Source organism: Paenibacillus sp. BSR1-1 (assembly GCF_030403775.1).
Lineage (GTDB): Bacteria > Bacillota > Bacilli > Bacillales > Cytobacillaceae > Neobacillus.
Genome location: NZ_JAQMWQ010000001.1, coordinates 519045 through 576715 on the forward strand (window position 1 = coordinate 519045; position 57671 = coordinate 576715).

Consider the following 57671-nt stretch of genomic DNA (forward strand, 5'->3'; position numbering starts at 1 on the left):
CCAATAATTCTTCTTTCCACTTTCTAATAGAAAGCTTCCCTGCTCATTTATATCCATTATTTCAAAGATAGAATCGATTGCATCCTCCACAAAAATTGTATCAATTGTCCATTCCCTATTCGATAAATAAATTTCTATTTGTTGAAAGTCTGACATAATCACTTGTTGAAAGATAAAAGTTTCGGTCTGCCATGGGCCATAAATAGAAGGTAAATAAAAGAAATGAGTCTTTTTCACCAATCCTTTTACTTGATTCAAAAAACCCCGTTGAACTTTTTCAGCCTCAGCTCCCAACAATTGAATTGGGAGGATAAAGACAAATTCTGTATTGGAATTATTTCGCTCAATATAGTTCAAAATTGGCCCAGTAACCTTCTCCTCTAAATAAATTTCTTCCTTATTTTGCATATAGGAATCAAATAATGAAAAAATAACGACGGTATCCCTATTCCCTTCACCTTGGTTATTCTCCCAATCCACAAGACTATGTTCAATGAAATTTGAATTTCTGCCAACTTCAAATCTTTTTTCATCAAGATATTGAATATTGTCAATATCTTCAATATTGATCCCATAAACCTCTATTCCTTTATTTAGCAACGTTTTGCAAATATGAAAACTGACAAAATCATATACACCAAATATAATGGCCTTGTCCATAAAATCTTCCTCCCCATACTATCCTTAATGAATCCTATGCGTATGAATAAGGAATTATTTCATTATGGGGAAGGGGAGGCTTAGAGAACAGCTTCATGGCTTGTAAAAAACTTTATGCATATATTGCCAAGCTGCAGTTTCTTTTCTGGCAGCATATAAGTTGGAGTGATTTCAGGATATTTGATAATTTTCTGATAAAGCTTTGATTGATTATAAGATTTTCCTCCAGACAAAACATGAATGATCTTGACAGGAAATCCAAAATCAAGATTAACATGATCATCCATACTAAAGATGGTACTTTCAAGTACATTTTGTTCTAGTTGATGAGCTGTTACTAATTCTCTTATCAATTTTTTATAAAAGAATTTATGTTCCTTTTCCTGTTCTAAATGATGCTTTAATGAAATGATTGGGTTTAAAAGAATGACTGATCGAATACAGCCCTTTAATTTTTCCATTAACTTTACCGCAACCAGCGCGCCCATTCCTTCTGCTATAATATGAATTTTATTATTTAGGATTTCACTTCGGATAACATGTTGATAAAGCCGCTGAGCCAAATCAACCGATTTTTCGCTCCCCCAGTTTCGCCCATAAAGATTTGAGGAAAAAATCGTGTAACCTTTTTCTTTTAGTTGGTTGATAATAGCGGACTTCCCTTCATTTTGTGTCCAAAAGCTTTTACAATCGTCCACAAAATGCCGTTCATCTCCAATTATTAAGACCCCAAATCCAGTAGGCTTTTCTGGGTAATAAATGATATTCCATTGGGTATCCATCTGAAAATTACGACTGTCCATAGGTAAATCTCCTTTTACATATTTCCTCACGATATTGTATGATGGGTCACAAAAGATGAAAGGGAGTTTGCCCATTTTTATTAATTTACATTTATGTCAAGACAATTAATTAAATGAGTGAATTATCAAATAAACATTTATTAATTAGAAGTCATATGGTAATATTAAAAATGATGTAAATAAGGTTAGAGGTGAAAAATAGTGCGATTCTTTTGGACTTTTTTCTGGTTATTTTTACTAGTGCAAATGCTTACATATGTTGTAAGTTCAATGAATGGTGTTGCATTTGATGTTAAAGTAGGTTCCATTTTAGCTATTGCTGTAACCATCTTAGTTTTTGTGGTATCATCTTTGATACCAAATGAGCCTGTTGAAAAACATTAAGTGCCGATAAAAAAGTCTTCCACATCAATGGAAGACTTTTTTAATGGATTAATCACTTGTTATTTTATTAAAATTGTCACTTCTTCATTTTGTATCGTAATTTCAAGGCTTGATCCATCATGAACCCTTCCTCCAATAATTTCTCGAGCTAACTTTGTTTCTATATTTCTTTGGATATAACGTTTTAGCGGTCTGGCACCATAGGTTGGATCATATCCGTTAACAGCGATGAATTCTTTGGCATCCTCACTGATTGAGATATTTATATGCTGTTCTTTTAATCTGCTCTGAAGTTCTTTTAGCATTTTGACGACAATATTTTTTATTTCTCCTAATGATAACGGCTTAAATAGGATAATTTCATCAATACGGTTTAAAAATTCCGGACGGAAATGCACTCTTAATTGGCCTAACACCATTTCCCTTGCTGTTTCAGTAATTTCAATTTCATTTTCAGAACGTTCGAGTAAAAATTGTGATCCTATATTGGAGGTCATAATAATAACGGAATTTTTAAAATCTACTACCCTTCCTTGTGAATCTGTGATACGCCCATCATCTAAGGCCTGAAGAAGAATATTGAAGACTTCCGGATGGGCCTTTTCAATTTCGTCCATCAAAACAACAGAATAAGGTCTTCTTCTAACCGCTTCTGTCAGCTGCCCTCCTTCTTCATAGCCAACATACCCTGGTGGAGCCCCAATTAAGCGTGATACTGCATGCTTTTCCATGTATTCTGACATATCGATACGAATAATATGCTCTTCACTATCAAATAAAGACTCCGCCAAAGCTTTTGCTAACTCTGTTTTTCCTACACCAGTTGGCCCTAAAAATAGAAAGGATCCAATTGGGCGATTAGGATCTTTAATGCCGGCCCTAGCCCGTAGTACTGCGTCTGCTACTAAATTGACGGCTTCATTTTGTCCGATTACTCTCTCGTGAAGAATTGCTTCAAGTTTCAATAACTTTTCTCTCTCCCCCTCAACTAGTTTAGAGAGCGGAATTCCTGTCCACCTCGATACTATATGGGAAATTTCCTCACCTGTTACTTCTTCACGCAGTAACCGATTCTCCTTTTCCGTTTCCATTTCTAAACTTTTAAGTTCTTTTTCAACTAACGGAATTTGACCATGTCTTAATTCAGCAGCACGGTTTAAATCGTATTTGTCCTCGGCTTGCTGCAGCTCACGACGAAGTTTCTCCAGTTGTTCCCTTTTTTCTTGTAACGTCTGAATGCTTTTCTTTTCTTCAAGCCATTTTGCCTTCATTGTATTTGCCTGTTCCTTTAAATCTGCCAGTTCTTTTAGAAGGGATTGTAATCGCAGTTTGCTTGCTTCATCGTTTTCTTTACTTAAAGCAGCCTCCTCAATTTCTAACTGCATGACTCTGCGTGTTACTTCATCTAGTTCTGTTGGCATGGAATCAATTTCTGTGCGAATTAATGCACAAGCTTCGTCAACTAAATCTATAGCTTTGTCCGGCAGGAAACGATCAGTTATATATCGGTCAGATAAAGTAGCTGCAGCAACTAAAGCATGGTCATGAATTTTTACACCATGGTGAACCTCAAATCGTTCCTTTAATCCACGTAATATAGAAATGGAATCTTCTACATTTGGTTCTTGTACTAGCACCTGCTGGAACCTCCGTTCTAAAGCAGGATCCTTTTCTATATACTTCCGATGTTCATCAAGTGTGGTTGCGCCAATACAATGAAGTTCACCGCGGGCAAGCATCGGTTTTAACATATTGCCTGCATCCATAGCTCCTTCTGTTTTTCCGGCACCAACAATGGTATGAATTTCATCAATAAACAGTAAGATTTGTCCGTCACTTTTTTTGATTTCATTCAGAACCGCTTTTAATCGTTCTTCAAATTCACCTCTGAATTTTGCACCAGCAATTAACGAACTCATATCTAAGGAAAAGATGGTTTTGTCCTTAAGTCCTTCTGGAACGTCTTTTCTAACAATCCGCTGGGCCAGTCCCTCTACGATTGCAGTTTTTCCTACACCAGGTTCTCCGATTAAAACAGGATTATTCTTGGTTTTCCTTGATAAGATACGAATGACATTTCGAATCTCCGTATCCCGTCCAATAACAGGATCGACCTTTCCCGCTCTTACTTCAGCAACCAAGTCCCTGCCATATTTTTTCAAAGCATCATATCCTGCTTCTGGATTCTGTGATGTCACTCTTTGGTTCCCCCTTATTTCTTTTATTGCTTTTAAAATACCTTCAGGTGTATGGTCAAAAGATTGAATGATTTTTTTCAATTCGGATTGGTTTGAATAGACTGCTGCTAAGAGGATATGCTCTACCGAAATATATTCATCGGAAAACTTTTTTGCGAATTCTTCGGCAGCTGCTAAATGCCTTTGAAGCCGGTCTGTAACATATATTTTACCGTGTTCTGCCCCAGTTCCAGTGACCTGAGGTTTTTTTTCAAGGGATTCTTTCAACCTTTTCTTAATGGTTTCAGATGGCAATGTCAATCGCTTAAATATAGATTCAAAAAGACTGTCGGGTTGATTCATTAATGCCAAGAATAAATGAGATTCATCAATCTCTTGATGATTATTTTTTACCGCTAAAGATTGCGCATCCATTATTCCTTTTTGTAACCGTTCTGTCATTCGGTTTATATCCACCGTTAGCACTCCCTTATTGACCATTTTTGACCTATTACTTTTATTATAAAACAATCACAGATTTTAAGTAAAATTTGACCAAGAAAAAAGTCATCCTGTTTGGATGACTTTTACCTTTTATAACTGTTATGGTTTTTGTTGATAAGTCCAAACACGTTTATCATTGGATGTCTCTGGAAACGGGTCTCCAGCTTTTAGTTTAATTTTTTTAGGATTAATCACATTGTCTCCAGTTTCACCCACTTCAATATACACCCCATTATTTGGTGCCTTTTTACCCGATTTGAACTGATGATTTTGTCCCATTCTTTTCCCTCCTTATCGTCTACATAATTATTATTTCCTTTTCTAGAGTGTCCATTATAGGAAGTTCTTTCATTTTTTCACATTGTTCGACAGTATTTCCTAAGAAATAAACGAATCATGTTTGACTTTTTGACGATTGTATGAATTTATTCCACTTTTATTGCTAAATATTCTTTGTAAACAATATAATTATAGTAATATCTTGTAACCAACCTTGACTGTCAGTTATTAAAAGTTAAGTAAATGATTTATGTCGTACCATTGAAGGTGGTCTTTTATATGCAGGCAGTAAAAGTAATGCCGGTATCGTTGTTACATCTCCTTGAGACCGTACACCATACTAAAAAAATTGAAAAGGGAACATTTTTATTTCAAGAAGGCTCACCAGCGGATGAAATTTATATCGTACAAAGCGGTATTTTGCAAATCAGTAAAATTATTCCGGATGGGAGAGAACTTACCTTAAGAATGTGCTCAAATGGTGATTTTATCGGTGAATTAAATCTATTTTCCCCTTCTTCCAGATATTTTTTAAGTGCACGTGTCATTGAAAGTGGCGAGGTTGCAGTAATTATGAAGGATGTTCTTGAGGAAAAACTATCGCAAAATCTTTCCCTTTCCTTTGAATTCATTAAATGGATGAGTCAGCAATATCGCAAAACTCAAACAAAATTTCGCGACCTCGTTTTACACGGAAAAAAGGGAGCTTTATACTCAACATTGATTCGATTAAGCAATAGTTATGGAATTAATACCAATAATGGAATATTGCTTGAAATACCATTAACAAACCAAGAATTAGCTAATTTCTGCGGTACATCAAGGGAAGTGGTTAATCGTTTATTAAGTGAACTTAGAAAAGAAAAAATTATTTCAATTGATAAAGGAACGATCACCATACATTATTTAGAGTTTTTGAAGAATGAGATTGATTGTGAGGATTGTCCAACGGAAATTTGCAAGGTTGATTAGTTATTAAATGGTATTCTTATTAAAAAAATCGGTCTTATTTGACCGATTTTTTTAATAAGTTTACAGTCCAGGTGATTGATGCTTCATCATTAATAAAAAAACATGGTATGTTGATATGTCCTGCAATGCGCTCTCTAATACATTCCTTCCAATAAACAACAGCCATTATATTGGTCACACTTTTTAACAAAGAAAGGTCTTCTAAATCCCTCAATATTAAAAGCTTCGGGTATTTTTTTTGTTTATATCCTTCAATTAAAATCACATCCGGATCAAAAAAACTCATTAATTCTATCTGGTGTTTAAGGCTGTTCTCCCATTTTTCTACTTGGAGAAGGAGCCTGCCATCTCCTTCAATAATCGAGGCAGCAGCTCCTGCTGAGAGATATTTTGTAGAATCCTTATTATCCACTAATTCAGGCTTGCCGCCGTGTCCGTGGTGTTTAATTACTGCAGACCTTAAACCTTTACTTTTTAAGCCTTCGATTAACCCTTCAATAAATGTAGTTTTTCCACTATTTTGGTAACCTACAATTTGAAAAATAACCGGTTTTACCATGGCCACTCACAACCAGTCTGATCCTCAAGGAGAAGAACCTCTATCTCTGTTCCTGCTGTAAAACCTCGGGTACCACCAGGTAATATCATCAAGGAATTCGCCCCTGCAAGGCTCATAATAATATTCGACTTGTCTAATCCGCTTGGTGTCGCTTTAAGTTTGCCGTCTTGAATAAATGCAGAACTGCGGACAAATCGTGTAAATGGATTTGCTTTAGGGAAATCTGCATCTAGTATAGCTTTTTCTTTTCGTAAATGCGGTTTTTCCGAAAATAAACATCTTCGGAGGATTGGCCGTACAAATAATTCAAACCCCACATAGCAAGCGGAAGGATTACCAGAAAGACCGAATAGGAGTTTTCCATTAAGATGTGCGACAGTCGTAACACTGCCCGGACGCATAGCTACTTTATTAAAGAAAACCTCTGCCCCTAAGTTTTCATAAATTTCAGGCAGGTAATCAAAGTCACCAACTGAAACTCCTCCTGTAGTAACTAACAAATCAACTTCATTCAGACTATTTTTTACTGCGTCAAAGCATGTATCAAATTCATCTGGCAGCTTCCCAAAATAATGAACCGTTCCTCCTGCCCGTTCGATTTGGGCGGCAATCATATGTGAATTGCTGTTGCGAATCTTACCGGGAACCAATTCATCGTCAACTTCTAAAAGTTCTGTCCCTGTTGCAAAGAGGCCAACGAGGGGTTTTTTCGCAACTGGGACGTGTTTATACCCAAAAGTTGCAAGCATTGCCTGAATTCCTGGATTAATTAGCGTTCCCTTTTTAACTAAAATTTCGCCTTTCTTTGCATCTTCACCTCTGAAGGAAACATTTTCACCTTTTTTAAAGCTTCGTTTAACCAATATATGTGGAATTCCATTCTTTTCATATGACTTTGCAACCTCAAACATGACAACGCAATCGGTGCCTTCTGGCATCATAGCGCCGGTCATAATTCGTATAGCTTGGTTTTGTTTGACAACCTTAGTGGAGACCATTCCTGCTCCAATATGATCAATTACTTCCATTTCAATGGGACATGATTGAGAGGCATCAGCAGTGTCTATCGATCTAACAGCAAAGCCATCATAGGGTGCCCTGTCAAAATGAGGCACATCACTTGTTGCCACTAAATCCTCCGATAAAAAACGGCCAAAGCTTTCCTCAATCAAAACATGCTCTGTTATCCCCTGTAATTGAAAGTTCATAATTTTTTTGACTGCTTCCCCTATCGCAAGCGGTATTCTTCTTTCAAACAAATGAATCGGCTCCTATCTCTAAAAAACGGTATATATTTCGCTCATTCCTAATCATTATAAGCCTACAAAAAACTTACAGACATATCAAATGTCACAAAATTGATAGAAACTTAATGAATAAAAAAAATCATTTGCAAAGTGTGATGCATATCACCAAATTTTATTCTTAATTCCAGTATGCTTATGTCAGAAACCAATTACCTTTATTTTAAGGAGGAACTATAAATGACTTTTCCATTCACTTCTACTACATTAGTTAAAGATATTGTGAATGAATTACCTAAAACAAGTGATGTTTTCAAGAAGAACCGGATCGATTTTTGCTGCGGGGGAAACATTCCACTTTTAGAAGCTGTGGCACAAAACGGACTTAATATGGACAATTTGCTTGAAGAATTAAAAATTGTTTTTGAAAAATATGAGCATGAGGAAAAAGATGTAGAAGTTTGGACAGAATCTGACTCTAATACAATTATTGATCATATTATCTCTAATTACCATCGTACTTCAGAAGAAGAATTAACAATGCTCAGCCCATATGTGACAAAGGTTTCACGTGTACATGGAAATAACCATCCAGAGCTATTAAAAGTGTACGAATTATTTTATGAATTAAAAAAAGAATTGATTGAACACATGAAAAAAGAAGAAGCAATTGTATTCCCGTTAATTAGGAAAATAGCTGACGGAACCATTGAAAATAAAGAGGAAGCCATTAATTTAGTTAATGAGCTTGAAAAGGAACATGATCATGCAGGAGAGATTTTAAGACAAATCCGTGCGGTAACCTCTGATTTCACTTTACCTCTTGATGCTTGTGGAACATACCGCTTAGTATACGCACGTTTAGAAGCGCTGGAAAGTTTGACCTTCATGCATGTGCATCTTGAAAACAACATTTTATTTCCACGATATATCGCCTAGTAAAAAACAGCCCGCTTAACATAAGCGGGCTGTTTTTAACCACCGATATAGGACATTTCAATTTTTTTGCGGTTTTTGTTTGTTTCTGCTGTTCTTTCGTCAGAATATCGGTCGTCACGACCATTCCAAATCGCTGTAATTCGCTTTTCTATATCCTCATCACTAGCACCATTTCTCATGAAATTCCGGATATCATGGCCATTCCCATTAAACAAACAAGTAAAAATCTGCCCATTTGCAGATAAACGAGAACGTGTACAGCTGGAGCAGAATGACTCTGAAACAGAAGTAATAAATCCAACCTTCACATCAGTGTCTTTATAATGATAAAGCTTGGCCACTTCCCCAAAATAGGCCGGGTCTACTGGCTCTATCTCAAAGTGCTCTTTTAACAGAAGATAAATCTGTTTTTTAGTCACGACATCGTCCATCTTCCACCCGTTCGTGGAGCCAACATCCATAAACTCGATATAGCGAAGCTCCAATCCATGATTTTTACAGTATTGTGCCATTGGAATAATATCTGCATCATTAAGTCCTTTTTTTACAACCATGTTGATTTTAACGCCAAGACCGGCTTGTTTAGCTGCTTCTATCCCCTCTAAAACCGGCCCAGTGCCTACCCCGCGTCCATTGATTTGTCCGAACAATTCATCACTTAAAGTATCAAGGCTGACATTTACTCGTTTAAGACCAGCTGCTTTTAACTCTCCTGCCAATTTCGGCAGCAGGACTCCATTTGTAGTTAAGCCAATGTCACTTAAACCTTCAATAGAAGAAAGTTTTTTCACAAGTATCGGTAAATCCTTTCGCAGCAGCGGCTCTCCGCCAGTTAAGCGGATTTTTTCGACACCTAAATTAACAAATATTTTCCCAAGACGTTCAATTTCTTCATATGTCAATAATGCCGACTTAGGCAGAAATTCAAAATCAGGCCCGAATTGATCAGCTGGCATACAGTATTGGCAGCGAAAATTACAGCGGTCAATCACTGAGATACGCAAGTCACGTATCGGTCGATTCAATTTATCTTTAATAATGGTTTTTTCCATTTTCATCCACTCCATTATTTTAAAAAAGCAAGAATTATCATAAGTGTACCAGTGTTTTACTAAAAGGAATGTTACTTTTTTCACTATCAAAATACTTTTTAATATTATTTTAATCTTAACAGATGTTAAACAAGGAGGAAATAATTGTTTATGGAAAAAAATTCAGTGTAAGTTTTCACTATATTGTCATTGTTTACATCATTTTTTTGGCTAATCTTGAGATAAAATGTTACTAACGAATCCAAAATTGACATTTATATAAAAAATATGATAGAAGGTGAAATCCTATGTTAGCACAAATGAAACCAACCCATTCTATAGAAATAAAGGAATTACTTAAATTTGCAGACCGGAGATTCAAGAGTGAGAGGGATAGTTTTTTATTTCAAGAAGGGATGGTGGCGGAAGAACTTTACGTAATTATTTCTGGAAAGATTCAAATCAGTAAAATAACTTCCGACGGACGTGAGCTATCTTTAAGGATTTGCGGAGAGAATGATATTTGTGGTGAATTGACTCTTTTTACCGATAGTCCAAAGTATTTATTGAGTGCCAAGGTTCTTGAAGAAGGCGAAATTGCCGCTATTAAAAAGGATGTCATCGAAAGTGAAATTTTCCAAAACAGTAAACTCGCCTTCGAATTTATGAAATGGATGAGTGACCATTTTCGAAAAACACAGACAAAATTTCGCGACCTTGTCCTTAATGGTAAACGCGGAGCACTTTTTTCAACCTTAATTCGAATGACAAATAGCTATGGAGTTGAAAAAGGAAATGGAATTTTAATTGACTTGCCTTTAACCAATCAAGAACTTGCCAATTTCTGCGGCACTTCTCGTGAAAGCACAAACCGAATTCTTAGTGATTTAAAGAAAGAAAATATCATCTCTGTAAAAAAAGGAAAAATTACTATTTTAGATTTACAATATTTAAAGGATGAAATTGGCTGCGAAAATTGTTCAGCTGTTTATTGCAATATCGAGTAGGATGGGAGATTTCTCCCATCCGTTTTTATTGTTCCTGTTTTTCCCTTAATGCTTTTGGAATGTAAACACAGAATGGTTCACTTTCAAGGTAATCTCCTGTCATGGCATAAGCTCTGGATCTTGAGCCACCGCAAACATGCCGAAATTCGCAAACTCCACATTTCCCCTTATACTCATCGGGATTTCTTAAGGATTTGAAAATAGGTGATTCCCGGTAAATTTCCGCTAATGGCTGCTCGCGAACATTTCCTGCTTTTACCGGAAGAAGACCACTGGGATATACATCTCCAATATGAGAAATGAACACAAAACCGTTACCGTCATTTACTCCCTTGGGAGCTCGTCCGAGTCCATCAATCGAACCTGTTAATCCCTGTTCCGTTAAAGCACTTAAATAATTAATTTCAGCTGTCTTTTCCTTTGCTTCACGCATTTTTTGCTGAATAACAACGCGGCGGTAATGCTGTGCAGCAGTTGTTTTAATATCAAAGGAAACTCGTTTGCTTAGAACATATAGCCATCTAAATACTTTTTCATGTTCTACAGGTGAAATCATATCGGATTCCTGTCCTCTTCCCGTCGGAACTAGGAAAAAGACACTCCATAATACACAGCCTAAATCTTCGACCATTTTGGCCATTTCATCAAGGTAGTTAATATTGTACCTAGAAATTACCGTATTAATCTGAATCGGGATTTCAAGCTCGTGTAAGTATTTTATTCTTTCCATTGTTAAATCAAACGATCCTGCAGTTCCGCGGAAATGGTCATGGACGTCTGCAGTCGGTCCATCAATACTGAACGCCCAGCGTGAAAGACCAACCTCTTTTGCCTTTTCAATTGCTTCTTTGGTCACATTCGGTGTTGCACTTGGAGTCATGGAAACACGAACTCCTTTTTCTACAGCATATTTTGCAATATCAAAGACGTCTTCTCGCATCAAAGGGTCCCCGCCAGTAAATACAAGCATTGGATTATTCATTTCATATATTTGATCAATAAGGTTTTTGCCTTCTTCAAACGATAATTCACGCAGATCACGTCTGTACTGTGCTTCTGCGCGGCAATGCAGGCATTTTAATTGACAGGCACGTGTAAGCTCCCAAATAACAATAAAAGGATCTTTATTAAAATCTCGGCTAAAAGCCATATGAAACGCCTCCTAATATCAGCTATTTCAAATCAAATAGCCTTTATTACTTTGTATTATAAAGGTGTTTATAGGGTAAAAAAGTGAACTATCTCACAACCTGGCCATTTAATATGTCTGTTTTGTGAAAGTGCAAAAAAAAAAAAACAACAGATCTCTCTCTGCTGTTTTTTTAGTAATTTATCTAATTCCAAGAGCAATTTTTGCATAACGTGACATCATCTCTTTGTTCCATGGCGGATTCCAGACAATATTAACGTCAACATCTTTAATTTCAGGGATATCTGATAATGCTCGTTTCACTTGGTCCACGATGGTGCCTGCAAGCGGGCAGCCCATAGTAGTAAGAGTCATTGTAACGTTTAGTTTCCCTTCTTCATCCATTTCCAGATTATAAATTAATCCTAAATTAACAATATCCACACCTAACTCAGGGTCTATTACTAATTCCAAAGCGCCCATTATATTTTCTTTTAAATCTTCATTCATATTTTCTTCACTCCTATTTATTTTTGTATTTATTATAACAAAAGCTAATTTTAAACCACATTTCCTTTGCTTTTCATCTTTCTTACCAAGTATAAAGTTTTTTTAACCCTTTTAATGTGAATTTTTTTACACTTTAGATATAAAATTGTTAACATAGAAACTATAGAAATAAAAATTTCCATAGCCGTAGTGTATCATGGAAATAAAATATTTCCTAAATAAAAGGAGTCCATATGGCAGAAAAACATTTAATTGCATTAGATTTGGATGGGACATTATTAAAGGATGATAAAACAATATCTGAAAAAACAAAGAATACTCTAAGAAAAGCGAGAGATGAAGGTCATATCGTGATGATCGCTACAGGCAGACCGTATCGTTCCAGTGAAATGTATTATCGGGAGCTCGAACTAGACACACCCATTGTAAATTTTAATGGCGCATTTATGCATCATCCACGAAATCCCAAATGGGGCTTTTACCATGAACCGTTGGATGTCAAAGTAGCCAAGGAAATTGTGGAAGCTTGCAGAAGCTTTCATTTTCATAATATAATCGCTGAAGTGATAGATGATGTATACTTCCATTACCACGATGAAAAGCTAATCGATATATTTAACTTTGGAAATCCTAAAATCACAACAGGAGATTTAGCTAATTATTTACAGGATTCCCCTACTAGTTTGCTGATTCATACTGAAGAAGATCAATTAAAAACAATTCGTGACCATTTATCAGCAGTACATGCTGAAGTTGTCGATCATCGAAGCTGGGCAGCGCCATGGCACGTTATTGAAATTATTAAGGTAGGCTTAAGTAAAGCTGTTGGTTTGAAAAAGGCAGCCGATTACTTTGATATACCTTCAGAACGAATTATTGCATTTGGTGATGAAGATAATGACCTTGAAATGCTTGAATATGCTGGTCACGGGATTGCGATGGGTAATGCAATTGATAAAGTGAAGAATATTGCCAATGATGTTACACTTACAAATGAAGAAGATGGAGTTGCACAATATTTGGCAAATTTGTTAAATTTAAAAGTTTAATCGTAATCACCATTGTTTACCTAAATGAACGAATCTTGATTGGTGCATACTATTTTATGAAGCAGCAATGCTGTTTCAATTTGAGCTATGAGCATATTGGAGGGATTCGAATGGGTAAACGAAACAAATCAAAACGCTTTGTCCAGCAAGGAAAGGATACCGTCAGCAAGCATGCGGAGCGTATTCCTTATCACATGACCTACGCTGAAGCGGAAGCTCAGAAAATGGCCAATGTGCACGAATCCTCGCTTGGAGGAATATAAAATGGGAAACCAATTGTTCCAAGAGGCACGAAGATTTGTTGAAATGGCGAAGTCTGCCAGCCCTGCTGATGTTGACTCTGCTGTCGCCAAAGCAAAGAATGCCTTAAGTTCGGCATTTGCTAATTCGACTAGAGCAGAGCAAGCACAGCTCCAACAAATGCAACAAGAGCTTGAACAGATTACTTAATTTAAATAAGAAAGGCGGAAGCTTCCAGTTGGAACTTCCGCTTTTCTTATTGTATAAATTCTAAAACTATCGGGTAAATGTTAATAATAGTTCCATTTTTATCACGTTCATAAAGATTCAACATCAAAGAACCATTATCAGGAAGTTTATCTTTTGGAAGTTGAATCGGAAGCTTAAACTTCCCCCACTCTTCCTTCCCGTCTAAAACAACCTCTTTTTCCTTTATATACTCCTTATGGCCATCCTCCACCGAATAAAATAGCCTCCTGTTTGCTTGTCTAACTTCTCCTGTAACAACATAATCCCCTTTGGTGCCTGACACCCTTACAAACCTAAATGCAGGGTTTTCTTCAGGAACATTTAGCTTTTGACTATGGTATAGCTTTGCCCGATTTTTAATGGGTTCATCATTTAGACTTATTGGCTTAAGCCAGGCATTAACCGTATAAAGACCTGAAGGTACCCTTTTACCTTTAAATTGATAATTCCATTTCTCATACCTTTTTACCGATTGATGCGGTTCTACAACTATGGTTTGAAATGCCTGAAGGAAATACCTTCCTTTTGAATAAACATACACTTCTGCCCCGGCTTGGTCGGTAATTGTTATTTCAATCATTTGCGAGGTAGGAAATTCAAAATGGAGCGGCAGGTCTCCTTCGTTTTTGATTACTATTTCAAATATCACCTTTTCAGGATCTGCTACTGGTATAAGATAAAACGAATAATTGAAATCATTCACCCCGTTCGCATTGGTATTCGTTGCTATTGAAAAGAAAAGCAGGATTACACTTAAAAGAGTTCGCATGCTAGTCTCCTTTTTCCTTTATTCTCTTCTAAAAAATCCATAAACTCCAGTTGTCTGAATGATATTTGTGAAAGCATTGGGATCAACTTCTTTTATAATTCTCTCTAAATCAAACAGCTCATAGCGGGTAATAACAATCATCATGATTTCACGAGTTTCATTCGTAAAGGCTCCTTTACCTTGAATCATAGTAATACCCCTTACAAGTTTGGCATGAATCGCTTTTTTCATTTCGTCTGCTTTTTTTGTAATGATAAAAGCGGTAAGCTTTGCATGCCGGGTATGGATAGCATCCACCACCCTTGTTGAGGTGTATAAGAAAACAAGGGTATAAAGCGCTTTTTCGGCACCATAAAGGAATCCCGCCGTGACAATGATAATACTATTTAACACAAACATATACGGACCAATTGGCTTGTCCTTTAATCTTGATAATACCATTGCAATGATATCCAGGCCTCCGGTGGAAGCTCCCCATTTTAATGTTATACCAACACCTGCCGCTACAATGACACCGCCAAAAACGGCATTTAACAATATATCGTGCGATACTTGTTTAACAGGGATTATCTCTAAAAATAAAGATGAAAGCGCAACACTAAGAAAGCTATAAACAGTAAATGACCTGCCTACTTTCATCCATCCAAGAATTGCAACTGGAATATTCAGTAACAAAAGTAAAAATCCCATTGATACGTTAATAGGTGTATGGTCACTTAATACCTTTGAAAGTAATTGAGCCATACCAGCTACCCCACTGGAGTATATATTTGCAGGGATAAGAAATAAATTCATTCCTAATGCATTTAAAAATGCACCTGCAACAACAATGATGATTTTTTGAGTTTGGAGCCAAAGCAAGAAAACGCCCTCCTTTATTTTTTATACCATGACAATTTGATAATTGTATTTTTAAGATGAAACCGATAAACTGAAACTAAATATAATAGCTTGAAAGCAGGTGAGCTTCATGCAGGTGAAAATACTGGCTGACAGCGCATGCGATTTACCTCTAAGTTTCTACGAAGATAATAATGTCACATTAATTCCCTTGAAGGTCCACATTAATGATGAGGAATTTGAAGATGTAAAAACGATTGACCCAAAAACGGTTTATGATGCCATTCGAGGCGGATCGGTTCCCAAAACCTCACAAGCTTCTCCCCTAACGTTTGAGGAGATTTTCACACAAATGGCCGAAAATAATGAAGATGGAATTTACATAGCCTTTTCTTCCGAATTGTCAGGAACATATTCCACCGCTGTTATGATTCTTGACCAAGTGAAGGAAAAATATCCAAATTTTAATTTAACGATAGTCGATACGAAGTGTGCCTCGCTTGGACAAGGTTTAATCGTCAAGGAAGCAACAAGACTAGCTGCTGAAAATGCAGCCAAGGAAAACATTTTAAAAGAAGTACAGTTTAGAAGTGAGCATATGGAGCATCTCTTTACGGTTGAAGATTTGGACTATTTGGCAAAAGGCGGACGAGTCTCTAAAGCATCTGCCTTTCTCGGCGGATTGCTGAATATCAAGCCTATACTAAATGTAGAAGATGGAAAACTTGTTCCGATTGAAAAATTACGGGGAAAGAAAAAAGTATTTCGACGTATAATCGAGCTTATGGAGGAACGCGGTTCAAATATGCAGGAACAAATTATCGGGATCAGTCACGCTGATAATGAAGAAACTGCCTTAGAAATAAAAACAATGATTGAGGAAGCGTTCCATCCAAAAGAAGTTTTCATTTCTTCAATTGGATCAGCTATTGGCGCTCATACAGGTGCAGGTACCATCGCCATATTCTTTTTAAACGAAAATCCATAAAAAAACAGAGCAGATTTGCTCTGTTTTTTATTTGTGATCAGTCGTTTTCGAGTATTGATTTTTCCCGGCCTGACGATTTTTTTCGCGCATCATATTTTTTTCATGGCGAAGTGCATTATTATCTTTTGCTTTTTTATCATTATCTGATGTATGCGGCATCTTTTTCTTACCCCTTTCAAATTACTTCACTTGTAGTTTCTGTTAATTTGAAAAAGATATGTAATCGACTTATTATTCTTTCTTGGCGTATGTCCAGCTGCCTTCCTGATATACCCTGCCATCTTTCATTAACTTTCCCAGTGCCCGTTTGAATGCACCCTTGCTTAATTGAAAACGTTCTTGTATATCCTCCGGCATACTTTTATCGTTGTATGGCATCGCACCATTTCTGCTCATCAAGTATTCATAAATCCTTTCCGCATCTAAGTCTTGCGATTCTTCTTTTCTGGCAAGCAAGGAAACGTTAATCGTTCCATCTTCCTTAATATCGATGATTCGCCCTTCAACTTTTTCACCTAAACGCGGCTCCTGCTTTCTCTGCGACTCATGAATAAATCCTTTGAAACCTTCCAAAGTGTAAACCCAGCTTCCAACTTTCGCTGTCCGGTATATGTGTCCTTGGATATTTTTGTTATAATCATTTCTCGTTGCTTTTGCCGATATAGATTGAATTACCTGATCACTTGCAAGCTTTGCATACAAAAGGGAATTTCGAGTAACCCTTAAGGTGATATAGACTAAATCTCCTTCCTTGGGCCATGCCGATCTATATGAAGGGAGGTCATCTCTTCCCAGCAGGATATCCTTTTGAAGTCCAATGTTAAGGAAAACGCCATGATCGGGGTTGATATCTGTTACCTTAACCCATGCATATTTGCCAACAGCGATTTCCGGAATGTTTGTAGAGGCAGAAATTCGTCCTGCTGAGTCAACGTAAAGAAAAACCTCAACCTGATCCCCTTCCTCTAATTCTTGATGTGCTTCATTATTATGTAATAACACATCTTCAGTTCCATCCGTTAAAAAATAACCAAATTCAGATTGTCTAGCTACGGTTAATGTTGTTGTTTGACCAATTAGTTCATTTAAAGACATATATGACTCCCCTTTTCTTTTTGGAGCTTTTATTTAAGTTGTAATAGCCTGCTATATTTTACTATAATGTACCCATAAAGGGAAACTTTAGCAGAGAAACATTTGTACATAAAAATATAAAAATGGAGGTTTTGTTATGTCTAAAGACAGCTCATTTGATATTGTATCCAAAGTTGATTTTTCCGAAGTTACCAATGCAATTACGCAAACAATGAAGGAAATTAGCACCCGCTACGATTTTAAAGGCAGCAAGAGTGAGGTTTCTCTCGACAAAGAAGAGCTTGTCCTTGTTTCCGATGATGAGTATAAAATGGATCAGTTAAAAGATGTTCTACTCGGAAAATTAATCAAAAGAGGTGTTCCAGTAAGAAACCTTGATTATGGGAAAATCGAAAAAGCCTCAGGCGGTACAGTACGTCAAAGAGCCAAGCTAGTTCAAGGCATTGACAAGGAAAATGCGAAAAAGATTAATACCATTATTAAAAACAGCGGGGTTAAGGTAAAAAGTCAGGTGCAAGATGACCAAGTACGGGTTAGCGGCAAAAGCCGTGACGATTTGCAAAAAATAATTTCCTTGGTCCGCGAAGCCGATCTTACTGTAGATGTTCAATTTATTAATTACCGTTAAAATCATGGCGAAAGGATTTTTATCCTGACGCCTTTTTTATTGTATTCAACATTAGATTTACACGAAAACTAACAGGTGAAATGATCACTTGGAGGTATTTACACATGAGCAACAAGCAAAATCAGCCAAAAGTTACCTTCCCGCCTCAACATCAAAATCATCAGCCTGGTATTGAAAGCGAAATGAATCCACTGCCTGTATCGATTGATCCCAATTATAAGCCAGGCGGGAAGCTAGCAGGAAAATCAGCGATAATTACCGGCGGTGACAGCGGAATTGGGAAATCAGTGGCCATTTATTTTGCCAAAGAAGGCGCTGATATAGCAATCGTTTACTTGGAAGAGCATGGAGATGCGGAAGAAACAAAGCAGTTAGTAGAAGCGGAGGGCCGACGCTGCCTCCTTTATGCAGGTGATATCGGAAATGAGGATTATTGTAAGGATATCATTCATAAAATCATTTCTGAATTTGGTAAGCTGGACATTCTCGTTAACAATGCTGCTGAGCAGCATCCGCAAAAAAGCCTGCTGAATATTACTTCTGCACAATTAGAAAAAACGTTCCGGACCAATATTTTTTCTTACTTTTACATGACGAAAATGGCTCTGCCCTATTTAAAGAATGGAGCATCGATTATCAATACCGCTTCCATCACTGCCTACGAGGGTAATGAACAATTACTAGATTACTCTGCTACTAAAGGTGCCATTGTTACCTTTACGCGCTCACTGGCAAAATCGCTTGCACCTCAAGGAATCCGTGTAAACGGGGTTGCACCCGGACCAATCTGGACGCCGCTTATCCCTTCCACCTTTCCTGCCGATCAGGTTGCAACCTTTGGTTCGACGACGACTATGGGAAGGGCTGGGCAGCCTTACGAACTTGCACCCAGCTATGTTTTCCTGGCATCAGACGACTCTTCCTATGTAAGCGGTCAAATGATACACGTGAACGGTGGAACTATTGTTAATGGGTAAAAAAACGCATCGGGAGTACAGCCCCGATGCGTTTTTAATTCGTTCTTCTTCTTCTTTTAAGAATTAAAAAAAGAAATAAGAACACCAATAAATAAACAACAATTAACGATGCTATATGTGGTATGTTGAGACCACTTTTCTTTGTCAAGACATATATTTCTGATTCATCGCGATCGATAATTAGATTATATTGATTATCATGGCTTCGAACAAGGTCTCCTCCAAGTAAGCCGCGCAGCTCTTTCCCGCCTTCAAGCTGATTTTTTGTCAGCGTAACCTTTTGGGATTTTCGTGTATTATTGATTGCAATAATGGAGGTTTCACCTTGGTAGACACGCTTATAAACAGACATCCCATCTTGATTATAGAGCATCTCCATTGTTCCTCTTGTTAATGAAGGCAGCGTATTTCTTAATTCACCCAGCTTTGTAATATAGTCGATGAGCTCCTTTTCAGCTCTAAAACTCATTTGCCGGCGATTGTCTGGAATTTCTCCACCATTTAATGCAATTTCGGTTCCGTAATACACATTCGGAATGCCTGGAGTCGTATAGAGATAGGTCAAAGCCGTTTTCCAGCGTGAGCCGGGGAACTGCCTCTGGTCCACAATGTCACTCGTAAATCTGACGGTGTACTCATTATCAAAAAATGTTCCATTTTGAAAAGCTGATTGCCTGTTTTTAGTATTCGATGAGACTGAATGTAAGGGTTGATTCGTATTTGCAAAGGCTTTCCGTGAAGACTCACTTTGATTATAATCCAACATGCTATCGATACCAGCGCTTTGAAATTTATTTAAATCAAGTGATGTATTTTCTGCTGGAATTCCTTGTAGGAAGAAGTCTTTTTTCTCTTTTTTTACCGCGGTCGAAAAATCCTTCCAAAAGCTTAATGGAACATGATTTACTTCTGGCAGACCAAATCCATCCACTTCTGTCTTTTTCATCCACCATTTAGCTGCATCAATTAAATATTTTTTTACTTCCGGATTTTCTTGATTTAGGTCAGGCAGCCCATTTACCCATCCATTTTCAATTTGCTCCTGATTATTCCAATCTGCAACTTCCTGTTTTGGATGAAACCAATCGCTTTTGCTGGGATCCTTCACCCACGGATTATCAGCTGCTACATTGTTTGTAACAAAATCAAGAATCACTTTGATTTTTCTTTGATGTGCTTCTTTTACAAGCTTTTGAAAGGTTTCTAGCGTTCCAAAATGCTCGTCCACTTTATAAAAATCATTTACCCAATAACCATGATAACCATTCTTGGCATTGGCAAAAATGGGAGTTAGACGAATGGCAGTAAAGCCCATATCCTGTATGTAATCTAATTTATCGATTATCCCTTGAATATCACCGCCATTAAAAGCTAACGGATCTTTTGTATTTGTGTCTATATCATTGCTTGTATCACCGTCATTAAATCGGTCGACCATGATTGAATATACCGTCTCATCCTGCCATAAACGATTTTCTTTTTGGACCTTAGCGCTAACTGGAATGGATGAAAATAACAATATTGCGATTAAAATGATTGAAATCCGTTTCATTATAATATCCTCCTCATAAAAAAAGCGGGGGAACGGGCCCCCACCCTACACTTATTTTAATCCAACCATTGCCTTATTCCAAATTTAAACTAACAATTTATTGTTCTAATTTACTATGTTGATATTATAATCTTTAAACCATGTGTGCAGTTGAACAAGGTAAGCCAATAGTTGCGGCCCTGTCATCAACTGGCCAAACCATGGTTCTTGAAAGGATTTCCCTCCCGAATCGACAATTGCCTCAAGCTTCTCTTTATTAAAGAATTCATGTAAGGCAGAGGATTTATCTAGCAGAACATTTTTTAAGACTTTCTGGACCGCCATTGTATACTGTGGATTATGTGTTTTGGGGTAAGGACTTTTTTTCCGGTAAAGAACTTCTTCTGGAAGAATCCCCTCAAATGCCTTCCGTAACAGTCCTTTTTCTCTTCCCCGATACATCTTCATCTCCCACGGGATATTCCAAACATACTCGACCAACCGGTGATCTGCAAATGGGACTCTGACTTCAAGACTCGCCCCCATACTCATTCGGTCTTTCCGATCGAGCAGGGTGGTCATAAACCAGGTCATATTTATATAGAATAATTCACGGCGTTTAGCTTCTTCTAAGCTTTCTCCTTCTAATTTTGGAGTTTCCGCAATTGCCTTTTGATATTGTTCCAAGCAATAATTCTGTAATTGTAATTTTTCTTTCCAGTGAGGCTTTAATAAATTTTCCCGCTCTGACACTGACCGCATCCACGGGAACCCTGGCCGCTCCAAGTCCTGTTTGCGATGGAACCATGGGTAACCTCCAAAAATTTCATCAGCACATTCCCCGGATAGACTTACAACAAAATCCTTTTTTATTTCCTTACAAAACCAAAGCAGTGAGGAATCAATGTCTGCCATCCCTGGTAAGTCTCTTACATGAACCGCTTCGATTAAATCACTAACTAATTGCTGCTGAGAAATGACCTTGTTACGGTGCTTGGTGTGAAATTTATCTGTCATCATTTTAATATATTTTCCGTCTGCATCTGGCTGAAACTCATTCGATGAAAAATATTGGTCATTTCCTTCATAGTCAATCGAATAGGTATGAAGTTTCCCTTTATTTTGATCTGCGAAGCCTTTAGCAGCAATGGCAGTGATAATACTTGAATCCAGACCACCTGATAAAAAGGTACATAACGGTACATCGGAAACAAGCTGCCTGGTCACTGCATCACTTACTAAAAAACGGACCTTTTCAGCAGTTTCCTCTATACTATCCTGATGTTTTTCGCTTTTTACATTCCAATAGCGCCAAATCTTTAATCCCTCTTTAGAAAAAGTTAACGCATGTGCAGGCCTAAGCTCCTGAACTCCTTTAAACACACCTGACCCAGGTGATCTTGATGGACCTGCTCCAAATATCTCAGCCAGACCTTCTTGGCTTACTTCGGTTTTCATTTCCGGGTGTGCTAGGATTGCCTTCATTTCCGATGCAAATAAAAGCCCTTTATGATGTTCCGCGAAAAATAGCGGTTTTACCCCTAGTCTGTCTCGTCCAATAAAGAGTTTTTCGTTGTTGCTATCCCAGATTGCAAAGGCATAGATCCCGTTTAAGTAATTTACGCATTCTTCCGCCCATTCTATATAGGCAGTTAACAGAACTTCTGTATCAGAATGACCTTTAAAGGAATATCCTTTAGTAAGGAGAATTTTGCGGATATCTTCAGTGTTATATAATTCCCCATTATAGCAAATGGTGAATTTTGCGTTTTCCTTTTGTTTGGACATGGGCTGCCTGCCCCCTTCAGGGTCGACAACAATAAGACGCTTGTGCCCAAAGCCTACATGTGTCTCAGTCCAGATGTTCGTTTCATCAGGGCCTCTCTTTGCCAGGGTTTTGGTCATTTTTTCAATTATATTTGATTCGTTTCTTACGTCCATACCATAATTAATCCATCCAGTAATTCCACACATGTACGTTTCTCCTTTCTGTAAATCGAACTACTGTACATCCAATTTATGGTTTATTGTATTCAGCCCATTATTTTTGGTTATTTGTCCATTATCAGAATCGCAAATTTTGGTATACCAAAAGCGTTTAAATACTAATACTTAATTAAAAAAATTACCTTGTTATAAAATTTCAGGAAGATGTCTAAAAAGGATGATGTAAGCATCTGGTACGGAGGTTAATAATGAATCGACAACAACGAATGAATCTATACGATATTCAACAAAGAGCCTATACCGAGGGAACAGTGGAACAAATTAATGATCAGTGGATATTTTTTGATGAGGAGACGGAAGAAGCAGCTATGCTGGAGGATTATCTACAGCAGGAAATTGAAGTTTTCCGGATGAATCGATGGAAAAAAGGGATTTTGTATGAGTCTGGGAAAATTCGAATCGGAAAAGAAGCGACCATGCTTCGGGACCATGACTTGGTGAGAATCCGGAAGCATTTAGTCTACTCCCTCGAAAGGCTATTAGAAGGGGTTAATGATGACGCCTTCTTCCAATTTGTTACCACATTAAACTCATTAAACTTTTCCATTTACGATTGTATTTATTGCTACAATCATCTCTCATTTTTATCGGATGAACACCGGAAAGACGGCGTAAATTTTATGGTTTTTGATAATCAGGAGCAAATTTGCAATGTTCAGCATCATTTTTTCTACTACGAAAAGGTCAACGACCGCTTCGAATTCACTTTAAATACCGGAAAAAGACTTATTATCGAGAAAATGATTTCATAAAACGAAAAGGCAGGGATGATCCCAGCCTTTTTAGTTTCCAATAAATCTAACATAAAGCAATTTTGCTTTTTCACTATCATTTGTTCCATGGACTAATACGCGCCCATCCTTGAAAATAACCATGGAAATTTGGTCATCAGGGGAAAATCGGAGCAGAAAGTCATTAGCTAGTACTTTGCCGCTTTTCTTTAAACTTGCTCCTAATTTTTTTAAATCAATTTCTCTTTTATCACGAAAGTATATTTGCACTGTATCTCGACCGCAAAGCGTTGTATAGACTATTTGCTGCCTAGATGACCGATCTAAAAACTCAAACTCCCGTTTACCACAAGCTGGGCAATCTGGATTTCTTCCTTTTGTTATATCCATCTGCAAAAACTCATTTGACCATATATCCAATTGTTCCAGGTTCGGGCTAGTCTCTGCCTCAACGATTATTTTTATCGCTTCCATTGCCTGAAAAGAACCGATAATACTTGTAAGCGGTGAAAGAACCCCAATCGTATCACAGGTTTCCCCCGTTCCAGTTGGAACATGTGGAAAGAGGCAGCGATAGCAAGGTGTTTTACCCGGAATAATTGCTGCAAACATCCCCCTTGAACTGACCGCTGCACCATGAACCCAGGGGATACCGTGTTTAACAGCTGCATCATTAATTAAAAAACGCGTCATAAAATTATCCGTACCATCAACAATCACATTGACATCCTTTAATAAATCCTCCGCGTTTTCGAGGTTTACATCGGCAATCACCGGTTCAATTGTAACACCGGAATTAATGGCTTTTAGCTTGTTCTTTGCCGCAATCACTTTGGGTAAATGTAATATTGCATCCTTTTCCTCAAAAAGAATCTGCCTCTGTAAATTTGATAGTTCAACTAAATCCCTATCTATTAACTTAATATAGCCAACCCCAGAGCGAGTAAGCTGGTTGGCAATCACGGTTCCAAGTGCTCCGACGCCAACAATGGCTACTCTGCTTTTTAGCAATTTACGCTGCCCCTCTTCACCAATGGGCTGAAAGAGAATCTGTCTTGAATAACGTTCAAAATCGCTCATGAAAATCTTCTCCTCACTAATCGAATTATCTAAATATTTTAATTTTAATTTTTCTTTTTAAAAGTTATAATAAATATTGGAAGAACTTCTCAGATTTTTTTCTAATATAATTAGAGATTAGTATAAAATCACAAAATAGAAAAGAGGGGAACAATTTGAATCTTGGCGGTTTTAAAAACAAAGAAGTAGTTGTGGATTTAACAAACGGCACTGTTAATTACAGAACGATTAATGAAGAAGATGCAAAAAAATACATAGGCGGCCGTGGACTCGGTGTCAAATATGTATTAGATAATGGTCCCGAAGTAGAACCATTATCTGCTGAAAACGCTCTATGTATTATGACCGGCCCTGTTACGGGATCGCGTTCTTCTATGAGTGGACGACTTTGTGTGGTTACAAAATCTCCACTTACAGGTACTGTGACTGATTCTCACATCGGCGGCTGGACGGCTGCAAGGTTAAAGTGGGCAGGTGTCGATAATATTATCTTCACTGGAAAAAGCGATAAGCCAGTTTACCTTTACATTGAAAATGGGCAGGCTGAACTCCGGGATGCTTCAAATCTTTGGGGAACAAGCACAAGAGCCTTTATTAAGGCAATGAAGGACCAATACGGTGAGGAAGACCTTAGCGTCATGACGATTGGTCAAGCCGGTGAAAATACTGTTCGATTTGCATCCTTTATTAATGAGCATGATCGTGCTGCAGGCCGTGGCGGCACTGCTGCAGTTGCCGGCTATAAAAAGTTAAAAGCGATTGTTATTAAAGCAGCTCAAAAAGGAAACATGCCAGCAGCAAAATTAGAAAGCGATTACAAAGAAGCTAATAAAAAAGCGGTAAAAGCGATCCTTGATGGCGGACTAACAGCTCCAAATAAGGGCGGTTTATCTGTTTATGGAACAAATGTATTGACCAATCTCATCAATGAGGTCGGTGCCCTTCCAACGAAAAACTCACAATTCACACATTGGGATGAAGCAGAAAAACACAGCGGTGAATTCGTAAACACCCATTTGCGGGTGGCAAACAATACCTGCCACGCCTGCCCTGTAGGTTGTAAAATCGAAGTAGAGGTAAAGGATGGAAAATATAAAACTCGAGTAGAAAGCGTTGAATTCGAATCTGCCTGGTCCCTTGGTTCAAACTGCCTCTTAAGCAATGCTGAAGCGATTTCCTATCTAATTGATCGCTGTAATGAGTATGGTCTAGATACAATCGAACTTGGTCATGCTTTTTCTGTAACCATGGAAGCCTATGAAAAAGGCATTATATCAGAAGAACTGATTTGGGGCGATGCTGATTCCATGATTGAATTAACAAGAAAAATTGCCCATCGTGAAGGCTTTGGCGGTATTTTAGCTGAAGGCCCAGCGCGTGCAACTGCTCTCTGGGGCTCCCCTGAATTATCTATGTCCGTTAAAGGTCAGTCTATTCCTGCTTATGATCCACGTGGTATTCAAGGAATTGGTCTGGGCTATGCAACCAGCAACCGTGGTGCCTGTCACTTGCGCGGCTATACTGTCGCGAGTGAAATCGCCGGTATTCCTGAACCAACTGACCGGTTAAAGCCCGAAGGCAAAGGCGAATTATTAAAAATATTCCAAGACATGCTTGCCTTCTCTGACTCTATGAACATTTGCAAGTTCTCGTCTTTCTCTGAAAGTGCTGAACACTACGCAGAACAATATAGTGCCATGACCGGTATCCCGATGACAGCTGAGGGCGTCATGAAGGCTGGAGAAAGAATTTACAATCTTGAGCGCTACTATAATAATCTTGCAGGCTTCGATAAACGCGAAGACGACTTTCTTCCAAAACGATTCACTGAAGAACCTGCATCAGGAAACAGCGCAGGTCATGTAAGCCGTATGGATATCATGCTAGAAGAATATTACCAGGTTCGCGGCTGGAAAGATGGCATAGCCACAAATGAGAAGCTTCGTGAACTAGGGATTATTGATCCTGAAATAAAACAAACGGTTTAATAATGAAAAGGCTTCTGCGAGTTATTGCAGAAGCCTTTTTCACCCGCCTGCTCTGGTGGTTTTATATCGATATTTTTTAATAAGATCATCCAGCTCTCTCTCATCATTAGCACTAATGCGAATTTTGATAGCATTGACCTTAAATACTTGGGTAAAAAAAATCTCCCTTTCCGATAAAACCTGCCCTTCCCAGCTATCTGCAGAATAAATAAACGGGAATGAGTAAGTTATCTGTCTTGCCCCGAGTTCTTCAAAATACATTCCGAGATGTTCCTTGCTAATCCCACGAAACTCTAAATCCCGATTTGGCATTTTAACCTCCTGCAACAGGCGGAAAAAGAGCAAATTGATCCGTTTCATTTACTTTAGTTTGAAGATCATCTAGATGGATAATATTCCTTCCATTTACATACACATGAACAAAAGGAAGCAGCGCTTTCTCACTTGAAAAAATTTCATTTTGTAAATCAGGAAACATTTCAACCATTTTATCAAGAACATCAATTACCCGTTCGCCATCTGGCTGAACTTCTACAGTAACTCCGCCGCAAATTTGCCGGAGATTAGCAAACACCTTTACAAGCACAAAACCCTCTCCCCTCTATATATTTCAATATTAAAAGTAAATAACTAACTTGTCACTAGGGTTATCTTAAAAAAAGCGCAAACAAAAAGGCTATCTTTAACAGACAGCCTTTCCTTCTACAAATTTCATGGATTCAAAAATGACATAGGCAATTCGACAAACCCTAAATATAATACTAGCAGAAATGCCACCACAAACTGAATCCAAAATGCAGAAACTCTCCTTTGGTTAGCAACTCTGCCAAGAATCATTTCAAATAAACCAATTATCCAAAGACCAACGACTGCTTTTAACCAATACATTGGTGTAATATTTCCAATCCCGTTTAATTTGGCTAGAAGCCCAATTCCTGTTGCTATAATGAGTAAGTACAGCACCCTTAAGATCATTTGAACGATTTTAGCACCTTTTGCTTTTCCTCTTTTATGTAAGGAAAGAGCCACAAAAAATAATATTAGCGCTAAAAACCATGAAGTAATATGAGCGTGAATCATCGAATTGCCTCCTTATGTATGTTTATTTCGTTTATTCCGAAACTATCATACCATAGGGAGTTCCAAAAATCGAAAAAAGTATGTTTTAAAATAGATAATTAATATGATATTGTTACTAATTCATGTCAGAAAATTTTTTTGAATTTTTGGTGATCGTTATCATTGGGCCGTATGATACAAGTGGTGGAATCATGGCTCTAACCTGCCCTTCATCTGGCAGCATAAAATCAATCATCGGTGAATTTTCGTCAATTTTTCTTCCAAAAGTGGTTCCAATTTTTTTTATTACGCTTATTAAATGCTCGTTATTTCGGAATTGAGTGGATGTTAATAATATTTTACCTTTCCGCTCACAGTACACTTCGTTTGGTCCATTCACCAAAACTTCTGTAACATCAGTATCCAAAAGAAGTGATTTAATCGGCCCAAATGCATGGAAAGGTGTTATCATCTTAAGTTTTGGTGTAGATGATAAACTTCCACCGGAAGATGATACTTTTTTCAATCCCCCGCCTGTTTGATTATTTTTTTCTTGAATGCGCTTTAATAGTCCCATTCAGTCGACCCTCCTCTTTCGGTAACTGGCTGGCATTGTGCTAATGCACTTTAGCCCCTTTAGCTTTGCGTCACTGATTTTCATCAGTTTTGCCTTTATCGAGAATCAGTAAATTTGTTATCGACTGTTCTCACTATTATCATAGTACGATTTTACTTCACAGAATATCCTACTAATCTATCATTTGCACTCTTAAACAATAGTCATTTTGACTCATTTTAATGTTTTTCAATAAAAAACTTTATTTGGGCTAATGAATCACATTACACTCGCCCAATCATAGAATGTAAAGATATTAATAAAAAAAGGGTGTTGAACATGCCAGCAATTGTTGGAGTTGCACAGGTCATAACACTTGGAAGCAGCTCTGTTTTCCATATTGGCGACGTTTATAAGATTATGCCTCTTTCCACCGCCAAAACCTTTTCCGGAGCAGGGTCCTTCAATACCGGGGAGAGCTTACATCTTAATAACAATATTAGCTCAACCAACACAGCTGACTCTGATGTCTTCGATCAAGGAATCGCTCTTAATGCTTAATGAATGGGTGGTTTACAATGAATTTTTATATCCAGCAGTCCATTCAGATTCATTTTATTAGAATTAGTGGAATATCCAATTCCTCTGTCTTTCAAATTGGCAGCGCTGGAATCATAAAACCGGCGGCACATCTTTACAATACTGGAGGATTTACAGGGCCTGCACCCACTGCAAAGAAGGTTGGGCAGCTTCCTTCAACCTCCATGAGTGCCCCTGCCGTCCCTTTACAGGCGCCGGTACGAACGACAGGAAAATTGTGAGGTGATTGAATGTATCAGGATTTTAACCAATACCTTCAATGGCTACAAATGACTATTCAAGCTCAAGAACAAAGAATTGCGGCGCTGGAGTCTTCTCTAAAAAAGATGAAAGAAGAAATAAAGCAATTAAATGAAAGGAAGGCTATACACGTCGACAAAATCGAATATAAATTTGATCAATTGAAGGTCGAAACTCTTGAAGGAACCTTAAACATTGGCCTAAATCCATCCGATTTATCCGATGTCGAAGACTTTGCGGTACAAAATCAATCATTAACCACTCCCATCGCCCCAAAAGCTCAAATGCAACGATCAATGAAAATTGAAGAAGCAATTTATAGATTTTTAGAAACAGATTTACCACTCTTAGTAGAAAATACAGAGAAAGAATTAGGCCTGCAGCCGAATGAATCGTATTTATCCTTTATTAAACAAGATATCATCAAACAGCTTCCCAATAGAATTGAATACCATTTAAACACACATAAAACTAGGAACAATTCTTCAGAACATACCAATTTTGAGGAGCTCATCATTGAAACGTTAAAGCAGGAAATCCAAAATGGAGTACATTTATTTTTAAACAATTTGCCAGAACATGTGAAAGGAATGGGAAAGAATGAACTTTGAAGTCTATAATAGGGAACTCTGTGTAGGAAGTATCCGCATTATTGGGGTAGCGAGTTCCTCATTAGTCTTCGTAGGCGATACTGAAACAATACAGCTTGCGTCTACATTCGACACCCCTGCAGAATCGTTAATCATTGGACCGTTTGTTCCTTTAGCACCGGAAGGGAGATAATTATGTTTGAACGGACTTCTTGTGTGGACAGAATAAACGTTGAGATTTTTTCTTTTGCCTCCATTTTTCAATTGGGGGATTCATGCATTGTGAATGGATTGTCACGAGCTTTAGCAGTTCAAAGGGAAGCAGAAATTGATTATGGGAATGAAGGAGATCTCTCCCCCTATCGAGTATTTTCTGAGCCCATTCCTTTCCAGCCAATTACTGAAGCTGTTACTTTTTTTACTCACAATCAAAGTCCTAAAATTAAAGTTAACGCAATCGATATTATCGGCGTATCTTCTTCTTCTCTTCTTCACGTTGGAAACAGTAAGCATGTATCCATGGAGGCACGAGTTAAGCATATTAGACAACTCCTTCCTCTTCCTAGATCGGAAGAAGCAGAGTGAAAAATAAACGAACAGGGACAACGATAAACGAATAGGTTACCAGTAGAATCATATTAACGGAGTAAAACCAAAAAGGATGTTTTTTATGCCAGCCATTATTGGTCCAGTACAAATTGTAAATGTAGGCGGGGGAATTGTTCAATTCGGGGATACTGTTTATATATCTCCAAAAAGCGCCTCAAAAACTAATGCAGGTTCAGGGGCATTTAATACTGGTGGATTAATTGTAACAAATAACGGTTTAAGCGGAACCAATGTTCTTGATACTAATTTAATTGATCAGCCTATAGCGGGGAATAATTAAAAATGACATAAACCATTACATTGGTCTATGTCATTTTTGTATTATTCAAGTTTCAAAATATGAGCCCCGTCGAAGAAAAATAAATATCTTTGCGAAACCTTTCTTCTCCAAATTTGTTCGATAGCTTTTGAATAAATATCAATTTGAAGACTGTATCTCTTTTCAAGAATTGGTCTTGCCTGGGTAAACCCGCCCTTATATCTGTCATTAATTCCATCAGATTTATAGTCGATTAAGATTAGTCCATTCTCATCTTCAAGAATGCAGTCAATAATCCCTTGAACAAAAACAGATTCATTCTCGTCCTTCCAATCTGGATAAACTTCATTTGCTGGCAGTGTAAGTGTAAACGGAATTTCTCTATAAATAGACTTAGCAGAAAAGTATTTTTGCCCCAATTCTGTATTAAAAAATTGACAAATCAAATTGGTGTCGATAATTCCCGCTTGCTCCTCCGTTAGTAATTCATTCTGAACCATCCCGCCTAGCTGCTTGAGAACGGACTCATTCGTAATTGGCTTTGTCAAATCCACGTGCTGCATCACCATGTGCATGGCAGTACCACGCTCTGCAGGGCTTATTGACTTTTCCTGCATAAATTTAGGCCGTCTTAAAATGGGCTTTTTAATCCTGCGAACAAGTTCTGTACCACTTTGCTCATCAGCTATCTCCCGCTGGCGTTTCATTTCAGAGACGGTTTGCTTAGCGCGATGAGATGACGCATTTGGGTATAAATATTCCCACGACAGTCTCGAATTAATTTCTTCTGAATAAGCTGATGTAACCGGAACGACATTTCCCTTTTGAACCAATTCTAAGTAATGGTCCTCTTCTATTTCTAAATTTACTTCCTGTTTTTTTATTTCTTCTGCAGACATAATGGAAATTTTCCAACAGGAGGGATGTTGTGTAATTTCCTCCGGAATAAACCCATTTGCGTCAGCAGCAGGGGTTAACATCTTACTGTTCTGATGACGGATGAGTGCCGGTCCTATCCAGTCAATATAACTCGTGCTGCTGGCGCGCTCATAATCCTTTAACAGCCATTCTTGATTCGTGGACATGTCTATCCATTGCTCAATCTTTTTTATCGCTTCCTTTAATGTGGCTGTCATGTAAAGCTTTTCCTTCGCCCTTGTCATGGCCACATATAACACCCGCATTTCTTCTGCAAGCATTTCCATTTTCTTTTTTCGCTTAAACGCAATTTGCGGCAGGGACGGATAGGAAATTCTTTTTTCAGAATTGACATACTTTGCGGCAAATCCAAATTCCTTATCAAGCATATATGGTTTTCGAATATCCATCATATTAAAGTTTCTCGCCATACCAGCCATAAAAACAATCGGAAATTCCAATCCCTTACTGCTATGAATCGTCATGATCCTCACAACATCTTCCTGCTCCCCAAGTGCTCTTGCTGCACCGAGGTCATCTCCTCTTTCCATCATTCGTTCTACGAATCGTAAAAAGCGGAACAATCCGCGAAAAGAGGTTTGTTCATAACCCCGCGCCCTATCATAAAAGGCCCGCAAATTCGCCTGCCTTTGTTTTCCACCTGGGAGGCCTCCGACAAAATCATAAAACTGTGTGTCCCGATAAAGCTGCCAGATTAATTCGGAAAGCGAGCCTTGACGTGCTAATTCCCGCCAAACTTTTAAGGAGTCATAAAACAGGCGTACCTTTTCATAAAAAGCTTCATTACTTTCAGTTTCCCTACTCCGGCAAAAAGCAGAAACAGCTTCCCAAAAAGATCCCCTTTTCTGATGAATACGAATCTTTGATAACTCTTCTTCATTTATACCAACGATCGGCGAACGCAGTACCGACGCTAAAGGAATGTCCTGGTAAGGATTATCAATAACCCTGAGCAGCGAAAGCATTATTGCCACTTCGGTAGCTTCAAAATAGCCAGTAGATAAATTGGCATAAATCGGAATTCCTTGTTGCTTGAATTCCTCCATAATTTGCGGTGCCCACGTCATGGAACGGAGGAGAATGACAATATCCCGATACATTATAGGCCGTTCCGATTTTGTTTTTGTATTATAAACTGGTGCTCCTTCTGCAACTAATTCCTTTATTTTGGCAGCGATTACTCTCGCTTCCAGTTGCGACTGTTCAAGATCTGCCTGATCAAATTCAGGCGCCACATCATTGGACTCAACTTCGCTGTCTGAAGTCGATTCGGCTGTTTCTGCTGTTTGGTCAATCAACATAACTTCTACGGGATAGGTATCTTCCTCGGGATACGGTGCACCATTTTTCAATTCTGCAGCTTCGTCATAAGCAATTTCCCCGACCTTAACACCCATAATTTGTTTAAATAAATAATTGGTGGCATCGAGGACCTCTTTTCGGCTGCGGAAATTCTGGGCTAAATCGATTCTAAGACCTGCCCCTTCTCCATCAAGCCGGAAGCGATTATACTTTCCTAAAAACAAATTTGGTTCGGCTAAGCGAAACCGATAAATCGATTGTTTAACATCCCCGACCATAAATAGGTTTCCGTTCACCTCATCCGGCTTTGCTACTAGCTTTAAAATCGTTTCCTGCACCATATTCGTGTCCTGATATTCGTCACAATAGACTTCTTTAAAATGATTTCTAAAAGCGAGGGCTGCTTCAGAGGGGAAAAATACTCCTTCTGTCGAGATATGACCAGTTAAAATATCTAGGCAATAATGCTCTAAATCCGCATAATCCACAAGACCTTTCACTTTTTTTGCTTTTTCAAACCGCACGGAAAATTCTTTAACGAGATGGACAAGTGTTTCAATTAGAGGCAGCATTTCCTCCATATCACGGAAAAAACTTTCCGGCCTCCGGGAAAAGAGCTCTTCTTTAATATCTTGAATTTTCTTCTTTGCCTTTTCCCTTAGCTTTTGTGCCTTTTCTATCATACTTTCATCATATTCGCCTTTTTTTAGCCTTTTGGCAGTAGAAAATGACCAGTTCTGCATTGCCTGATACAGAACAGCCCATGAATCTTGTTTAGCTAAAATAAGCGTATCAATGACCTGTAAATCATCAATAAAATTTTCCGCCCTCGGGGAAGGACCTCCTGGCAGCTTTGTTAGTTCCAATCCCTTTTTAATCATTTCCTTGGCTGCATCTAACTGTAATTCAATATCAAAAAGGAGCGCATGGGTAAAAGGAAGTTCTTCTATATTGGTAATCCCGCCTACGTCATACATAGAAACAATCCCATGTAAATATTCATCAGGGAGGGGATTGGACCGGGCAAAATCATAAATGGACCGAACAATATCCATTAATGCCGAATCACTCCGATCATTCGTGAATGAATCGACCAATTTAAAAAATACTTCATTCTCCCCTTTCCCATATTCTTCTTCAAATAACTCGTCCATTACTTCATCCCTGATTAATTGCGCCTCAGTTTCATCCGCGATTCTAAATCCTGGGTCAACATCGATTAAATAATAATATTTCCGGATTACCTCCATGCAAAAAGAATGAAGTGTTGAAATGGATGCTTTATTCAGCAAACTAAGCTGTTTTCTTAAGTGGCGGGAGCTTGGATCTGCATCGAGTGCTCTTTCTAATGCTTCTCCAATCCGGTGTCGCATCTCAGCTGCCGAAGCATTGGTAAATGTAACGACTAATAACTCATCAACATCAATTGGATTATCCTCCGAAAGAATTTTTCGAATGATTCTCTCGACCAAAACAGCAGTTTTTCCTGACCCTGCCGCTGCGGCGACAAGAATATCTTTATCTCTCGCCATTATCGCTTTCCACTGGTCATCAGTCCATGTCACGTTTTCCGGCTTTGGCGGTATTACAAAATTACTCATTTGAATCAACCTCCTTCCGTATTAATCCCAATACCTCTTCCTTCGAATATGGTGTTAGAATCCTGAATTGATTGTTTTCAATCGATTCATCGAATTGACAAACTGATTTATAGACGCAAAATGTACAAGGTGTTTTATCCTTCAGTTTGTATGGTGTAATGCCAATCTCTCCATCGATAATGGCATTTCCTGTATTTTCATATAACTTACGGATATGGTTTTTGAGATTGCTGAATTCATTTAAGCTGGCAACCTTAGATTTTTTGGACAAATTGCCGTCCTTCTTAATGCCAGCAGCAATTATTTGCGAATCGCCGGATTCAAGGGATTGGTCCATCATGCGGATCACATTTTGATCACTCAGCATTAACCCATTCATTTTAAATTTTTTCATGATTTGATTTTCAATTTCATCAATTGTCAGCATTTTGGTAGTATTAATGAATGGATTATGAACATGAAAATATAGAACACCAGCGGGACTTGCTTGCATCTCTACCAACTCTTTTGAATGCGTCATAACAATATCAAGATAGGTTAACATTTGCAGGGCAAGACCATAATACACTTCCGTTAAATTGACATCCTTTTCGCTGGATTTGTAATCAATCACTCGTAAAAATACCTGGTCATCTTCACCTTTCGCTTGGTCAATCCGGTCAATCCTCCCTGCTAACTCCATCTTTTTTCCATTTTTCAAAGTGAAGGACAAAGGTGGCAGCTTGCCATTCGGACCAAAAGCTAATTCCAAACCGATTGGCGAGAATCCACTCACTTTTGCATGCTCGCTTAAAACAAGAGAAGCACGAGTAATAATTTGCTCCAATTTTCGCTTGATATAAAGATGGCGCTCCGAGCTGAGAAGGATTTCATTTTGAAGCTTAGGTGCCAATGTCTTAACTGCTTCTTTTGAAAGTTCCTCACATTGCTGACGCGTTAACTGCGCCCATGTTAAATTTTGTTCATTGACGATATCGGCAATCTGCTTTAATGCAGCATGAAATAATTCCCCAATGTCTGGTGCCTCTAAACGAAATACCTGCCGTTCACGAAGTTTTAGTCCATGCTGGGCGAAATGTGAGAAAGCACAGCCATTATAAAGTTCCATTCTGGAAACACTTGCCTGAATTGCTTCACCATATAGTTCATCGGCTACTTCTTTCGAAAGTTTCACAGTCTGATTTGTGTAAAAAAGACTTGAGAATACTTTAAAAGCCTGTCCCTTCCACTTGCTCTTCATGTAAAAGTTATAAACATCCCACCATAAATCAGAAATCGGATACTGACGTTTGTTTAATTGCAGCTGGGAATTAAGATAGGATAAGGCAGTTGTTACATTCGATACAAAGCCTAATTGCCCCTCATCCATTAATTCAGCAGGGTCTGTAACATAGAAATCCTCTCGGACGTCTGGAAACATATCTTTTATTCTTTTTATATATGAAGAGGGAATCAAAGCTTTTCCTTCATCATTTGCCAAGGGATAACTAACGTATAGGATTTCAGAGGGTGCTGTAAAAGCTTTATAGGCCAAGAAGTTCTCATCTAGCAGGCGTGTCCGGCTGCTAGGAGCCACCTTAATGCCTGCATTAAATAGCATTTCTCTATCCTCGTCTGCTAAAATTCCATCACCAGAAATTTTGCCAGGCAAGATGCCTTCATTAACGCCCACTACAAAAACCACCTTGATTTCAGTCAGGCGTGATTTCTCCAAATCTCCAATTATTACTTGGTCGAGTGCAGGCGGAATTAGGGAAAAATGCATCGATTCAAAACCCGTTTCTAAAATGGCAGCAAACGTTTTTAAAGAAACAGGCTCTTCTCCCAATATTTCAACGTATTGATCAAGCAAATCAATTACAGAATTCCACACCTGTTCGTGTTCTCTTGCTCTAACTAAATTTCCTTGCTCTTCAGCTGCTATTTTCCAGTTTTCCAGCTTAGCAGGAATATCTAACTCCTCTAAGAATAAATAAACCGCCTCACAAAGCTTTCTTCCTGTATCTGCTTTTTTCAAACGGCGGGTAAGGCGCAGTATTGGAGCAGTTATCATAAGTTTTAACTCATTTAATTCCTGCTCCATTTCTTTTTCTGCATCTGTTTGAACATTTGTTTCCAATTCAAAAGCTCTTATTCGCCGATAACTCCATCGATCCTTTTTCGCCCACTTACTGCCGTTTATTCCATATGCTAAAACATAGTTTTCCAATTTATCAAGCTTCTCTCGCATTTTTGCTGGATTATCCTGCAAAGGGTAAATTAATTCGGTTTTTATTACCCTGAAAACAGACTCGTAGCGCCAAAAAGAATTAATGACTTCAAGACTTGAACGGATGAGTTCAATCAGAGGGTGGTTTAGCATCGTCCTTTTCTGGTCGATAAAATAAGGAATCTGATAATCAGCGAAAACGGGTTCAACCGTTTCATGATAATCCGCACCATTTCTTATCAATACCGCGATATCTCTAAAGCGGTACCCCTTAGTTCGAACTAATTGGCGAATTTCTCTTGCAATCCCCTCTATTTCAGCACGGCGATTTACTGCCTGAAAAATCGTAATCGTTGTTTCCCCATGAAAAGTTTCCGCTGGGCGGACATCAAATTTCTCCTCTAAATGAGCTAATGACTTCGTTTGCCATTTTTTTTGTTCCTTTAGGAATATTGGTCTTTCGATCTCAATTCCGCTGGCTTTTGCTATTTCATTAATGGAAAAGCAGGCATCACTAGTTAAACGGAACAATTCCAATTCATCCGGCACAGAATCGAACAATATCCGATCGGTTGTCAAGGCGACTGATACGCGTTTACAATGCTTCATTAATTCCTGAATAACCTGGTATTCCTGTGGCGAAAAGTTATAAAAGCCATCTATATAGATCTCAGCCTCTTTAAGATAATCTGAGGCTTGGACTTTCTCAGCAAGAAGTCGAAAATAATCTTCCGAATCAATGTACTTTCCAAAAACCTCGTCCTCAAATTTTTGATAAATAAGCTCTAAATCATTCAATTTATCCTGCAGGGCTTTGGAGGATTCTCCGAACTTTAGTGAATCTTGAATAAGTTCTTCTGGCCGAATACAATAACGCTTAAATTCTGTAATCATTTGTTCCAGCTGCTGAACAAAGCCACTCTTATCGGCAGCACGGTGGAACAATTTTAATTGATCCTTTTGATCATCAATTATTTTCCGGATCAGCATATTCATCCCAACAGTGCTTAGATGAACACGGCTTATTCCACCGGTTTCTTGGAGTATGCGCCATGCCAATCGGGAAAAACTGAAAACCTGAGCCCGAATCATTCCACGAATCTCTGGATTTACAGCCAAACGGTATTCAGACAAAAAGGTCATCTGTTCTGGGGCAATATAAATAATGGGATTTCCTTTCGGGTCTTCCAATAGTTGATTATGAATTTCGTCAAAAAACATCGTCGTTTTTCCGCTTCCCGATCGCCCAATTACCATTCTTAATGACATGCATTAACCTCTCCTTCCCTATCCCTTCGAAAACTCTGTATCTTCCATTCTATCATAATATGAGTACAAACGTTTGGATTGCCGCAGACAGATTCATACCAAAATTGGTAATAAAAAAACACGATCTCGCAATCGTGTTTTTCTGTATCATACAATTTTTAAAAATGCACGTCCATTTCATTTAATGGCCAGTAGCGCAGATCCACTTTACCGACTACTTGTCGGGCATTAATAAAACCAAAATGCCGACTGTCCCAGCTGCCTAATCGGTTATCCCCGAGTACAAATAACTTTCCGTTAGGCACGGATTCTACACCAGTAATTTCTTTTAAACTGAAATCGCCTGTTATTTTCACACCAGGTGACTTTTGTTTATACACATTCAAAAATGGCTCCTCATACTTATGCCCGTTAATGTACAAGGTATCATCACGGTATTCAATTTTATCGCCAGGTAATCCAATAATTCGTTTCACAAAATCTTCTTTTTCATTTGCGTGAAAAACTATTACGTCAAAACGATGCAATTCTCCGACTTGGTATCCAAGTTTGTTCACCACCAGCTTATTTCCGTCCTGAAGAGTCGGCATCATTGACTCGCCTTCGACTACATAATTTGAAAAGAAAAAGGTTCGAATAAAAGCAAAAATGATGATACCAATGGCAAAAGCCTTCACCCATTCCATTCCTTCTTGTCTCCATTCAATCTTCACTGACATTCCTCCTCCGTTTCTCCTGTTCTTTCATTCTATCTATTTCTCCAGTATGAACATTTTCTAAAGGTTTATTCAATCTAATTTCGATTCGTTTACCTATATACCACAGAATGAAAATAACAATTAATACAATAACCGTTCGATACGGCTGTGTTATCAAGGAATGAATGTCATAACCCACAAAGCTTAGAGTGAAAATCATCACTAGTTTTCCAATACATACCGCAAGCATATATTGAGCAACGCTGATTTTCGAAAGTCCGGCGACAATATTCACCACTGCCGATGGTGTAAAGGGAAAACATAATAATATGAAGAGAGGACCGAAGCCATGCCTGTCAACCCAGTCCATTAATTTTCGAACTTTCGGGTGATTAGGCAAAAAAGATAATAGCCTTTTTTGTCCATTTCGTCGGATTAAAGAAAATACCAATAACGCACCAATGCAGGCACCCAGCCAGGAATATAGAAACCCCAGCCAAAGTCCAAATGCACTGGCATTAGCCATTACAAACAAAAATAACGGGAGAAACGGCAAAAAGGCTTCGATAACAATAAGCAATATGACAGGAATGGGACCAAGGGCCCGATATTCCTGGATAAGATTCATCAAATTCTCAATTGTAAACCATGCTCTAATCGTTTCGAAATCCATCCGTTTCTCCTTATTCTATTTCCATTATTTTAGATGCTTATTTTGTAATAAATTGGTGAAGCGCTTCTTTATTTTTTTCGACATCAATATCTAATACCGCTCCCTCTCCTTCTATACGTGGTTCCGTAAAGCTATTTTCAACAGGTATCCTTAATGTTTCAACATTTCCTCTTTTATCAGAAAAGAAATCTTTAGCCATAAAAATCATGTCAGAAGTTTTCATATTTGTATTAACGTACGGGGCAACGACTCCAACTAGTTTTGGGAGTTTTGTAATGGTTTGAAATCCACTTAATTGGTCTCTAATCGCTTTTACTGCCTTTTGCTGCCGCTCTACTCGCCCAAAATCCCCCATGGCATCATGTCGAAAACGAACATACCCCAGCATCTGTGTGCCATTTAATCGTTGCAGACCGGGCTCTAGGGTCATGTAAATATTCTTTTCCATTTTTTTCTCAACATCAATTTCTACTCCATTTGGGAAAGCTTCATCGATAAGCTGCACAAAGCCCTGAAAATCAACAATCGCATAATATTGCAAGTCAATATCAAAATTTTGTTTGATGGTTTGTCTCATTAATTCTGGACCTCCACGGGCAAAGGCAGAATTTATTTTATGTTTTCCATGGTCCGGAATCTCCACATAACTGTCACGCATAATCGAAGTAAGCTTGAAGGTGCCTTTATCTTCGTTATAATGAGCAATCATAATCGTATCGGCTCTGGCTTTTTCTTTTCCTCGTGCATCACTTCCAAGCAATAAAATATTGGTGTCGCCATACTGATCCTTCTTGCCTTCAAATGTATAAACAACCTTCGATTCCTTCTGGTCTTTATTTATCTTTTTTAAAGATTGATTAACTCCTTGCTTAAATTGATAATAAGCATATCCTGCCACACCGCCAATTAGTAATAAGAATACAAGCAAAATGGACGTCCATCTTCTCTTTTTCTTTTTTTGATGTTTTTCAGACCTCAATGTAATCACCTATCTCGTCCATGTATTTTCCGTTCATCTATCTATAGCCTTATTTTCTTTTTCAAGGTTTCTTCTTTAATTCATTTTCCCCTATCGGATATCCTTCTATTAATAAAAACTTTCTCACGAAAATGAGAAAATTTGCAATAAAAAAGCTCGCTTTTAAGCGAGTTTTCTAAAAAGGAATGCAGTATTGCTTTTAATGACACTTTTAGGTAAAATAAAATAAGAACACTTGTTCTTTTCTTAGGTAGAAAGGTGTGGTGGTAAATGACCAGGATTCCAGAGAATGATCGCGACATCATGGAAAAAGCCATCTATTTACCGATGGTTTTAATCGTCTTAAATCGGGACTTAGAAGTTGTGGATAAAAGCCCCTTCAAATTAAAAAAACCTTATTTGGATTTAATTGAGGAGACAATGAAGGAAATCCAGAGGGAACTCTCGGAGGTAAAACAATATATGAAAAAGAACAATCTTCAGGTAATTGAAACAAAACGGGACGATGCCTTTACAATGTTCATGTTTATTTATAAAGGATATGAAGAAAACCATAATTACTTTAATCCTAGAATTCGCAATAAAGTTCAAGAATTAATGGAGCTATATTTATTAAAAAAACACCTGTCCCGTTAAAGGATAATAATTAGCCGGTTTACTCTTCACCCTTCGAGAATTTACCAGCATATTCATGGGTACTTTCTGAGGCTTGTAACGTCTTGGGAACGTGCAGCAAGTAAGTTAACTTTCTTCCCTTAAGTTCAATTCTTTGTAAAATGGTTGATTTTAATAATGCTGTTCTTAATAATTGAGTTTCAATTGTAGAGCATGAAACCGGAAAAAGATAAGATTGTTTATTATGGAAAGTAATCAGCGTTTGGTTTGCCCCTGAACGACGGTAGTCCTTAATATGCGCCTGTGAGAGCCAAATACATTCAGGAATGCTAGGTGATGCAGTTGGAAAAAAGAAAATGTGATTAGTCGGTTCAATGGCAATTGGGTTTTTGCGATTATAACCAGTTAATTTTCGCGTTCCCCTTTTCCGGCTTTCATAATCGACACCAAAGTAATCACAGCTATTTTTTATAATATCTAATGGTTTAAACGGAGACAGGAAACAATCCTCCACTTCATAAATCTGGGAATAAATTTTACTTCCATAAACGACAGGCTTCAAAAACATGGTGCATGAACTAATCTCATATTCTTCAATTTGCTGCTCTTTCAATCCATTCAACTCCTTTTCATACTCCTAATTCAACCATATCTTACCACTTTTATTTTTCCAATTCCTCCACTTTTCTGAATTGTTATTAATTATTCACATTTTATCTGTCAAGTAAAAATGTTTCTGAAAATTAAAATAATTTAATGATATTATTCAAAAAAACCCATATAATTAAAAAAAGCATCAGAGGTGATTTTCATGAGTGAAAAATCATACACGGAACTAATGAAACTTGGTGCCATGAAACGAAATCGACTGAAGGAAAATTTTGTCCAGGATTTATACATTGATATGCTCCTATCAGAAATCCAGCTAACAGTTGAAAAGGAAAAATTATTACGAAAAATCGACTATGCCATTGACCATCGGGACAAAAAGTCATTTCTTCATCTATCAGGACAGCTTAAAGAAATTAACAAACGATTTGGAACTTGAGCCTTCGGATTAATAAAAAGTGCCAGCCTTTCAGCTAAACGTGACAGGCTGGCACTTTTTTGATTGTATTGCAATTAGGAACTACGAACAAATACGGAAACCCCGAAGTTTCCAAATACCTCTTGGAATTCTCTCTCAAAGCCGTTTTCTAATAAGCATCTTTGAGCACGTGAAAAACGATCATTTCGGTCTAAAAGATCCCGACATGGATTCGCACTGCCAATAACAGTAGCTTGTACAATTCTCCGAGGGGCTCTACTGTTACTTGAGTTTCTTTCCCAAATAATGACCACAATATCTGGTGAATTATTCACCATAGCACCCCCTTTCATTCCGTTTCTATATTAGATGAAAGGAGGACAAGGCTTGTCTAATGAAAATATCTATTTATTTGCCTATATTTACATAAATAGGCTGATGACAAAGTGTTAGTCATCAGCCTGCATATACATTGTTACTTTCCATTCTTTATTTGATATTCTTCCAACATTGAAATCCGGTCAAGCATGGAAGGATGGGTATATCTAAAAATTTTCACTAATAGCGGAGGTTTTACCTGGCTTAAACCAGATCGGGTCAATTCCTGAAATGAAGTAATGGCAGCTTCAGGGTTTTTGGTCATCTCAATAGCATACCGATCTGCCCTTGTTTCCTGATACCGTGAAGCCAAATTTGTCAGCGGACTTGCCGCAAATAGCAGCATGGATATGATCATAAAAAATAACGGGAGAGACCTTATATCTCTAACATCTGAGATTTTCAATTCTTTTCCCCAGCGTTTAACTGTCCAATTCATAAATCTATACGTCAGATATAAACCCAATAGTGAAATTAATAAGTACCCTGCTATCCCCCAATAAATATGCTTTTCAACATAATGACACATTTCATGTGCCATGATAAATAAGATTTGGTCGTCTGTCAGCTTATTCAAGGTCGTATCCCAGAGAACAATCCTGGCGTTTGAACCAATCCCGGTAACATAAGCATTTAATGAATTCGTTTTATCCGCCATATTCACTTCAAAAACATGTTGGGCAGGAATATGAGCCTTTTCAGCGAGTGCTAATATTTTCGTCTCTAATTCTTTATTTTTTAATGGATAAAAGTCATTGTAGAGTGGGTCAATGACAACCGGCTGCAAGAACATCATAAATAAAGTAAAAGGTATGGATAACAGCCAGCCGTATAGCCACCAGCGCTTTTGGCTTTTTTTCATCAGCCAGTATAAGACCGGTACAATAATCAACCATGTTCCGTAATTAAGCCAAAAGTCAATTAGCTCATCCTTCATCCATGACGGGAAGGTCTGGGTAGAAATATGATAGGTTTTAGATAAAGAATAACTTATATAATTCAAAGGTAAAGTGGCCAGGAAGGCAAAAAATGATAACCAAATCAAATAGATGGGAGTTTGCAAGAATTTATACTTTGCAGAGCTTTCTGCCCACCGCTTAAAGACCCTGGAAAAACCAAATAGTAAAATTAGAAAATAGAAAAGCCACTCAAAAGGCGTTGAAAGGAAAAATAATAAATTTCTTATTTTTGAATACTCTTCACTCAACATAAGCTCTCTGCCATTTAAAAAAGTTGCAGGATCCGCTTTAGTTCCTTGATATTCAAATGGCAGCTTTGGGTCGGCAAGATAGAATAAATACCAATAAAAAAACAACCCATATAGGCAAAAGGCCAAAACCGCATAGAACCCCATTTTTCTGACCATGATTTTGTCCCCCTTTGTGTACAACCTCTCTATACATAGTGTAGTAAAAAATCGATGATTTAGAACTGGACATAAAAAAAAGCCAGCAAATTACTGGCTACAATAAATAAGAATATAGAGCAAGAACGGCTATAGAACCAAGCACAACAACAATGACATTAGCTCCTAAAAATGCGGCAATAAATGCGGCAGCAGCCCCTAAAATACCATACCAAATATCATCTTTTTGAATAAAAATAATCGCAGGGAAAATTAATGCACCGAGTGTTGCATAGGGTACATTTTTTAATACGCCTTGAATAAAAGGGGGAAGCTCTTTCCCCTTAAAGAGAACAAAGGGCAGCATGCGGGGAATATAGGTAACCAATCCCATTCCAACAATCATCCAAACGATTTCACTTCTCATGTCCAGCACCTCTGTATTTAGCTTTGATGACTTCTGCTGACTCAATAAGGATGGCAGATAAAAGGGTTGCCGTCACAATAGACCACCCTTGCGCCATGATGTGTCCAATAGTAAAAATGGAATTAAAAATGGCCCCAAAAACCGCCAGAACAATAACTTTAACATTATTTTTCATCGAAGGAACCAAAAGACCTATAAACATCGCATACAAAGCCACAGCCATACTATCTTGCAAGGTTTGAGGAAGATTTGCTCCAATTAAATGACCTACTCCAGAAAAAACAACCCAGCTCGTATAGGAAACGGATATAACCCCAAACAGAAAGCCTGTCGATGCAGTGCCCTCTTTAGTAGCGACGACAGAAAAAGTTTCATCTGTTATGCCGAAAGAATAGATTAACTTACTAATTAATTGGTCTTCTTCACATTTTTCATTTAAAGATGTACTCATTAAAAAATGGCGAATGTTTACGATGAAAGTCGTTAAGATAATCTCGAAAATCCCCGTCCCATAGGCAATTAAACTTAATGAAATATATTGAGATGCGCCGGCAAACACAATAAGACTCATTAATACTGTTTCATAAATTGATAGCCCCGAAGTTTTTGCGAGGAGACCAAAAGTCAGTGCAATCGGAAAATAGCCAATCCCGATACTGATTCCTGCTTGAAGCCCTTTTTTAAAATCTGATGATTCCTTGCCTAATGCCAAATCTGCCAACTTTATTCCCCCCTTGTTTCAAACACACAATTAAGAATAAATTTTAGCAAATTTTTAGAAATTAATAAACATAAAAAAACATGGCAGGCTGCCATGTTTATTTGCCTTTAAATACTGGTTTTCTTTTCTCAGCGAAGGCCTGCAAAGCTTCTATCCGATCTTCAGTTGGAAGCGTCACCTCATAGGCTTTTTGCTCGATTTGCAGACCAGTGCTTAGATCAGTATTCATACCATTTTTGATTGCAAATTTCGCTTGCTGTAAAGCTACTGGCCCATTTGCTAGCAGCCCGGAACAAAAAGCGATACTTTCTGAGAGGAGCTGTTTCCACTCAACAACCTTTGTCAATAACCCATAACTAAACGCCTCGTCAGCAGTAAGCCTGCGTGCGGTTAAAATGAGCTCCAACGCTTTGGCTTGACCAATTAATCTTGGCAGGCGCTGAGTTCCTCCTGCACCAGGTATAATCGCTAGACTTGTCTCCGTTAATCCCATTATTGCAACATTTGCAGCAATGCGAAAATCGCAGGCAAGGGCGAGTTCCATTCCACCGCCAAAGGCAAAGCCGTTAATAGCAGCTACAGTCGGCTGCGGCAGTTGATCAATAGCATTAAAAACCTCATTAATTTTGTATAAATTTCGTTTTACTTGTTCATCGGTAAGGTTTTTTCGCTCTTTTAAATCAGCCCCCACACTAAAGGCTTTTTCCCCCGCTCCTCTAAAAATAACAGCGCGGATTTCTGGATTGATACGAATGTCTTCTACCTTTCTTTGCAGCTCAAGTAAAGTTTCATAATTGAAAGCATTTAGTGCTTCCGCACGATTAATCGTAACAACGGCAATATGATTCTCTAAATTCACTAAAATTTGCTCCATAACTTCCACTCCTTTTTAATCCTCTTTAAAAATTCGAAAAAGGCAAGCCAAAAGCCTGCCTTTATTTTAAAAAATATATTATTTTACTGCCGTTTCTGTTAGTTGTGTTTTTAATGCACGTCTTAATATTTTCCCAGTTGTATTCTTTGGAAGCTCATCTAAAAATTCAATTGATGATGGAACTTTATATTTAGCCAAGTGTTCTTTACAATACTCAAGTAATCGTTCAGGTGTAAGCTCAGGATTTTTACTAACAACAAAAGCTTTTACGGCTTCTCCCTGATTAGGATCAGGAACACCGAGAACCGCTGCTTCTACAACATCCTCGTGATTATAGATGACTTCCTCTACCTCACGCGGATAAACATTATATCCGCCAACAATAATTAAATCTTTTTTCCGATCGACAATATAAAAATAGCCATCTTCATCCATTCTAGCTATATCACCAGTATAAAGCCATCCATTCTTAATTGTAGCTGCCGTTTCCTCTGGCATTTTATAATAGCCTTTCATTACATTAGGACCACGAACGATTAACTCCCCAGCCTCTCCAAAAGGCACCTCTTCACCCAGCTCGTTCACCACCTTGTTTTCTACATTAACAATAGTAGTTCCAATCGAACCAGGCTTCCGTGGACGATCCAGTGGGTTAAAGCATGTTACCGGGGATGCCTCAGATAAGCCGTATCCTTCAGAAACTAAAACATTAAATTTCTGCTCAAAATTCTTTAAAAGGGCAACTGGCATTGATGCACCCCCAGAAATACATAAACGCAATGTTTTTAAATCACCTGGGCTCCCCTCTGGAAGTTGATAAAGGAAATTATACATAGTTGGGACGCCTGCAAAAACAGTAGCTTGAAATTCTTTTGCAAGACTAAAAATTTCCTTAGGGCTGAACCTTGGGGCAATCAATAGTGTCGCACCGTTCAATAATGGTGCATTCAAGGCTACCGTTAAGCAAAAAACATGGAACATTGGCAGAGTTGTGATAACCCGGTCATCGTTGTTCATTTTTAAATATTCCCCAACATCATTAGCATTGCTATATAAATTCTTATGGGTCAGCATGGCTCCCTTTGGTATTCCTGTTGTTCCTGAAGTATAGAGAATAATGGCTGTATCATCGTCATTTAGCTCAGGACCCTTAAAGCTTAAATCACCGAGCGCTAATACATCTGTAAACGATTTCAATTTTGGAAACACTGATAGATTTTGCAATTCTGACTGTACCATACCCTTTGGGTTCGTTTCACAAAAGACGTAATGTTCAACTTTTGGCAGCAAAGTATGCACTTTTTCAGCCAAGGGAATCGCTAAGTCAAGGGCTACAACTGCTTTAACATCGCCATTATTTAAGATATAGCCAATTTCTTCCGCTGTATAGATTGGATTAACGGGTATAACCGTTGCTCCTAGTCTTAATGCCCCGTATAAGCTGATGACAAAATGTGGAGAGTTTCCCAACAATAAAGCAATATGATCCCCTTGCTTGACCCCTAATTTTTCTAACCCTGATGCAAACTTTGTAATCGAACCATCCAATTCGGCATAGGTACTGGACTGCCCCATAAAATAATAGGCTGGTTTATTCGCATAGTCCTTAGCTGTTTGATAAAGCTGTGATGATAGATTCATAACTCTCCCCCTTTTATGAATGAATACTCATTCATTTAATGAATTTTCTAAATATATTATATTTAAAGAATTTTATGTATTCAAGTATAACATGGAAAAAATAAAAAAACGCGATGCTAAAATACATCGCGTTTCATTCTTAATAAATTAAATTGATAAATTCATCTTTTGAAATTTTGCCAAAATAGTAGGTCGTATCAATGCCTATGAGAGCCTTATCTATTTCACTTTTATCATATCTAACACCTTTTAACATGTTTTCAAGATCACTAACATCACCTACACCAAAAAAGTCGCCATAGATTTTGCAATTCTCAATCGTTCCTTTATTAACTTCCAAACGGACATCGATAGAACCAACAGGAAAGCGGTGTGAATGCTTCAGATTGAATTTTGGTGATTTCCCGAAGTTCCACTCCCAATTTTGGTAGCGTTCCTTTGAAAGTTGGTGAATTTTCTCCCAATCCTCTTCGGTAAGCACATACTCAGAAATTTCTTCGGCTCCTTCAAAAATATATGTTAGAATTAAGGAGCGAAATTCCTCAATCGTAATTTTTTCCGTTAGAAATTCAGATATATTGGCTACCCGGCTGCGGACAGATTTAATTCCCTTTGATTCAATCTTATCTTTCTTCACCTTTAGAGCAGAGACGACATGGTCCATTTCTGAATCAAATAAAAGTGTTCCATGACTGAACATCCTGCCCTTTGTTGAAAATTGAGCATTTCCAGAAATCTTTCTACCTTCGACTTCAATATCATTTCTTCCGCTAAGCTCCGCATTTACCCCTAATTTTTGCAGTGCCCTAATAACGGGCTCAGTAAATTTACGGAAATTATGGAAGCTCTCCCCATCATCCTTCGTTATAAAACTAAAATTCAAGTTTCCTAGATCATGGTACACTGCGCCGCCGCCTGATAAACGTCGTACAACATGAATACCATTACCCTCAACATACTCAGTATTAATTTCTTCAATGGTGTTTTGATTCTTTCCAATAATGATGGAAGGTTCATTTATGTAAAATAGCAGGTATGTCTCATTAATATCAAGATTTTTCAGCGCATACTCTTCAATTGCAAGATTAATGCGTGGATCTGTTATACCTTTATTATTGATAAATAACATACAAGTAAGATCCCCCTTATAGTGAAATAGTTTGGAATTCCTCTGCAAGTTTAATTATACCAGTAAATTCACCCGATGCTTCACTAAGTAAATCAGATAAATTTCCGTAATGCGGGAGGTGTGTAAGTATTAATTGCTTAACACCAGCATCGGCCGCTAGTCTGCCAGACTCCAGACTGTTCATATGGCCGGCTGACTTTCCATTTTGATGGCCATAAAAATTACACTCACACAATAAAACATCGGCACCTCGGCTAAACTCAATACATTCTTCTTTAAATGCACCATCAGCTGAATAAATAATAACCTTGCCGCCTGCCTCGATTCTCATCGCATAGCAGGGAACCGGATGTTCGGTCTTTAAAAAGGAGATTTGAAAGGGTCCAACCGTGAGACTTTCAGCTGGATCGTATGGGATTCCTTTTGTTATGTTTTTATAGGTAAGCTTGGTAAATTCATATTGATCATAATGGTGTCCGTATATCGGCAGGGTTGGAAAATCTTTGTCTAAGAAACCTTGAATTAATCTCGCATGCTGCAGAACACCAATATCCGCTATATGGTCAGGATGATAGTGAGAAATGATGACCGCATTAAGGTCTTCAGGCTCTATGACATTTTGCAATTTTGCAAGGACGCCGCTTCCACAATCGATTAATAAATGAAAACCTTCGTGTTCAAGTAAATATCCAGAGCTTGCACCATTCTTCTTCGGGTAACCGCCCCAATATCCAATTATTGTTAGTTTCATTTCGAACTCCTCCATCAAATTAAACTAATTAACTATAATATACACCATCCTTTCACAAACAGAAAAACCAGCCGGATCATTGATATGGCTGGTCTTAAATATAAAAAAGAAAGCTGTTATCAGTAAACAGCCTCCTTAGATATTCCCTTTTCTTTTAAATATTCCAAAACGGATTTTACAGCTGCTTCTCCTTGGTCAATGCAATCAGGAACTCCTACACCCCCATAGGATGCACCAGCTAAAAACACTCCTGGAAGTTCTTCTTTCACATGAGCAAGAATGGTTTCAAGGCGCTGTTTATGGCCGACCGTGTATTGCGGCATGGAATTTTTCCAACGGGAAACAATTGCGAAGTCGGGCTTCATCGTTATTTTCATCGTCTTATTTAAATCGTCAAGAACGATCTTTGTAATTTGGTCATCCGAAAGATCAACAATTGTTTCGTCCCCAGCTCTGCCTACATAACAGCGGAGCAGTACTTTTCCTTTTGGAGTGGAATGGGCCCATTTTTTATGAGTCCATGTGCAGGCTGTTATAGAATAATCACCATTTCTAGAAACAACAAACCCTGTTCCATCGATATCTTGTTTAACAGCCTCTTCCGGAAAGGCCAAAGCAACAGTTGCAACCGATGTAGAGGGCACAGATTTAAAAGGTTCAAAAAAGGAATATTGTGAAAACATCATTTGCGTCACTTGATGAGGTGTCGCCGCAATTATACAATCTGCATAAATGGTTTCCCCATTATTTAAATAAATTTCATATTGATTGTCAGTTTTCATGATTTTATCAACACGGTGCCCTTTTAAAATTGATGCAGGGTCTAAGTTCGCTTCAATCGCTTCGGCAAACGATTGGAGACCGCTGACAAAAGTTAGAAATGCCCCTTTTGGTTTTTCGGTACTTACAGGTTTTTTTGGTTGAGCAGGAGTTGATTTTTTCATCCCTAGGATTAAACTACGGTATTTTTGCTCTACTTCATAAAATTGTGGAAAAGTTGACATTAAGCTTAATTGATCAATATCGCCGGCATAGATACCCGATAATAATGGCTCAATAAGATTCTCAACCACCTCATCGCCGAGCCTTCTTCTAAAAAACTCTCCTAAAGATTGGTCTTTCCCGCTTTCTGACCGTGGCAGAACAAAATCAGCTGCAGCTCTTAATTTGCCGGGAAGCGAAAATAGAGCTGACGTGATAAAAGGTCCAATTTCTGTTGGGATTCCCATAATCGACCCCCCCGGCATGGAATGAAGTCTTTCGTTTACTAAAACATAGGATTTTCCTGTGGAATTATGGACTAATTGATCATCCATCCCCACTTCTTTTGCCAGCCTTATCATACTTGTCTTTCTTGCTAAAAAGGAATCTGGGCCTCTTTCAATCGTAAAGCCATCCCTGACAACCGTTTGCAGCTTGCCTCCGAGACGGTGGGATGCTTCAACTAATATAATTTCGATAGGAAGTGATTGCTCCTTAGCTGCTTTTTGAAGGTAAAATGCTGACGTAAGCCCGGCAATTCCTCCCCCGATAATGACAACCTTTTGTTTATCTTCCGCCACGGACGTCACCTTCTTTCATTATATTTCCTATCCTACCGCTCCAATTCTTTAAGGACGACGCTGGAAACAGCATCAATAAACTCTTCTTTAGAATTGGGCATTTCAGCACGATAGTAGCGTACTCCTAATTCGTCAGTAACTGCTTTGCATTCGATATCGTTATCGTAAAGCACCTCAAGGTGATCACAGACAAAGCCGACAGGAGCAAATACGAATGCTTTATATTGATGTTCATTAAATAATTCCCTTGTTAAATCCTGGACATCAGGCCCCAGCCACGGTTCCGGTGTATTTCCGGCACTTTGCCAGCCAATCACATAATTTTCAACACCTGTATGTTTCGCAATTAAATCCGCTGTTTCTTGCAGTTGTTTTGGATACGGGTCACCAAATTGCAAAATTTTCTCTGGCAGACTGTGTGCTGAAACGATTAGTATTGCTTGGTCTTTTTCTTCCTCGGGCATGGATTCAAATACTTGTGTTATCTTATCTACCCAATAATCGATAAATTTTGGTTCTTGATACCAGCTTTCTATGGTTTTAATTTTAAGGTTTCCTAATTTTGCTGCTTCTTCAACGGCTCGTCCATTGTAGGATTGTACACTGAAGGTTGAAAAATGCGGGGCAAGGACAATACTAATCGCTTCTTCAATTCCATCTTCATGCATTTGTTTAACAGCATCCTCAATAAATGGGTCGATATGCTTCAATCCCAGATACATTTTAAATTCGATTTCATCCTGGATTCTATTCAAATGCGCTTCAAGCTTCTTCGCTTGTTCTAGAGTTATTTTGGCTAATGGAGAGATGCCTCCAATTGCTTCATAGCGATTGCGAAGGTCTTCAAGCATTGCATCAGTTGGTTTCCGGCCATGTCGAATATGGGTATAATATCTCTCTAAATCATCTAATTTATATGGGGTACCGTATGCCATTACTAGCAGCCCGATTTTCTTCTTTGTCATGTTCGCACCTCATTTTTAAGTCTTTACAGTTTCTCCGGTGATGGAGGTATCACTTTATTGTGCCAAAAAATTGGACGACTTACCAATCTTAACACTTAACCGTGAGTCCTATCGACTTAATTTTGATGCTGAATACTCATGGATAAATGAAGTTAATTTCTTCAATGTTTCCGGGTTGACAGAAGGGAATACTCCATGACCTAAATTAAAGATGTATCCATCCTGATCCATGCCTTGGTCTAAGATCGCTTTAGCTCTTTCCTCAATGACTTCCCAAGGAGCAAGCAAAATAGCAGGGTCAAGATTTCCTTGTACGGTTTTATGAATACCCAACTCTCTAGCCTGTCTGATCGGCAAGCGCCAATCTAAACCAACAACGTCGAGTGGAAGATCATTCCATTCTAATGCCAGATGACTTGCCCCGACACCAAACATGATCAATGGAACATTTTCTTCTTTTAATGAAGTAAAGATTCTATTCATTACTGGTTTGATGAAGTAACGATAATCTTCTACATTCAGGGCACCTACCCAAGAATCGAATATTTGGATCGCTTTTGCCCCCGCTTTTATTTGAGACTTCACATATGTAATGGTCATATCACCTAGCTTATCCATTAAGGCGAACCAAGCTTTTGGCTCCGTATACATAAAGGCTTTTGTTTTGTTATAGTTCTTCGATGGGCCGCCTTCAATCATATAGCTGGCTAGGGTGAATGGTGCACCTGAAAAACCAATTAATGGCACGGATAATTGTTCAGTTGTCAGTAATTTGATGGTTTCGAGCACATAGGGAACGTCTTCCTCAGGATTTATTTCGCCTAGTTTCTCTACATCGGCTAAAGAACGGATTGGATTGTCAATCACTGGTCCAATTCCACCCTTTATTTCTACCTGCATTCCGATCGCCGGAAGGGGTGTCATGATATCTTTATATAGAATTGCTGCGTCGACGTTGTATTGCTCAACCGGCAAACGCGTTACATACGCACATAGCTCTGGCTGATGCGTTATTTCAAATAACGAATACTTTTCTTTAATTTCTCGATATTCTGGCTGGGACCTGCCTGCCTGCCGCATATACCATACTGGAACGTAGTCGGTCTTCTCCCCTTTTGCAGCTTTTAAAAATGTTTCATTAATCGGTCTGGTCATAAAAAAAAGTCCACCTTTCAAAGACATGTCTGTTTTCCATTTTAATATATATTGGAGGATTTTAAAAACTTTCTAATATATAGACTTTCTTCACTATATCTATTAATTCTATTTCTGTATAGATAACGTGCATATCTGTCAAAAAAAAGTCGTTTTTTACGTTTGGTTCTGTTAAACATGATTGTTGATTTGCGTTCCAGTCGCTTTTCTTCTGCGGGCGAGCAGGAGTCTTCGCGCCACCCACTCCAATCAACAGTGTTAATATTCAATCAGGCCTTTAATTCAGCTTTACGTTTAAATTATAGGAAAGAATTTTTTAATCCCTTTCACCACTTTGGGTGTTTTTCATATTCTGTATTACATCCAACAGGGCAAGAGCCCAGTGGATAAAAGAAGGGGGGTAATTATATGATTGTTGAGCTTACCGCTCTCCATTGGATTTATGTTGTCTTTATTGCACTAATAATCGGATTCATGGTGATGAGAAGGGATACAACCATTGTTTGTATTGCTGGGATATTCTTAATCGCCCTTACTGCCACTGGCAGTTTAAGTCATTCCATTAGCAGTATTTTCAACAGTTTTAGTTATGCCATTACAGAATTATTGTCTACTATTCTCGTTATTTCCATTATTGTTGCCATGAGTAACACCTTAACCTCGACAGGGATTAATGCTGTCATGATTTCACCTTTTAGAAAGTTAATTCGCAACCCTACCCTTGCTTATTGGACCATTGGTATTCTGATGATGGTCATATCCTGGTTCTTCTGGCCATCCCCTGCAGTTGCCCTCATCGGAGCTGTTCTTCTGCCAGTCGCTTATGAAGCTGGTTTGCCTGCATTGGGCACAGCCATGGCAATGAACTTGTTCGGTCATGGGATTGCTTTATCTGGGGATTTCGTGATTCAGGCTGCTCCAAAGCTAACTTCAGATGCAGCAGGTATTCCAATCCAAGATGTTATTAATGCCAGCGTTCCTTTAGTTTTCACAATGGGGATTGTTACAACCGTTGCGGCATACTTCTTTTTAAGGAGAGATATGAAGCGGGGCGTCCTAAAAATAACGGACTCTGTCATCCAAGACAATCATGTGGAAGAAATCAATCAGCCAGAACTTTTATCAGTTGCCCAAAAACGTTTCTTCGCTATTTTAGTTCCTTTATTATTTGCTGCTGATGTGGCCGCTATGACTATGTTAGATTTAACTGGCGGCGATGCAACCGCGTTAATTGGCGGAACCTCCATCCTCATTTTATTGTTAATCACATTAACGAGCCATAAAAATAAGGGGCTTGAAAAAACGACTCAATATTTAATTGAAGGATTCACATTTGGGTTTAAAGTGTTTGGCCCTGTTATTCCAATTGCTGCTTTCTTCTATTTAGGCGATGCCGGTTTTGGCAAAATTATCGGTGATTTCTTACCGAAAGCTTCACAAGGAATCGTCAACGATTTGGGTGTTGCTCTTGCCAATGTTGTGCCATTGAGTAAAGAAGTAGGAGCAGTTACATTAACTGCAGTTGGGGCAATTACTGGATTAGATGGTTCAGGATTCTCTGGGATTTCTCTAGCTGGTTCAGTTGCCGCACTATTTGGCGCAGCCATCGGCAAAGGTATTGCTACTTTGACGGCACTTGGGCAAATTGCAGCGATTTGGGTAGGCGGCGGAGTACTCGTACCATGGGCGCTAATCCCAGCGGCCGCCATTTGTAAAGTAGATCCATTCGACTTAGCCAGACGAAACCTTGTCCCAGTATGCATTGGTCTTGTTGTCACAACGATAGTTGCTATGTTTTTAATCTAAGGCTATTTTCGCAAAGATTATTGGTTTTCGTATTGGTTCATCAACCCGTATAACATGATTCTTCGTTGCATCTTTTCGTAAGAACTTTTGCGAAAATTGCCTGGATACTATGTAAATGAGGCTTAATATGTTCTATAAGCAACTAAGTATACGAAAAGAGCCTACTCTAAACAAATAACTAGAGGCAGAATTTTATTCTGCCTCTAGTTATTTTACTCGCTTTTTAAAATATTTATAGATTAATAGTGAGAAAAACACCCATATGTACCCTAAAGCATATCCGCCTAATACATCAGAAGGGTAATGAACTTGCAAAATGATTCTGCTCGCCCCTATTAAAAGAAGTAAAATGGCGGCAGCACAGATTATAATGATCTTCACAGTTTTTGATTTGGCTGCTTCCATTAAAAGATAAGCAATTAAAAAATAAACAATCATCCCCACCATCGCATGCCCGCTTGGATAGCTGTAACTTTTTACTTGGACAAGATGCTCCAGGTCAGGTCTTGGCCGGTCAAAAAGGTTTTTTAGAAGATTACTAGCTTCATTACCTAAAGCTACTGACAGAGAAAAAACAGCAGCGCCCAAATAGTTTCTTTTCTTCAGTAATAACCAGGCAAGAGTTAGTACGGCAACAACCCCGATCCCTTTTTTATCGCCCATTTCTGTTATCTGAACAAAAAAGGGAATAACTGAATCAGGGACATGGGCTGCCCAGCCTGCCACGGTGTTATCAATTAAAAATAGACTGTTTAATGCAACTTTAATGGAGGTGTATAACGTGATTAACACAGCGAGGATGATAAATGTATAAGAATAATTCCATTTATTTTTCAGATCCATTTCGCAAAACCCTTTCTTACTAGTTAAATTACTTTTAAAAGTATAATGAAAGAAGACATAAAAATCTACATTTCAAGCAAAAAATGTTAAAATAGTTTGAAAATACATTCTTAATAATCAAAGGTTTTGGGGGTTACATATGTTAAATACACTTTTTGCTAAATTAGAAAACTATTATGATGAAATGGTCTCGATTCGAAGGCACATGCACCAGCATCCAGAACTTTCCTTTGAAGAATATGAAACAGCAAAATTTATTAAATCCTTTTATGAAAATTTAAATATTGAAGTAGAAGGGAATATTGGCGGAAATGGTGTGGTGGCAAGGATTTATGGGAAAAGACCTGGTAAAACTGTAGCACTTAGAGCTGACTTCGATGCCCTGCCAATTCAGGACGAAAAGGATGTCCCCTACAAGTCATTAGTACCTGGCGTGATGCACGCTTGTGGACATGACGGTCACACCGCTACTCTCCTAGTACTGGCGAAAGCCTTAAATGAATTAAAAGATGAACTTGTAGGAAACTACGTCTTTATTCACCAGCATGCCGAAGAATATGCACCGGGCGGGGCGAAATCAATGATTGAGGCAGGATGTCTAAGGGGAGTAGATGTCATTTTCGGAACACATTTATGGGCAGGTGAACAGACAGGGAAGATTCAGTATCGAACTGGACCAATTATGGCAGCAGCTGACAGGTTTGAAATTGATATTCAAGGAAAAGGTGGACATGGAGCCCAGCCTCATAAAACGAAGGATGCTATCGTTACTGCCTCACAGCTTGTATTAAATTTACAACAAATCGTCAGCCGCAAGGTTAATCCGGTTGAATCCGCTGTTGTAACAGTTGGCTCATTTACGGCTCAAAATGCTTTTAATGTCATTGCAGATAAAGCAAAACTGATTGGTACAGTCCGCACGTTTAATGAAGATGTCCGCCAGTTTATCGAGGATGAAATGAAACGAATTATACATGGTACATGTTATTTGTCGGATTGCGGTTATGAATATCATTATTTCAGAGGATACCCTGCGGTCGTAAATCATGCAAATGAAACAGAATTTTTAATTTCATGTGCTCAAGATGTACCTGAGGTTGTAACTATTGAAGAAACCGAACCTCAAATGGGCGGCGAGGACTTCGCCTATTATTTACAGGAAATTCCGGGTACATTCTTTTATACTGGAGCGAAACCAGTAAAGGATGATGCCGGTTACCCGCATCACCATCCTAAATTTGATATAGATGAAAAAGCGATGCTAATTGCCGCGAAAACACTCGGAACTGCCGCATTAAAATTTCAGAAATAATTAAAACGAAACCCCTGAACAATTTATAGTTCAGGGGCTTTTTGCAAAATCCTTAACCTGAAGGCATTCATCGATGTTTCTCCCAAATGCTTTAAGAGATTGTTATTGGCATAGGCACCAACAAAAGCCCCAATCCCCGGGACAAGCTGCAACATTTTAACTAGGTCAATATAATCGCGATATTCCTGCTGAAACTGGCGCCAATCCATTTCCACTAGCGCTTGTTTTCGTGTTTCCCAATTTTCAATCTCATATAAAGTGTTTTTCCGAATTTCATCACTTGAAAAAGCAAGCTGAAAAACATGTAGAATAAATAATCTTTCCTCATAATCCTTGGTATTGAATCCATAAACAGCTGCTGTCTCAAAAAGATATTTCATTTTAATGGTTAGAAGTAATGGAAAATCAGCCAGTCCGAGTAAAATCCCTCCTGCACCTGTACCGGCTCCTTCGATTATAGCAGTCTTTTGAAACGTAGATATTTTTTTTCGAGCCAAGTCATCTCGTTCGGCTAATGTCATCCCGCGTGCCTGATCCATATTTGTCGTTACCTGCGATCCGAATAATGTTGCTTTGACCATCGCTTTAATACTCTCGGTCATCACCTCATGGACCTTTTCCGGTATGAATTCATTTATTTTCCCCTGAGCTTTTTTGGAAAGACGATTCATCATTCCTGACCGTCTCATTATTTTTCTTTTCCATTCTTCTACTTCTTCATAGACTGTCAATTCATATTCATTCATTTTTATGACCCACCCCTCCATAATAATTTATGCTGATTTACGGTGGAATCTGCCCACTGGTTTCAAATGGAGGATACATCTTTTATACGATTTTTACTGTAAAAATTTATAAACATAAAGGTAAACAAAAGTCCTCCAAGTAACGCTAGCAATGCAATAACCAGTTCACCTTTAATTAAAATGAACAAAGCGAAAATCACAGCCTGGACAATCATAATAATCCCTATTAATGAATGAAAAGCAGCTGATTTGTACATTGGAGCAACAGGATATAAATCAACCCATAGCTTGTTTTGATGATGGTTCCATAACGGAAGAAGCTGAAAACCGGTTAAATATAAAAATAAAACACTTAAAAGAATTTGCCCCAGCCCAAACGATATAAAATAAATGGCTAATGTTCCAATCACTGTTAGACGGA

62 protein-coding genes and 1 riboswitch (2 of these 63 cut by a window edge) are annotated in these 57671 nt (G+C 38.2%); of the genes, 22 read left to right on the forward strand and 40 right to left on the reverse strand.

Translation table 11 applies throughout. From position 1 onward, the window contains the following. Positions 1–660, reverse strand: partial view of a hypothetical protein gene (locus tag PH210_RS02600; protein WP_289982781.1) — the 5' portion only. Its footprint begins 174 nt before the window's first position; only the first 660 of its 834 coding nucleotides appear in the window; it begins with the start codon at positions 658–660; its stop codon lies beyond the left edge, outside the window. An 80-nt stretch (positions 661–740) separates the two neighbouring features. After that, positions 741–1463, reverse strand: coding sequence for an alpha/beta hydrolase family protein (locus PH210_RS02605; RefSeq protein WP_289982784.1), 723 nt, complete (start codon positions 1461–1463; stop codon positions 741–743). Between the two features lie 201 nt (positions 1464–1664). Here PH210_RS02605 and PH210_RS02610 point away from each other — a divergent pair, with 201 nt between their 5' ends. Continuing rightward, a complete protein-coding gene (locus PH210_RS02610; protein ID WP_289982786.1) occupies positions 1665–1847 on the forward strand; it encodes a DUF2929 family protein in 183 nt (60 codons plus the stop codon). Between the two features lie 59 nt (positions 1848–1906). Here PH210_RS02610 and clpB read toward each other — a convergent pair whose 3' ends face one another. Together clpB and PH210_RS02620 are read right to left on the reverse strand one after the other, a co-directional pair. Beyond that, on the reverse strand, positions 1907–4501 hold the full coding sequence (gene clpB, locus PH210_RS02615) for an ATP-dependent chaperone ClpB (RefSeq protein WP_289982788.1): 2595 nt from the start codon (positions 4499–4501) through the stop codon (positions 1907–1909). Positions 4502–4627: 126 nt separating this feature from the next. Next, entirely contained in the window at positions 4628–4807 is a 180-nt protein-coding gene (locus tag PH210_RS02620) for a YjzC family protein (protein ID WP_289982790.1), read from the reverse strand. A gap of 279 nt (positions 4808–5086) precedes the next feature. On the opposite strand from PH210_RS02620, the gene PH210_RS02625 reads away from it, so the two are divergent. Further along, positions 5087–5779 (forward strand): Crp/Fnr family transcriptional regulator, encoded by a 693-nt coding sequence (locus PH210_RS02625; RefSeq protein ID WP_483312072.1) that lies wholly within the window; start codon positions 5087–5089, stop codon positions 5777–5779. A gap of 34 nt (positions 5780–5813) precedes the next feature. Here the strand turns inward: PH210_RS02625 and mobB are convergent, their stop codons facing one another. Together mobB and PH210_RS02635 are read right to left on the reverse strand one after the other, a co-directional pair. Continuing rightward, a complete protein-coding gene (gene mobB, locus PH210_RS02630) occupies positions 5814–6338 on the reverse strand; it encodes a molybdopterin-guanine dinucleotide biosynthesis protein B (protein ID WP_289982791.1) in 525 nt (174 codons plus the stop codon). Beyond that, a complete protein-coding gene (locus PH210_RS02635) occupies positions 6332–7597 on the reverse strand; it encodes a molybdopterin molybdotransferase MoeA (RefSeq protein ID WP_289982792.1) in 1266 nt (421 codons plus the stop codon). Before PH210_RS02635 ends, mobB begins: the two co-directional genes overlap by 7 nt. Positions 7598–7822: 225 nt before the next feature. Between PH210_RS02635 and ric the strand changes: the two genes are divergently transcribed. After that, complete coding sequence (gene ric / locus PH210_RS02640; protein ID WP_289982793.1) at positions 7823–8521, forward strand: iron-sulfur cluster repair di-iron protein; 699 nt, start codon at positions 7823–7825, stop codon at positions 8519–8521. A gap of 35 nt (positions 8522–8556) precedes the next feature. On the opposite strand, the gene moaA is transcribed toward ric, so the two are convergent. Continuing rightward, a complete protein-coding gene (gene moaA / locus PH210_RS02645; RefSeq protein ID WP_289982795.1) occupies positions 8557–9573 on the reverse strand; it encodes a GTP 3',8-cyclase MoaA in 1017 nt (338 codons plus the stop codon). A gap of 287 nt (positions 9574–9860) precedes the next feature. Here moaA and PH210_RS02650 point away from each other — a divergent pair, with 287 nt between their 5' ends. Then, entirely contained in the window at positions 9861–10559 is a 699-nt protein-coding gene (locus PH210_RS02650; RefSeq protein WP_289982796.1) for a Crp/Fnr family transcriptional regulator, read from the forward strand. Positions 10560–10584: 25 nt separating this feature from the next. On the opposite strand, the gene PH210_RS02655 is transcribed toward PH210_RS02650, so the two are convergent. Both PH210_RS02655 and PH210_RS02660 read right to left on the reverse strand, forming a co-directional pair. Further along, positions 10585–11709, reverse strand: coding sequence for a TIGR04053 family radical SAM/SPASM domain-containing protein (locus PH210_RS02655; RefSeq protein ID WP_289982797.1), 1125 nt, complete (start codon positions 11707–11709; stop codon positions 10585–10587). Positions 11710–11889: 180 nt separating this feature from the next. Then, entirely contained in the window at positions 11890–12198 is a 309-nt protein-coding gene (locus PH210_RS02660) for a metal-sulfur cluster assembly factor (RefSeq protein ID WP_289982798.1), read from the reverse strand. A gap of 233 nt (positions 12199–12431) precedes the next feature. On the opposite strand from PH210_RS02660, the gene PH210_RS02665 reads away from it, so the two are divergent. From PH210_RS02665 to PH210_RS02675, 3 genes are all read left to right on the forward strand, one after another. Beyond that, the gene (locus tag PH210_RS02665) at positions 12432–13247 is read left to right on the forward strand and encodes a Cof-type HAD-IIB family hydrolase (RefSeq protein ID WP_289982799.1); all 816 of its coding nucleotides are present in this window, start codon (positions 12432–12434) and stop codon (positions 13245–13247) included. 110 nt (positions 13248–13357) lie between these two features. Then, positions 13358–13510 (forward strand): hypothetical protein, encoded by a 153-nt coding sequence (locus PH210_RS02670; protein WP_223592861.1) that lies wholly within the window; start codon positions 13358–13360, stop codon positions 13508–13510. 1 nt (position 13511) lies between these two features. After that, positions 13512–13697, forward strand: a complete 186-nt coding sequence (locus PH210_RS02675) for a DUF3813 domain-containing protein (protein ID WP_289982802.1) — start codon at positions 13512–13514, stop codon at positions 13695–13697. 46 nt (positions 13698–13743) lie between these two features. Here the strand turns inward: PH210_RS02675 and PH210_RS02680 are convergent, their stop codons facing one another. Both PH210_RS02680 and PH210_RS02685 read right to left on the reverse strand, forming a co-directional pair. Beyond that, the gene (locus PH210_RS02680; RefSeq protein ID WP_289982803.1) at positions 13744–14505 is read right to left on the reverse strand and encodes a BsuPI-related putative proteinase inhibitor; all 762 of its coding nucleotides are present in this window, start codon (positions 14503–14505) and stop codon (positions 13744–13746) included. An 18-nt stretch (positions 14506–14523) separates the two neighbouring features. Then, positions 14524–15366 (reverse strand): YitT family protein, encoded by an 843-nt coding sequence (locus PH210_RS02685; protein WP_289982804.1) that lies wholly within the window; start codon positions 15364–15366, stop codon positions 14524–14526. Positions 15367–15475: 109 nt separating this feature from the next. On the opposite strand from PH210_RS02685, the gene PH210_RS02690 reads away from it, so the two are divergent. Then, a complete protein-coding gene (locus PH210_RS02690; protein ID WP_289982805.1) occupies positions 15476–16333 on the forward strand; it encodes a DegV family protein in 858 nt (285 codons plus the stop codon). 27 nt (positions 16334–16360) lie between these two features. Here PH210_RS02690 and PH210_RS02695 read toward each other — a convergent pair whose 3' ends face one another. Both PH210_RS02695 and PH210_RS02700 read right to left on the reverse strand, forming a co-directional pair. Further along, complete coding sequence (locus PH210_RS02695; RefSeq protein WP_223592870.1) at positions 16361–16492, reverse strand: DUF3941 domain-containing protein; 132 nt, start codon at positions 16490–16492, stop codon at positions 16361–16363. 72 nt (positions 16493–16564) lie between these two features. Then, positions 16565–17428 (reverse strand): CvfB family protein, encoded by an 864-nt coding sequence (locus tag PH210_RS02700; RefSeq protein WP_289982806.1) that lies wholly within the window; start codon positions 17426–17428, stop codon positions 16565–16567. A gap of 136 nt (positions 17429–17564) precedes the next feature. Here PH210_RS02700 and PH210_RS02705 point away from each other — a divergent pair, with 136 nt between their 5' ends. After that, entirely contained in the window at positions 17565–18056 is a 492-nt protein-coding gene (locus tag PH210_RS02705) for a YajQ family cyclic di-GMP-binding protein (protein WP_223592873.1), read from the forward strand. Positions 18057–18160: 104 nt separating this feature from the next. Further along, on the forward strand, positions 18161–19033 hold the full coding sequence (locus PH210_RS02710; RefSeq protein WP_289982807.1) for an SDR family oxidoreductase: 873 nt from the start codon (positions 18161–18163) through the stop codon (positions 19031–19033). A 34-nt stretch (positions 19034–19067) separates the two neighbouring features. Here the strand turns inward: PH210_RS02710 and PH210_RS02715 are convergent, their stop codons facing one another. Both PH210_RS02715 and asnB read right to left on the reverse strand, forming a co-directional pair. Then, entirely contained in the window at positions 19068–20585 is a 1518-nt protein-coding gene (locus PH210_RS02715) for an alpha-amylase family glycosyl hydrolase (RefSeq protein WP_289982808.1), read from the reverse strand. Between the two features lie 105 nt (positions 20586–20690). After that, positions 20691–22538 (reverse strand): asparagine synthase (glutamine-hydrolyzing), encoded by a 1848-nt coding sequence (gene asnB / locus PH210_RS02720; protein ID WP_289982811.1) that lies wholly within the window; start codon positions 22536–22538, stop codon positions 20691–20693. Between the two features lie 221 nt (positions 22539–22759). Here asnB and PH210_RS02725 point away from each other — a divergent pair, with 221 nt between their 5' ends. Next, on the forward strand, positions 22760–23323 hold the full coding sequence (locus PH210_RS02725; RefSeq protein ID WP_223592879.1) for a DUF2777 domain-containing protein: 564 nt from the start codon (positions 22760–22762) through the stop codon (positions 23321–23323). A gap of 30 nt (positions 23324–23353) precedes the next feature. Here PH210_RS02725 and PH210_RS02730 read toward each other — a convergent pair whose 3' ends face one another. Beyond that, entirely contained in the window at positions 23354–24382 is a 1029-nt protein-coding gene (locus PH210_RS02730; protein WP_289982815.1) for a ThiF family adenylyltransferase, read from the reverse strand. Between the two features lie 155 nt (positions 24383–24537). On the opposite strand from PH210_RS02730, the gene PH210_RS02735 reads away from it, so the two are divergent. Beyond that, entirely contained in the window at positions 24538–26370 is a 1833-nt protein-coding gene (locus PH210_RS02735; protein ID WP_289982816.1) for an aldehyde ferredoxin oxidoreductase family protein, read from the forward strand. A gap of 39 nt (positions 26371–26409) precedes the next feature. On the opposite strand, the gene PH210_RS02740 is transcribed toward PH210_RS02735, so the two are convergent. The 4 genes from PH210_RS02740 to PH210_RS02755 all read right to left on the reverse strand — a co-directional run bounded on the left by PH210_RS02740 (position 26410) and on the right by PH210_RS02755 (position 28006). Beyond that, positions 26410–26682, reverse strand: coding sequence for a MoaD-like domain-containing protein (locus PH210_RS02740; protein WP_289982817.1), 273 nt, complete (start codon positions 26680–26682; stop codon positions 26410–26412). A 1-nt stretch (position 26683) separates the two neighbouring features. Further along, complete coding sequence (locus PH210_RS02745; RefSeq protein ID WP_289982820.1) at positions 26684–26956, reverse strand: ubiquitin-like small modifier protein 1; 273 nt, start codon at positions 26954–26956, stop codon at positions 26684–26686. A gap of 125 nt (positions 26957–27081) precedes the next feature. Further along, the gene (locus PH210_RS02750) at positions 27082–27450 is read right to left on the reverse strand and encodes a YisL family protein (protein WP_289982821.1); all 369 of its coding nucleotides are present in this window, start codon (positions 27448–27450) and stop codon (positions 27082–27084) included. Between the two features lie 115 nt (positions 27451–27565). Next, on the reverse strand, positions 27566–28006 hold the full coding sequence (locus PH210_RS02755; protein ID WP_289982823.1) for an ATPase, T2SS/T4P/T4SS family: 441 nt from the start codon (positions 28004–28006) through the stop codon (positions 27566–27568). Positions 28007–28023: 17 nt separating this feature from the next. Continuing rightward, a riboswitch (cyclic di-GMP riboswitch) is annotated at positions 28024–28110 on the reverse strand. A gap of 214 nt (positions 28111–28324) precedes the next feature. Between PH210_RS02755 and PH210_RS02760 the strand changes: the two genes are divergently transcribed. From PH210_RS02760 to PH210_RS02785, 6 genes are all read left to right on the forward strand, one after another. Beyond that, positions 28325–28546 carry a spore germination protein gene (locus tag PH210_RS02760; RefSeq protein ID WP_289982824.1) on the forward strand — a complete coding sequence of 74 codons (222 nt, stop codon included), beginning with the start codon at positions 28325–28327 and terminating at the stop codon, positions 28544–28546. A 17-nt stretch (positions 28547–28563) separates the two neighbouring features. Then, positions 28564–28806, forward strand: a complete 243-nt coding sequence (locus PH210_RS02765) for a spore germination protein GerPB (RefSeq protein WP_289982825.1) — start codon at positions 28564–28566, stop codon at positions 28804–28806. A 9-nt stretch (positions 28807–28815) separates the two neighbouring features. Further along, complete coding sequence (gene gerPC, locus PH210_RS02770) at positions 28816–29436, forward strand: spore germination protein GerPC (RefSeq protein WP_289982826.1); 621 nt, start codon at positions 28816–28818, stop codon at positions 29434–29436. Next, entirely contained in the window at positions 29426–29608 is a 183-nt protein-coding gene (locus tag PH210_RS02775) for a spore germination protein GerPD (RefSeq protein WP_289982827.1), read from the forward strand. The genes gerPC and PH210_RS02775 overlap by 11 nt, the downstream gene beginning before the upstream one ends. Positions 29609–29610: 2 nt before the next feature. Continuing rightward, positions 29611–30000, forward strand: a complete 390-nt coding sequence (locus tag PH210_RS02780) for a spore germination protein GerPE (RefSeq protein ID WP_289982829.1) — start codon at positions 29611–29613, stop codon at positions 29998–30000. 85 nt (positions 30001–30085) lie between these two features. After that, positions 30086–30304 (forward strand): spore germination protein, encoded by a 219-nt coding sequence (locus PH210_RS02785; RefSeq protein WP_289982831.1) that lies wholly within the window; start codon positions 30086–30088, stop codon positions 30302–30304. A 41-nt stretch (positions 30305–30345) separates the two neighbouring features. On the opposite strand, the gene addA is transcribed toward PH210_RS02785, so the two are convergent. From addA to PH210_RS02810, 5 genes are all read right to left on the reverse strand, one after another. Further along, positions 30346–34125, reverse strand: coding sequence for a helicase-exonuclease AddAB subunit AddA (addA, locus tag PH210_RS02790; protein ID WP_289982832.1), 3780 nt, complete (start codon positions 34123–34125; stop codon positions 30346–30348). Further along, on the reverse strand, positions 34118–37603 hold the full coding sequence (gene addB / locus PH210_RS02795) for a helicase-exonuclease AddAB subunit AddB (RefSeq protein ID WP_289982834.1): 3486 nt from the start codon (positions 37601–37603) through the stop codon (positions 34118–34120). The genes addA and addB overlap by 8 nt, the downstream gene beginning before the upstream one ends. Before the next feature lie 158 nt (positions 37604–37761). Beyond that, positions 37762–38316 (reverse strand): signal peptidase I, encoded by a 555-nt coding sequence (lepB, locus tag PH210_RS02800; RefSeq protein ID WP_289982835.1) that lies wholly within the window; start codon positions 38314–38316, stop codon positions 37762–37764. Next, on the reverse strand, positions 38306–38974 hold the full coding sequence (locus PH210_RS02805; RefSeq protein WP_289982836.1) for a TVP38/TMEM64 family protein: 669 nt from the start codon (positions 38972–38974) through the stop codon (positions 38306–38308). Before PH210_RS02805 ends, lepB begins: the two co-directional genes overlap by 11 nt. Before the next feature lie 37 nt (positions 38975–39011). Continuing rightward, positions 39012–39953 (reverse strand): LCP family protein, encoded by a 942-nt coding sequence (locus PH210_RS02810; protein WP_289982837.1) that lies wholly within the window; start codon positions 39951–39953, stop codon positions 39012–39014. A 270-nt stretch (positions 39954–40223) separates the two neighbouring features. Here PH210_RS02810 and PH210_RS02815 point away from each other — a divergent pair, with 270 nt between their 5' ends. Further along, positions 40224–40589, forward strand: a complete 366-nt coding sequence (locus PH210_RS02815; RefSeq protein ID WP_223592905.1) for a YhjD family protein — start codon at positions 40224–40226, stop codon at positions 40587–40589. A 19-nt stretch (positions 40590–40608) separates the two neighbouring features. On the opposite strand, the gene PH210_RS02820 is transcribed toward PH210_RS02815, so the two are convergent. Continuing rightward, on the reverse strand, positions 40609–41181 hold the full coding sequence (locus PH210_RS02820; RefSeq protein ID WP_289982838.1) for a competence protein ComK: 573 nt from the start codon (positions 41179–41181) through the stop codon (positions 40609–40611). Between the two features lie 198 nt (positions 41182–41379). Here PH210_RS02820 and PH210_RS02825 point away from each other — a divergent pair, with 198 nt between their 5' ends. After that, the gene (locus tag PH210_RS02825) at positions 41380–41616 is read left to right on the forward strand and encodes an IDEAL domain-containing protein (RefSeq protein WP_223592908.1); all 237 of its coding nucleotides are present in this window, start codon (positions 41380–41382) and stop codon (positions 41614–41616) included. 74 nt (positions 41617–41690) lie between these two features. On the opposite strand, the gene PH210_RS02830 is transcribed toward PH210_RS02825, so the two are convergent. From PH210_RS02830 to hemE, 11 genes are all read right to left on the reverse strand, one after another. Continuing rightward, positions 41691–41933 carry a hypothetical protein gene (locus tag PH210_RS02830; protein ID WP_483312073.1) on the reverse strand — a complete coding sequence of 81 codons (243 nt, stop codon included), beginning with the start codon at positions 41931–41933 and terminating at the stop codon, positions 41691–41693. Between the two features lie 137 nt (positions 41934–42070). Next, a complete protein-coding gene (locus PH210_RS02835; RefSeq protein ID WP_289982840.1) occupies positions 42071–43339 on the reverse strand; it encodes a M48 family metallopeptidase in 1269 nt (422 codons plus the stop codon). Positions 43340–43436: 97 nt separating this feature from the next. Beyond that, a complete protein-coding gene (locus PH210_RS02840; RefSeq protein ID WP_289982841.1) occupies positions 43437–43745 on the reverse strand; it encodes an AzlD domain-containing protein in 309 nt (102 codons plus the stop codon). After that, positions 43735–44466, reverse strand: coding sequence for an AzlC family ABC transporter permease (locus PH210_RS02845; RefSeq protein WP_289982842.1), 732 nt, complete (start codon positions 44464–44466; stop codon positions 43735–43737). Before PH210_RS02845 ends, PH210_RS02840 begins: the two co-directional genes overlap by 11 nt. Positions 44467–44563: 97 nt before the next feature. Beyond that, the gene (locus PH210_RS02850) at positions 44564–45340 is read right to left on the reverse strand and encodes an enoyl-CoA hydratase-related protein (protein WP_289982843.1); all 777 of its coding nucleotides are present in this window, start codon (positions 45338–45340) and stop codon (positions 44564–44566) included. Positions 45341–45418: 78 nt separating this feature from the next. Next, entirely contained in the window at positions 45419–46981 is a 1563-nt protein-coding gene (locus PH210_RS02855; protein ID WP_289982844.1) for a fatty acid--CoA ligase family protein, read from the reverse strand. 139 nt (positions 46982–47120) lie between these two features. After that, the gene (gene lplA / locus PH210_RS02860; RefSeq protein WP_289982845.1) at positions 47121–48110 is read right to left on the reverse strand and encodes a lipoate--protein ligase; all 990 of its coding nucleotides are present in this window, start codon (positions 48108–48110) and stop codon (positions 47121–47123) included. Between the two features lie 16 nt (positions 48111–48126). Beyond that, positions 48127–48861, reverse strand: coding sequence for an MBL fold metallo-hydrolase (locus tag PH210_RS02865; RefSeq protein ID WP_289982846.1), 735 nt, complete (start codon positions 48859–48861; stop codon positions 48127–48129). 119 nt (positions 48862–48980) lie between these two features. Further along, positions 48981–50423: a protoporphyrinogen oxidase gene (gene hemY, locus PH210_RS02870; protein ID WP_289982847.1), complete on the reverse strand. Its 1443-nt coding sequence runs from the start codon at positions 50421–50423 to the stop codon at positions 48981–48983. A gap of 32 nt (positions 50424–50455) precedes the next feature. Beyond that, the gene (hemH, locus tag PH210_RS02875; protein WP_289982848.1) at positions 50456–51388 is read right to left on the reverse strand and encodes a ferrochelatase; all 933 of its coding nucleotides are present in this window, start codon (positions 51386–51388) and stop codon (positions 50456–50458) included. A gap of 108 nt (positions 51389–51496) precedes the next feature. Then, on the reverse strand, positions 51497–52543 hold the full coding sequence (hemE, locus tag PH210_RS02880; protein WP_289982850.1) for a uroporphyrinogen decarboxylase: 1047 nt from the start codon (positions 52541–52543) through the stop codon (positions 51497–51499). A 408-nt stretch (positions 52544–52951) separates the two neighbouring features. On the opposite strand from hemE, the gene PH210_RS02885 reads away from it, so the two are divergent. Further along, positions 52952–54349, forward strand: coding sequence for a hypothetical protein (locus tag PH210_RS02885; RefSeq protein WP_289982853.1), 1398 nt, complete (start codon positions 52952–52954; stop codon positions 54347–54349). A gap of 207 nt (positions 54350–54556) precedes the next feature. On the opposite strand, the gene PH210_RS02890 is transcribed toward PH210_RS02885, so the two are convergent. Then, on the reverse strand, positions 54557–55192 hold the full coding sequence (locus PH210_RS02890) for a phosphatase PAP2 family protein (protein ID WP_289982854.1): 636 nt from the start codon (positions 55190–55192) through the stop codon (positions 54557–54559). Positions 55193–55331: 139 nt separating this feature from the next. Between PH210_RS02890 and PH210_RS02895 the strand changes: the two genes are divergently transcribed. Next, complete coding sequence (locus PH210_RS02895) at positions 55332–56504, forward strand: M20 family metallopeptidase (RefSeq protein ID WP_289982855.1); 1173 nt, start codon at positions 55332–55334, stop codon at positions 56502–56504. Positions 56505–56527: 23 nt separating this feature from the next. Here PH210_RS02895 and PH210_RS02900 read toward each other — a convergent pair whose 3' ends face one another. Both PH210_RS02900 and PH210_RS02905 read right to left on the reverse strand, forming a co-directional pair. Beyond that, positions 56528–57250: an EcsC family protein gene (locus tag PH210_RS02900; protein WP_289982857.1), complete on the reverse strand. Its 723-nt coding sequence runs from the start codon at positions 57248–57250 to the stop codon at positions 56528–56530. Between the two features lie 62 nt (positions 57251–57312). After that, positions 57313–57671: the 3' portion of an ABC transporter permease gene (locus tag PH210_RS02905; RefSeq protein ID WP_289982859.1), read on the reverse strand. Its footprint extends 865 nt past the window's final position; 359 of the gene's 1224 nt are visible here — the last part of the coding sequence; its start codon lies beyond the right edge, outside the window; its stop codon occupies positions 57313–57315.

What these genes read in the sequence shown, in the direction of transcription:
- ric (WP_289982793.1), top strand. Translation starts at nt 7,823, where the DNA reads ATGACTTTTCCATTCACTTCTACTACATTAGTTAAAGATATTGTGAAT.
- lplA (WP_289982845.1), bottom strand. Translation starts at nt 48,110, where the DNA reads ATGTTATTTATCAATAATAAAGGTATAACAGATCCACGCATTAATCTT.
- addA (WP_289982832.1), bottom strand. Translation starts at nt 34,125, where the DNA reads ATGAGTAATTTTGTAATACCGCCAAAGCCGGAAAACGTGACATGGACT.
- PH210_RS02660 (WP_289982798.1), bottom strand. Translation starts at nt 12,198, where the DNA reads ATGAATGAAGATTTAAAAGAAAATATAATGGGCGCTTTGGAATTAGTA.
- PH210_RS02855 (WP_289982844.1), bottom strand. Translation starts at nt 46,981, where the DNA reads ATGAATCTATCATCACAGCTTTATCAAACAGCTAAGGACTATGCGAAT.
- PH210_RS02805 (WP_289982836.1), bottom strand. Translation starts at nt 38,974, where the DNA reads ATGGATTTCGAAACGATTAGAGCATGGTTTACAATTGAGAATTTGATG.
- PH210_RS02900 (WP_289982857.1), bottom strand. Translation starts at nt 57,250, where the DNA reads ATGAATGAATATGAATTGACAGTCTATGAAGAAGTAGAAGAATGGAAA.
- asnB (WP_289982811.1), bottom strand. Translation starts at nt 22,538, where the DNA reads ATGTGTGGAATTACTGGATGGATTAATTATGGTATGGACGTAAGAAAC.
- PH210_RS02605 (WP_289982784.1), bottom strand. Translation starts at nt 1,463, where the DNA reads ATGGACAGTCGTAATTTTCAGATGGATACCCAATGGAATATCATTTAT.
- PH210_RS02755 (WP_289982823.1), bottom strand. Translation starts at nt 28,006, where the DNA reads ATGGGACTATTAAAGCGCATTCAAGAAAAAAATAATCAAACAGGCGGG.
- PH210_RS02825 (WP_223592908.1), top strand. Translation starts at nt 41,380, where the DNA reads ATGAGTGAAAAATCATACACGGAACTAATGAAACTTGGTGCCATGAAA.
- PH210_RS02680 (WP_289982803.1), bottom strand. Translation starts at nt 14,505, where the DNA reads ATGCGAACTCTTTTAAGTGTAATCCTGCTTTTCTTTTCAATAGCAACG.
- PH210_RS02780 (WP_289982829.1), top strand. Translation starts at nt 29,611, where the DNA reads ATGTTTGAACGGACTTCTTGTGTGGACAGAATAAACGTTGAGATTTTT.
- PH210_RS02740 (WP_289982817.1), bottom strand. Translation starts at nt 26,682, where the DNA reads ATGCCAAATCGGGATTTAGAGTTTCGTGGGATTAGCAAGGAACATCTC.
- PH210_RS02890 (WP_289982854.1), bottom strand. Translation starts at nt 55,192, where the DNA reads ATGGATCTGAAAAATAAATGGAATTATTCTTATACATTTATCATCCTC.
- PH210_RS02730 (WP_289982815.1), bottom strand. Translation starts at nt 24,382, where the DNA reads ATGAGCGATTTTGAACGTTATTCAAGACAGATTCTCTTTCAGCCCATT.
- PH210_RS02705 (WP_223592873.1), top strand. Translation starts at nt 17,565, where the DNA reads ATGTCTAAAGACAGCTCATTTGATATTGTATCCAAAGTTGATTTTTCC.
- PH210_RS02765 (WP_289982825.1), top strand. Translation starts at nt 28,564, where the DNA reads ATGAATTTTTATATCCAGCAGTCCATTCAGATTCATTTTATTAGAATT.
- PH210_RS02675 (WP_289982802.1), top strand. Translation starts at nt 13,512, where the DNA reads ATGGGAAACCAATTGTTCCAAGAGGCACGAAGATTTGTTGAAATGGCG.
- PH210_RS02690 (WP_289982805.1), top strand. Translation starts at nt 15,476, where the DNA reads ATGCAGGTGAAAATACTGGCTGACAGCGCATGCGATTTACCTCTAAGT.
- PH210_RS02785 (WP_289982831.1), top strand. Translation starts at nt 30,086, where the DNA reads ATGCCAGCCATTATTGGTCCAGTACAAATTGTAAATGTAGGCGGGGGA.
- PH210_RS02815 (WP_223592905.1), top strand. Translation starts at nt 40,224, where the DNA reads ATGACCAGGATTCCAGAGAATGATCGCGACATCATGGAAAAAGCCATC.
- PH210_RS02750 (WP_289982821.1), bottom strand. Translation starts at nt 27,450, where the DNA reads ATGATTCACGCTCATATTACTTCATGGTTTTTAGCGCTAATATTATTT.
- PH210_RS02710 (WP_289982807.1), top strand. Translation starts at nt 18,161, where the DNA reads ATGAGCAACAAGCAAAATCAGCCAAAAGTTACCTTCCCGCCTCAACAT.
- PH210_RS02665 (WP_289982799.1), top strand. Translation starts at nt 12,432, where the DNA reads ATGGCAGAAAAACATTTAATTGCATTAGATTTGGATGGGACATTATTA.
- PH210_RS02885 (WP_289982853.1), top strand. Translation starts at nt 52,952, where the DNA reads ATGATTGTTGAGCTTACCGCTCTCCATTGGATTTATGTTGTCTTTATT.
- PH210_RS02700 (WP_289982806.1), bottom strand. Translation starts at nt 17,428, where the DNA reads ATGTCTTTAAATGAACTAATTGGTCAAACAACAACATTAACCGTAGCT.
- PH210_RS02695 (WP_223592870.1), bottom strand. Translation starts at nt 16,492, where the DNA reads ATGCCGCATACATCAGATAATGATAAAAAAGCAAAAGATAATAATGCA.
- PH210_RS02850 (WP_289982843.1), bottom strand. Translation starts at nt 45,340, where the DNA reads ATGGAGCAAATTTTAGTGAATTTAGAGAATCATATTGCCGTTGTTACG.
- PH210_RS02620 (WP_289982790.1), bottom strand. Translation starts at nt 4,807, where the DNA reads ATGGGACAAAATCATCAGTTCAAATCGGGTAAAAAGGCACCAAATAAT.
- PH210_RS02835 (WP_289982840.1), bottom strand. Translation starts at nt 43,339, where the DNA reads ATGGTCAGAAAAATGGGGTTCTATGCGGTTTTGGCCTTTTGCCTATAT.
- PH210_RS02725 (WP_223592879.1), top strand. Translation starts at nt 22,760, where the DNA reads ATGAATCGACAACAACGAATGAATCTATACGATATTCAACAAAGAGCC.
- PH210_RS02715 (WP_289982808.1), bottom strand. Translation starts at nt 20,585, where the DNA reads ATGAAACGGATTTCAATCATTTTAATCGCAATATTGTTATTTTCATCC.
- addB (WP_289982834.1), bottom strand. Translation starts at nt 37,603, where the DNA reads ATGTCATTAAGAATGGTAATTGGGCGATCGGGAAGCGGAAAAACGACG.
- PH210_RS02625 (WP_483312072.1), top strand. Translation starts at nt 5,087, where the DNA reads ATGCAGGCAGTAAAAGTAATGCCGGTATCGTTGTTACATCTCCTTGAG.
- hemH (WP_289982848.1), bottom strand. Translation starts at nt 51,388, where the DNA reads ATGACAAAGAAGAAAATCGGGCTGCTAGTAATGGCATACGGTACCCCA.
- PH210_RS02895 (WP_289982855.1), top strand. Translation starts at nt 55,332, where the DNA reads ATGTTAAATACACTTTTTGCTAAATTAGAAAACTATTATGATGAAATG.
- PH210_RS02650 (WP_289982796.1), top strand. Translation starts at nt 9,861, where the DNA reads ATGTTAGCACAAATGAAACCAACCCATTCTATAGAAATAAAGGAATTA.
- moaA (WP_289982795.1), bottom strand. Translation starts at nt 9,573, where the DNA reads ATGGAAAAAACCATTATTAAAGATAAATTGAATCGACCGATACGTGAC.
- PH210_RS02655 (WP_289982797.1), bottom strand. Translation starts at nt 11,709, where the DNA reads ATGGCTTTTAGCCGAGATTTTAATAAAGATCCTTTTATTGTTATTTGG.
- gerPC (WP_289982826.1), top strand. Translation starts at nt 28,816, where the DNA reads ATGTATCAGGATTTTAACCAATACCTTCAATGGCTACAAATGACTATT.
- PH210_RS02830 (WP_483312073.1), bottom strand. Translation starts at nt 41,933, where the DNA reads ATGGTGAATAATTCACCAGATATTGTGGTCATTATTTGGGAAAGAAAC.
- PH210_RS02775 (WP_289982827.1), top strand. Translation starts at nt 29,426, where the DNA reads ATGAACTTTGAAGTCTATAATAGGGAACTCTGTGTAGGAAGTATCCGC.
- PH210_RS02760 (WP_289982824.1), top strand. Translation starts at nt 28,325, where the DNA reads ATGCCAGCAATTGTTGGAGTTGCACAGGTCATAACACTTGGAAGCAGC.
- hemE (WP_289982850.1), bottom strand. Translation starts at nt 52,543, where the DNA reads ATGACCAGACCGATTAATGAAACATTTTTAAAAGCTGCAAAAGGGGAG.
- PH210_RS02670 (WP_223592861.1), top strand. Translation starts at nt 13,358, where the DNA reads ATGGGTAAACGAAACAAATCAAAACGCTTTGTCCAGCAAGGAAAGGAT.
- mobB (WP_289982791.1), bottom strand. Translation starts at nt 6,338, where the DNA reads ATGGTAAAACCGGTTATTTTTCAAATTGTAGGTTACCAAAATAGTGGA.
- PH210_RS02865 (WP_289982846.1), bottom strand. Translation starts at nt 48,861, where the DNA reads ATGAAACTAACAATAATTGGATATTGGGGCGGTTACCCGAAGAAGAAT.
- PH210_RS02840 (WP_289982841.1), bottom strand. Translation starts at nt 43,745, where the DNA reads ATGAGAAGTGAAATCGTTTGGATGATTGTTGGAATGGGATTGGTTACC.